Origin of the sequence: Pandoraea cepalis (genome assembly GCF_902459625.1) — a bacterium.
GTDB classification, from domain to species: domain Bacteria; phylum Pseudomonadota; class Gammaproteobacteria; order Burkholderiales; family Burkholderiaceae; genus Pandoraea; species Pandoraea cepalis.
Genome location: NZ_CABPRY010000009.1, coordinates 109,665 through 165,532 on the forward strand (window position 1 = coordinate 109,665; position 55,868 = coordinate 165,532).

Consider the following 55,868-nt stretch of genomic DNA (forward strand, 5'->3'; position numbering starts at 1 on the left):
GTCGTCGAGGAAGGCGACCAGATCGCCGCCTTCGTGGGCGACACGCTCTTCATGCCCGACTACGGCACGGCGCGTTGCGATTTTCCCGGCGGCAATGCGCGCACGTTGTTCCACTCCATCAACGAGGTCCTCAGCCTGCCTGCACATACGCGGCTCTACCTCTGCCACGACTATCAACCCAACGCCCGCAAGCTGGAATTCGTCACCACTGTCGCCGACGAACGCAAGCACAACGTTCATGTGCGTGACGGAATCAGCGAGGAAGAGTTCGTGGCCATGCGCACGACACGCGACGCGACGCTGGACATGCCGACGCTGCTGCTTCCGTCAGTCCAGGTCAACATGCGCGCGGGGCAGTTGCCGCCGGCGGAAGACAACGGCGTGCGCTACCTGAAGATTCCCCTTAACGCTGTTTGATCACGCGAGGCGCCATCATGAATATCAATGTGGGCGGTGTGGACCGTGGCCTGCGAATCGTCGCCGGCGCGGTGCTGATCTTGCTTGCGGCCACCGGAACCGTCGGGTGGTGGGGGTGGCTGGGGCTGATCGCTTTGATCACCGGACTGGTCCGGTTCTGTCCGCTTTACTCACTGTTCGGCATCAGCAGTTGCAAGACACGGGGTCTTTGACCCCATCGCTCGGTCGGCACCGGCGCGGCTTTGCCCCCCGAAATGCCAACGCCGAAGCGCCTATCGTCACCGAGGAGACACTCCATGAATATCAAGCAACTGACGGCGCAATTGTCCGTCTGCGCGCAGGTCTCGCCTGCCGACGTTCCGGACATTGCTGCCGCTGGCTTCAAGTCCATCATCTGCAACCGGCCGGACGGCGAAGCCGCCGACCAACCCAGCTTTCGCGAAGTGGAGCAGCAGGCTCAGGCGGCGGGGCTGGAAATCCGCTACCTGCCGGTGACACCCGGCAGGGTGTCCGACGAACAGGCCGCCCAGTTCGATCAACTGCTCGACGTGTTGCCCAAGCCGATCCTTGCGTATTGCCGCAGTGGCATGCGAAGCACGACGCTGTGGGGACTCTCGCGCGCCGATCGCCTGTCCACCGGCGAAATCCTCAAGCGCGCCGAAGCGTGCGGCTACGATCTGAGCGCGCTGGTGCGCCGGATCTCACAGACCGCTGCCACGCCGTTCGCTGTCGCCGATTCGACCCACCGGGTCGTCATCGTGGGCGGCGGTGCGGCCGGCATATCGGTGGCGTCGAGTCTGCTGGCCCGCCAGCCGGGACTCGACATCGCCATCATCGATCCCGCCGACGTGCATTACTACCAGCCTGGGTGGACTCTGGTGGGCCGCGGGGTATTCAAGCCCGCACAGACCGCCAGGGTCATGGGGTCGCTGATTCCGCGCGGCGTGCGCTGGATCAAGTCGGCTGTCGCAGGCTTCGAACCGGAGCGCAACGCGGTCTTGCTCGAAGGCTGCCGGGTCGTGAAGTACGAGCAGTTGATTGTGTGCCCGGGGTTGAAACTGAACTGGGAGGGTATCGAAGGGCTCACGGATACGCTGGGGCGCAACGGCGTGACGTCGAATTACCGTTACGATCTCGCGCCCTACACGTGGGAGTTGGTCGAGCGCTTCAAAGGCGGCAACGCGCTGTTCACCCAACCGCCGATGCCGATCAAATGCGCCGGCGCGCCTCAGAAAGCGATGTACCTCTCGTGCGACGCGTGGCGACGCGCCGGTGTGCTCGGCCAGTCTCACGTGAAGTTCTTCTCGGCCGGTAATGCGCTGTTCGGCGTGCCGGAATACGTGCCGGCCCTCATGGAGTATGTGAAGTCTTATGCGATCGATCTCAATTTCGGCCACAACCTGACGGCCGTCGACGGCGTACGCAAGGTTGCGACCTTCAGCGTGGCGTCCGCCCAGGGCGACGCCGGGAAAATCGAAGTTCCGTTCGACATGATCCACGTGGTGCCGCCACAAACGGCGCCCGACTTCGTCAGCCGCAGTCCGCTGGCCGATCCCGCCGGGTGGATCGATGTCGATCAGGGGACGCTGCAACACAAGCACTTCAGCAATATCTTCGGACTGGGAGACGCCAGTAATTCGCCCAACGCGAAAACGGCTGCGGCCGCGCGAAAACAGGCGCCGGTGGTGGCGCACAACGTGCTCTTCAATCTTGGCCTCAAACGCGGGCAGGCACGCTACGACGGTTACGGATCGTGCCCGCTGACGGTGGAGCGCGGCAAGATCGTGCTGGCCGAGTTCAACTACGGTGGAAAGCTCGCGCCCAGCTTTCCTTCCTGGCTGATCGACGGCACGCGCCCCTCGCGTCTGGCGTGGCTGCTCAAGGAGCGCATTCTGCCGCCGCTCTATTGGGAAGGCATGCTCAAAGGCCACGAGTGGATGGCACAGCCGGAAATGGTCGGCTGATGCGCGCGCGTTCCAAGATAACCCATCGAGATCCTTTGCCATGACTGTCAGTTTGTTGCTGGGCGCTATCGTCGGCTGCATCATGGGCCTGACCGGCGCCGGCGGCGGTATCCTCGCGATTCCGCTGCTGGTGTTCGGCCGGCATCTGAGCGTGCCGGAGGCCGGTCCGATCGGCCTGCTGGCCGTGGGCATCGCGTCTGCCATGGGCGCATGGATGGGCGTGCGCGCCGGTATCGTCCGTTATCGCGCGGCAATGCTCATCGCCACCATTGGCATTGTGCTCACGCCATTGGGTTCATGGTTGGCGCATCACATGAATACCCGCTATCTGACGCTATTGTTCGCGGCAATCATGATTTGGGTGGCACTCAAAGGGTTATGGGAAGCACGCCGCGGCAAGTCGCTGGCGCAGGTGCGGCCCGACTGCCCTTGCTTGCGCGGCGAAAGCGGCCGCTTCGTCTGGACGCCGCGCTGCGCCAGCCGGCTCGCGGTGATGGGCAGCGTGGCGGGGGTGCTCTCCGGTCTGCTCGGTGTGGGCGGCGGATTCGTCATGGTGCCGGCGTTACAACGCTTTACCGATCTGGCGATGCACTCGGTCATCGCGACCTCGCTGGCGGTGATCGCGATGATCTCGCTGGTGAGCGTCGGTACCAGCATCTATGGCGGCCATTTCGATCTGACGATCGGATTGCCGTTCTCGGCAGGTGCGGTGGCCGGCATGCTGGTCGGCGGCAGACTGCTGACTCGATGGCATCCCTCGCATCTCAAGCAGGCGTTTTCCGTGGTGTGCATGATCGTCTCGATCGGTCTGATCGCCAAGTCGATCTGAGCGTTGCCCTGACGTGTTCCGCGACGAACCGTCGGAGAACCGCCCTTGGAATCCGGAAAACAGTGGTGCGTTCTGCACGGGCGGCCTCAGCGCGACGCGGCGAAGCCGATACGTTGAACGTGGCGGTTGCCGGGAGCGTCGCGAGCCAGTCAACTGAACATCGCGCATCGGGTACCTCTGTATCGCCTCATTGCATTCAGGCCGCCGGCGCCGGCGCCTCACGCCGGTGCCAGTGCGGCGGCACGTCCAGCGGCTCCAGGGCGCTCGTCTCGTCCAGATGAAACACTGCATCGAACTGGTGGGCGAGTGATGTCCAGAAATAGTGACTTTCACGTTCGCTCTGAGGCAGGTAGATCACGCCGATCGCCCGTTCAAGCATGGATTCACGAAGCGGCTCCGCCGCAACCTCGTTGAGTGGCAGGAAAAACCGGTCTAGCCCGGTGCTGTGAAACAGGTATTCATAGCTGTCATGCAATGCCGGACGCACCCACTTGTGCTCGACGTCGCCGTCCCATTGAGACGCGGCGGATACGTGCCCTGTGAAGGTGCTGAAGCCGACCAGCAGCGCCTTTTCACCGACGGCTTCACGCACCAGTTGACCAAGATTCCACTCGCCATGCTGATGCGACTCGGTCGCGCGCGCGTCGCCTAGATGCGAATTGTGTGCCCAGACGACAACGCGCCCCTGTCCGCCACGTTGCAGGCGATAGTGGGCAAGGGCGGATAGCGTGCGGTGCATGTGCGCGTCACGCAGATTCCAGGTGTTCAGGCGCCGTCCGAACATTGACCGATAGTAGTGTTCGGCATCGACGACGACTTCGGCATTCTGTTGTGCAAAGAACTGTGCGTCGAGTGCCGCAAGGCCATCCCGCGAAAGATGGAGGCGCGCGTCGGCCCGCAGTTGCAGTAACTGGGCGACGACGCCTTCACGGGCATCCGGCCGGGCGCCGACCGCAGTGGCGTACCCATACGCCTGAGGCTCGCGCACGTGATCGAGCGCCGCGTACCGATCGCGCGCCATGGCAGCCTGCTCGGGATCGACCCGCTCAAGATAGCGGATCACCGCATCCGCCGACTGGTACATGCTGTACAGGTCGAGTCCATAAACGCCGACCCGTGCTTCGGGCGACAGCGAGGCGTTGTGCTCACGTAGCCACAGGATGAAGTCGCGCATCTCACGGTTGCGCCACATCCAGGTAGGGAAGCGCCTGAAATCCGCAAGTGCGGCCTCCGCATCGGCATCGCCTTCGCCCTCGCCTTGCACGAAGCAGTTCACGCGCCAGGTATCCGGCCAATCGCCTTCGATGGCGACAGCGTCGAATCCCCCCTCCACGATCAAGCGGCGGGTGATCTGTGCTCGCATCCGGTAGAAGTCTTGTGTGCCGTGCGTGGCTTCGCCAAGCAGCACGAATTCGCGATCGTGCGCCATCTCCAGTAACGCATCGTAATCGCCATCGTTGTCATTGAGCCGTTGCGCGATCTCGCGCACGGCGAGAAAGGGTGTTGTGGCGGGATGCATTATTGAACATCCTGATGTGAGCGGGCGAGGAGCGCGCGCACTTCGGCGTCGCTCGTCTGCCCAAAGTCCCGATAGAACCGGCCAACGCCACCAAACTCGCGCTCGCTGTGGGGGCAAACGAATTCATCGGCGAGACCATCCAGTCGTTGCGCTGTGCCCTCGGGGGCGACCGGCACGGCAACAACGATCCGCGCCGGTTTGCCAGTACGCAACGCCTCGATGGCGACGCGCATCGAGGCGCCGGTGGCGATGCCATCGTCGACAACGATGACGGTGCGCCCCTCTATTTTCAATGGCGGTCGATGCCCGCGGTATAACGCTTCCCGTCGTGCCAGTTCGCGGCGTTCATCGCTCAGTACGGCGACGATCTCCGGCTGGGTGATGCCGGCGCTCCGGATCGTTCGTTCGTCGAGGTAAAGTACTCCGCCGGACGCGATCGCGCCCATTGCCAACTCGGGATAGTGCGGCACGCCCAGCTTGCGCACGACCAGCACGTCGAGTTCGACCCCCAGCGCTTGCGCGACCTCATAGCCAACCGGCACGCCACCGCGCGGCAGTGCCAGTACGATCACATCGCGGCGTCCCGCATATGTGGCCAGTTGTCGTGCAAGCACGCTTCCGGCCTCGGCGCGATCGCTAAATCGCGGCTCGTTACCCACCCGGTACGAATTCATGAGATCACCGCTTCGGCTGTGGACCTTGCTCTGAGGGGAGAGTTCGCCACGTTGGCGCTCCCGTTAAGGTACGCGGTCTGGCATGAAGCGCGATGCGATGGCCGAGAGCGCGATTCCCCTTACGTGAATTGTGGGCGTCCGGTCGAGGCAATCGTTGAGGTTGATCAACAAAGTGGTGCAACGGGGCGCCCCGGTCGACGCTGACTGCAAACTGGGGCAATGTCGACCCCCGTCGACGATAGTGCGACACCGGGTCGCTAGCATGCCGGCCTGCAAGCCGCGACGCAGGCGGGGCATCGGGAATGGAAACTGCCCACCGCATCGGATGGGTCCTAACCTAAGCTATCTCACCAATCGGGGTTTCTGGCGCCGTTTTGCCGAGTGAAGAATGACGTAGGGGCTCATGACGCTATTCGCCGCGACCATCGCCTCCGCGAACCCATCAAAGTAAATCGCGTGCTCGGGGTCGCGCACGTGGGCCCGCTGCGCCCGTCAATCCGACCATGAAGCGATCCGCTTCGGGAGATCCGTAGATCGACGTCGTGTGCGCTCTAGGGACCGAGGTGAACTCCAGTGCAGGAACGACGCGGATGGTTTCGGCCAACGTCCCTGTTGTGTCCATGCCCGCACTCGACCTTCGACAGGGTTTTCGGGTAAACGCGTATGCAAGATCTTGCATCCCGGCCGTAAACAGCAAGTGCAAGGGTCAATGCCTTGATCGCGTCCCGAAATATCAGGCCGGTATGGACTGATCTGAAGGCCGAACCCCTGCATTCCGGTAAAACAAGCGCGCGACAGCACGTCGAAAGGCATCAGCCTGTGTCGTATGGCCTCCCTTGGCGGTACGTTTCATGGCGCTGCCGCGTCGCCACTCATGAAGGAAGAGAAGTGCAGCGATTTGTCTTCACGATCCGATTCAAGTTGATGCTTGCCTTCGGCGCCTGGGCAACCCTGATGTTGGTCGTTGGGCTGGTGGCGCTCACCTCGCTCTGGGGCCTCGACGCGAATGCGGCGTCGTCATACCGCCTGTCGCTGACCAGCCTGATCGCCGTGGCGTCGATGGGCGGTGCCGTCGCGATCTATTGCGGTGTGCATCTGAACCGTGTTGTGTGCGGCGGGTTGAACCGCATGGGCAAAAAATTCGAGGACATCGCGGTCTCCCTTGACCTGTCAACGCGCTCATCCAGCCCGCGCATGGACGAGTTCGGCCGCGCCGCCGTGGCGTTCGACAAGCTGATGCGTCGTGTCGAAGCGACCGTGTCCGCCGTGAATGTTTCGACTGAATCGGTCGCCACCGCGACGCGCGAAATCGCGGCCGGAAATCTCGACCTTTCCGCGCGCACGGAAGAACAGGCCGCGTCGTTGGAGCAGACCGCCGCCAGCATGACGCAACTGACCGAGACGGTGAAGCAGAACGCCGACAATGCACGCCAGGCGAACGTACTGGCTACGAACGCCACGGACATCGCCGGTACCGGTAGCAACGCGGTGCAAACCATGGTGGCCACCATCGAGCGAATCAATGGCAGCTCGAACAAGATTTCCGAAATCACGAGCGTGATCGAGGGAATTGCGTTCCAAACGAATATCCTCGCGCTGAATGCTGCCGTGGAAGCGGCGCGGGCTGGCGAGCAGGGACGTGGCTTCGCGGTGGTGGCCAGTGAGGTGCGCAGTCTGGCCCAGCGATCGGCGTCCGCGGCGAAGGAAATCAAGGACTTGATTTCCTCGTCGGTCGCCACGATTCAGGATGGCTCGCAACAGGCCGTCGAAGTCAGCGCCGCGATGGACGAGATCAAGAGCGCAATCAAGCGGGTGACGGAAATCGTCGGCGAAATCGCCGGGGCGTCGGACGAGCAAAGCCGTGGCATCGAACAGGTCAGCCAGGCCGTGACGCAGATGGACCAGGTGACACAGCAGAACGCCGCGCTGGTCGAGCAGGCGGCCGCGGCGACCCACTCGCTCGAAGACCAGGCGGCCAAGCTGAAAACCGCGGTCTCGTCATTCAAGATTACCGAGTCAGCGCACCTCGCGGTTGCCATCGCCGCATAGCCGCGAACGTCACCATTTCGCCGGTGCGGGCACCGCGCACGGCCCCTCAACGCCTACGCTGGTGAACTCCGCCGGGCCCACCACTTCCAGGTATTCCATATCCGGCGAATAGTCGAAAAGGAAGTGGCGGATGCCGGGGCGTTGATGCACGCAATCGCCCGCTTCCACGAGCGTTTCCTTGTCTTCATACATGAACTTGGCCCAACCTTTGAGCATGTAGACGATATGGAAATCGGCACCGTGGATATGCCACCCCGTACCCGCCTCGGGCGCCTGATTGGCGCGAACCAGATGCGCGATGACTTTGCCGCCGGTGGCGTCGGCAATGCCGAGGTCGCGATACATGAAGAAGTCGCGCAGACCGCCGCTCACAAATGCGGTGTCGCCCGGCTTGACGTGGGAAAACTGGCTTTCGTTGCTGTTCATGATGTCGATGACAAATCAATGAAAACTGCGGGTTAGGAATACGAAGTCGCCGTGCTTTGTACTCACGTCACAGCACGTGGGCCCGTCGCGCCTCTCGGTCTGCGAGGGCCCGTACCACCGGCCAAGCCTATTGCGCGGTCCAGCCACCATCCGCGGCCCATGTGGCGCCGCGCACCTCAGACGCCAGCGGCGAACAAAGCATCAAGGCAAGGTTGCCAAGCGCCTCGGGCGACACGAATTGGCCGGACGGCTGCTTTTCCCCCAGCAGGCGAGCGCGCGCGTCGTCGGGAGAAAGGCCGTCGCGCAGCGCCAGGTCGTCGATCTGTTTCTGCACCAGCGGCGTCAACACGAATCCCGGGCAAATGGCATTGCATGTCACGCCGGTCCTCGCGGTTTCCAGCGCCGTGACTTTCGTCAGCCCCACCAATCCGTGCTTTGCGGCCACATAGGCCGACTTGCCCGCGGAGCCAACAAGGCCGTGCACCGACGCAATATTGATGATGCGGCCCCAATCGCGCGCACGCATGCCAGGCAACGCGTGGCGGGTCGTGTGGAACGCCGAGCTCAGGTTGATGGCGATGATGTCGTTCCATTTGCCGAGGTCGAACGTCTCAATGGGCGCCACGTGCTGAATGCCGGCATTGTTGACGAGAATGTCCACGGTACCGAAGCGATCCTGCGCCGCAGCGAACATGGCTTCGATCGCTTCGGCGCTACGCATGTCGGCCGGATGGTGCATGACCTCGGCGCCCTCCGATGCGATCGTCGAGACCGCGGCATCCACATCGCCGAAGCCGTTGAGGATGAGGTTGGCGCCGGCGTGTGCCAGTACCCGTGCGATACCGAGGCCAATGCCGCTGGTCGAGCCAGTGACAAGCGCGGTTTTACCGGCCAGCGTCGTCATGGAATCCATCGTTCACACCAATCCAGTCGTGTAATAGAGCGCGATCACGAAGAACACGGCCATTGTCTTGATGCACGTCACCGCGAAGATGTCCCGATACGATTCGCGATGCGTCAGTCCGGTGACGGCGAGCAGGGTGATCACGGCGCCGTTGTGCGGCAGCGTGTCCATGCCGCCGCTGGCCATCGCCACCACGCGATGCAGCACTTCGAGCGGGATGTGCATCGTTTGCGCTGCCTTGATGAACGTGTCGGACATGGCCGCGAGCGCAATGCTCATGCCGCCGGAGGCCGAGCCCGTAATCCCCGCGAGCGTCGAGACGGATACCGCCGCATTCACTAGCGGGTTGGGAATTCCCTTGAGCGCATTGGCGACCACCAGGAAGCCGGGCAGTGCGGCAATAACGCCCCCGAATCCATACTCGGACGCCGTATTGAGCGTGGCGAGCAAGGCGCCGGAAACGGCGGCTTTGGTGCCGTTCGCGAAGCGGTGGCGAACCTTGCCGAAGGCCGTCAGCAGCACGAGCAGAATGCCGGTGAGCAGCGCGCCTTCGACAGCCCAGATCGCCACCACGCCTTTGATCGATATCGTCAGCGGGGCATGAATGCCGGGAAGGACGTCCGGGGTCACGGCAAAGCTATCGCCATACCAATGCGGAATCGCCTTCGTGAGCGCGTAATTGACCACACCCACCAGGACCAACGGCGTAATGGCCAGAATGGGATTGGGCAGGTTCTCCGTGTTCACGCGCTCGGGCTCGTTGTGCAGCGAATCGCCGTAGCCTTCGCCGTTGGCCGCGGCAACGCGGCGACGCCACTCGAGGTAGCTCAGGCCCACCACGATGATGAAGACCGCCCCGGCAACCCCCAGCACCGGCGCTGCCCAGGCCGTGGTCTTGAAGAACGTGGTCGGGATGATGTTCTGGATCTGCGGCGTGCCCGGCAGTGAATCCATCGTGAAGCTGAATGCCCCCAGCGCAATCGCACCGGGCATCAGGCGCTTGGGGATATTGCTCTGTCGGTAGAGTTCCGCGGCAAACGGATAGACGGCAAATACCACCACGAACAAGGAGACGCCGCCATAGGTGAGCAGCGCACACACCGCGACGATCACGGCGTTTGCCCGTGTGCGGCCAATGTACTTGATCGCAGCGGCAACAATGGACTCGGAGAAACCGGACAGTTCGATGACCTTGCCGAATACGGCCCCGAGCAGGAATACCGGCAGGTAGAGCTTGACGAAACCGACCAGCTTTTCCATGAAGATGCCGGAAAAGACGGGCGCAACGGCGTCGGGCTGGATCAGCAGCACAGCGCCCAGCGCCGCGATCGGCGCAAAAAGAATCACGCTATAGCCGCGATACGCAACAAACATCAGAAACGCCAATGCGGCGAGCACGATGAGAAACGACATTTTGTCTCCGGTATGTTTGCCTGCACGTGGTTGTGCAGGCTGAAGTTCTTACGACCGGCAGCCGCTTACGCAATAACCGTGCCCTCGTTGCTTAAGTCCTTGATCGGGAAGGACTTCGACAGTTCTTGCCCCGCAGTGACCAACGAAACGAACGGCGAGGTGCGGCAGGAGGAGGGCGGATTGTCTCGATTTGGAGACGGACGGCGAGCGTTGCTCGGGCTGCGATGGCCGAAATTTCCAAAAAATCAGTATCGGAAGGGCGTTTTCACTGATGGTGCTGGTGTCTCGGTTTGTGGAATAATCGTCTCGAAATATGGACAAATAGCGATTTCGAGATGACTGATGACAAAACGCCGGACACCGTCACGCTAGGCAAGGCGAGAGGCTTGCTTTCCGATTACGGATTCGTTCGCAAGCACGCCATGCAGTCGCTGTTCGAGACGCTGGACAATTCCAGCGAGGGCACCGTGGTCGTCGACAGCGATGCGCGGATTGTCTGGATCAATCGCAGTTACGCCGCTCGCTTCGGATTCACCAATCCCGATGAAGTAATCGGTCTGGATTGCGAAACCGTGATTCCCAATAGCTTGATGCGCGAAGTTGTGGCGACGGGCCGGCCAATCCTGCTCGATATTCTTGAGACCGGGCAGGAGCCGCTGGTGGTCACGCGGCTTCCGATTCGGGATTCGCGCGGTGGAACCATTGGCGCGGTGGGATTTGCGTTATTCGACGAACTGAAGGCGCTGACGCCGATGTTCAGCAAATACTCGCGACTGCAGTCGGAGCTCCTTGCGACGCGCCAGTCGTTGGCGCAGGCGCGGCGGGCGAAATACAGCTTTTCGAGTTTTGTCGGCACCAGTGCGGCAAGCCTGGAGACCAAGCGCCTCGGGCGTCGCGCCGCACAGCTCGATTCGCCGGTGTTGCTGCTCGGGGAAACCGGGACCGGCAAGGAGTTGCTGGCCCATGCGATTCATGGCGAATCCATGCGCGCAGACAAACCGCTGGTCACGGTCAATGTCGCCGCGATTCCCGATGCGCTGCTCGAAGTGGAGTTCTTCGGCGCCGCGGCCGGTGCCTATACCGGGGCGGACCGAAAAGGCCGAACGGGCAAGTTTGAACTGGCGCATGGCGGAACGCTCTTCCTTGACGAAATCGGCGACATGCCGTTATCGCTGCAAGGCAAACTATTGCGGGTCTTGCAGGAGCGGGAATTCGAGCCGATAGGGTCGAACCGTGTCGTCCAGACGGACGTGCGCATCATCGCCGCCACGTCGGCGGATTTGCCGAATCTGGTCGCGCAAGGGAAGTTCCGGGCCGATCTGTACTATCGCCTCAACGTGTTGATGATTCGGGTTCCGCCGCTGCGCGAGCGTGCGTCGGACATCGAGGCCATGTCCTATGCGATTCTGGATAAATTGAGTTCGCGCCGCGATGCGGGGCATCTGGAATTGAACGAAGACGCCATCGGGCGACTCAGGGCCTATCGCTGGCCGGGGAATGTGCGTGAATTGCACAACACGCTCGAGCGCGTGGCATTGCTCTCGGAGAGCGGTCGCATCGACGCGCGTTCATTGGCTCGCTTCATTGGCGACGGCGTCGGCGCGCAAAGCGATACCGATGGGGCGGCGGATGCGGAGACGGTCGGTCAGACGAGCGGCGACCTGGGCGCGGCGGAGGTGCCGCGATACGACGAGGCGATGAAAGCGTTCGAGCGTCAACTATTGATCGACGCGTTGCGTGCCGCAGGCGGGCGGGTCGCGGAGGCTGCCGCGCGATTGGGTATCGGGCGTGCCACATTGTATAAAAAGATGGCACTCCTTGAGATCGGCGCGTAGCCGCGCCAGCCGAACGACGATCGTTCGATGTCGGAACGTGTGAAAGCCCCGCCGGCATTGATGCCGGCGGGGCTGTTTCCAACGTATCGCAGGGGACGTTGCAATACGATCAGAAAATGACGGCCATGCCCAGCATGCCGACGAACTGGCCGGACGTGCTCGACCCAGTCAGGTTCTGCGAGTCGCCGACGGCCGGCGATGCGGCGATGATGTTCCCCGCCCCGTTCTTGCCCAGCGTCTGCCCGCTCGCGTGCTGATAGGCCTGAAGCGCATACAGCACCGTGCGCTTCGACAACCGGTAGTACTCGCGCAGCGAAAACTGATGATAACGCGCGCTGTCGGTCACGCCGTTCGCACTTGTCGCGGCGGTGTACGAATAGCCCGCGCCGACGTCGAAGGCCGGCGTGAGCTTGTACACGCCCAGTACGCCGACCGTATTGAAGATCGCCGAGTCGGTGAAGATCGAGCGGCTGCCCGGCAGATACGTCACGTGCGAGATATTCGCGCCGAGAACGAAGTTGCCGAACGAATAGTTGCCCGCCGCCGCCCACTGCTCCAACGCCCGCGCGCTGACATATCCCTGGTTCAACACGGACGTGCCGAACGACCCCGTCGACGCACTGTCGAACCCGGTCGTCGTGGCCGCATTGTTCAGGCGCAAATACCCCGCACCGACGGACACCGGTCCATTGTCGTAACGCAAGGCCGCGCTGAGCGTGCTGCCCTTGCCGGTGCTGCCCGCCTGGCCGCCGAACGCATACATCACGCTGGCTTGCAGGCCCGCATACGTCGGCGTCGTGTAGACAAGCGCGTTGTTGATGCGGATCGTCGTGTCGAGGCCGTCGATATCGCCCGGATGCGCGCCGGTGGCGCCCGTCAGCAGGTTGCTGCCCGTGAGCGGGCCGACGAACTGGTAGTACGGGGTGTATTGGCGACCGATCGTCGCCGTGCCGAACGTGTTGTCCTGCAGGCCGACGAATGCCTGACGATTGAACAACTGACCGGCGCTCGCGGCCGCGCCCGTGTTCAAATCGAAGCCGGCCTGAACGTCGAAGATGGCCGCGGTGCCGCCTCCCAGATCCTCGCGTCCGCGCAGGCCCCACTTCGACGCATAAAGATTGCCCTGCCGCAGATAGACGTTCGACGCGCCGTTCTGGTTGTTCACGTAGGTGATCGCGCTGTCGACCATCCCGTAAAGCGTGACGTTCGATTGCGCGGCGGCCGAGCCGGCAATCGTTATCCCGGCCGCAAGTGCGACCGCGCGCCTGCACTGACGTGCATTCCTCATGTGTGTCTCCTTCTTGGTGATTGACGTGGGTGGTGCTTGTTCTTCTGGAACCCAGTGATTGCGCGACGCCGCGCTCAGCTACGCACTGCCGACTGCGCGGCCAACCGCACGGACGCATTGGGTGCGCCGTAGCCGTCATAGCCGCCGCGCCGCTCGACCAGTTCGAAGAAGAAGCGGTGATCGACCTGCGCCGTATAGGCGTGCAGGAACTCGCCGCCGCTCGCGTCGCGGTCGTAGAGAATGTTGTGCTTGCGCAGGGTGTCGACGAACGCCTCGTTCAGTCCGAAGCGCGCGGCAATGTCGTTGTAATAGCTTTGCGGAATTCGCAGGATCGGCACGCCGTCGCCTTCCAGTCGACGAACCGCCATGGCGATGTCGTCGGTGCGGAACGCCACGTGATTCAGCCCGGAGCCCTTGTAGGCCGAAATCGTCTCCGAGTGGATCGTGCGAGGATCGACCGACGCGTTGAGCACGATGCGCACCGACCCGTCATGGCTGCGGATCGCCTGGCTCTGGATCTGCCCGTAAGGATCGTGCAACACGACGCTGTGCTCCGCCTGGAATCCGAACACCGACCGGAAGAACAGCGCCCAACGTTCGAGCGAACCCCCCGGCACCGACAGCGCAACGTGATCGACCGCCGTGATCGGCCCGGTCTGGGTCGGCCCGTCGATGTCCGTGAGGTGGAAGTCGGACTCGAACAGTGTCGGCGCATTGGGCAACTCGTCGACGAGATAGAACAGGCTCTGGTCCGGTGCGAGCACGGCGGGCACATTACGCTCGTTCGGCCCCACGCGTCCTTCGAAGCGCGCGTAGCCGACTTGCGTCGCACGCGTCACGGCGTCGTGCGCCGACGGCACGCGAAAGGCCGATGCGCACAGCGATACGCCGTGGTGCATGAAGAACGCGCTGGCGAACGAATCGGACTCGGCGTTGAGAATGATGGACGCGCGGCCGTGCTGAAACAGCGTGACATCCTTAGAACGATGGCGGCCCATGCGCAGGAAGCCGAGCTTTTCGAGCCACGTCGTGAGCGTGGCGCGCGCGTTCGCATCCACCGCAAATTCCAGGAACTGAAGGTCGATGGCCGCCGGGGCCGGGGGCAGGCTCGTCAGCGTGTCGAGTCCGCGCGTCGCCTTGTCGTCGACCAGCACATCGCGCACCTGGGATTCGAGATAGCGCAGCGAGCGAATGCCATCCTTGGCGGTCGACTCGGCCGGGGCGGCCCGGAAGCCGTCATTGAAAATCTCCAGCGACAGCGGACCCCGATAGCCTGCCGCCAACGCGGTGGCGACGAAGCGCGTCACATCGAGGTCGCCCTGACCGGGGAAGCACCGGTAATGGCGGCTCCATTCGAGCACGTCCATCTTGCGCAGCGGCGCGTCGGCGACCTGCAGGAAGGCCAGCTTCTCGCCGGGGATCGATGCCAGGTCGGCGAGGTCGTCGCCGATGGACAGCGTATGGAAGCTGTCCAGCCCGAGCCCGAGGTGCGGGCTGTTCACCGCCTTCACGTACTGCCAGGCGTGGCGATATGAGTTGACGTGGGCGCCCCAGGCGAGCGCCTCGTAGGCAATGACGACGCCAGCCTGACGGGCGAGTTCCGCGAGTGCGCCAAGCTGATCGATCGCCAGGCGATCGTCCCGAATCACGTTCGGCGACACATTGCTGCACACCAGCATCGTGTCGACTCCGAGCGCGTGCATCACGTCGAACTTGCGCCGCGCCCGCTCGAGGTTCTGATCCAACTGGGCCGGCGACACGCCTTCGAAATCGCGAAACGGCTGATACAGAAAAATCGCCAGCCCGAGATCGGTGGCCATCGAGCGCACCGTCCTGGGTGCGCCGTCGAAGTACAGCAGATCGTTCTCGAACAGTTCGAAGCCGTCGAAGCCGGCGGCGGCAATGGCCGTCAGCTTGCTCGGAAGCATGCCCGACAGCGATACGGTGGCAATGGATGTCTTCATGCGCGGTGCGATCCGGTCGCCCCATGGCGGGGCTGAAAGCTACGTGATTCGACGATCGATGACTGGTTATACGCACCAGTTAGATCAGACATAACTAAAAGTAATTCAAGTGCCATAACGGTTGTGGTGCAAATTATAGTAACTAACTAGATGGTTAAAATTATAGTTAACCCCAGATGACGCCCGACGTTTTTGTTCTCAGAATCGGTGGCCTGATGAGCGTGAATCGGTGCCGTGCCGCCGAGTGGCGACCCGCCCCGACCCTCCCCCTGAGTCCGGGAGGGTGTCGCGCCAGCAGGTAACGTGAAGAGGAGTGAAGGGATGTCGAATCGAACGAGGCCGTCGGTATGGGTGCTGAACGGGCCGAATCTGAACCTGCTGGGCACGCGCGAGCCGACCATCTACGGCTCGGAGACGCTTGCCGATATCGAGGAGAAATGCCGTCGCGTGGGCGACGCACTGGGCATGGACATTCGTTTCCATCAATCCAACGCCGAGCATCAGATCATCGACTGGATTCATCAGGCTCGTGTCGAAGCGCACGGCATTGTGATCAACCCCGCCGCCTACACGCATACGTCGGTCGCCATTGGCGATGCGTTGCGTGCGTCCGATCTGCCTGTCGTGGAGGTGCATCTCTCGAACGTGCACCAGCGCGAGGCGTTTCGCCATCATTCCTATGTGTCCGCCGTGGCGCGCTGCGTGATCTGCGGCGCGGGTTCCGACGGTTACGAGTATGGCCTGCGCTACCTGGCCAAGCTGCTGGGCGACGCGACGGAGTGAGCATGAAGAACGATCTGCGAGTCGAGCCGAAGTCGTGGCTCATCGGCCTCATCGGCGACGGCATCGGCGCCTCGATGTCCCCGGCCATGCATGAGGAGGAGGCGCGCCGCATGGGCGTGTCGTATGTCTATCGCCGTATCGATATGGCGGAACTCGGGCGCGGCGCCGCGGACCTGCCGGCCACGGTGAAGGCGCTGGAGGCGGCGGGCTACGACGGCTTCAACGTCACGTACCCGTACAAGCAGGCCATCATCGCGCAACTCGACGCGTTGTCAGAAGACGCGAAAGCGCTCGGTGCCGTGAACACCGTGGTGTTGCGCGGCGGGCGTCGGATCGGCCACAACACCGACTGGTCGGGCTTCTACCGTGCATTCCGCGAAGGCATGCCGGGCGACGTGGCGATGGCGCGCGTGGCGCTCGTCGGCGCCGGTGGCGCGGGCTGCGCCGTCGGTCATGCCGCCATGAAGCTTGGCACGCAGGAACTGCGCGTGTTCGACGTCGATGCGGCGAAGGCCGACCATCTTGCGCGGGATCTCGCGGCGCGCTTCCCGCAGGCACGCGTGCTGGCCGTCACCAGCATTGCGCAGGCGCTGGACGCGGCCGACGGCGTGATCCACGCGACCCCCACCGGCATGACCAAGCTACCGGGCATGCCGATTCCGGCGACGTTGCTGCGCGCCGCGATGTGGGTGGCCGACATTGTGTATTTCCCGCTGGAAACCGAACTGATCCGTACCGCCCGGTCGCTGGGCTGCCGCACGCTCAACGGCGGCGGCATGGCCGTCTTCCAGGCGGTGGATGCCTACGAGATCTTTACGCGGATGGCACCGGATCCCGATCGAATGCTCAATCACTTCCGAAGTCTGCTGTCGAGCTGATACCCTTTCCCAAGGAGGAGACATGTCTTACCCATCACAAAGCGCCGGATCTCAAGGCGTAGAAGCACGAGCGAAGGGCGGCCCGAACGTGGCGGCCGGTACGAAACGAACCAACGCGCGCTACAAGATTCTCGCGCTGCTGGCGATCGGCACCATGATCAATTACCTCGATCGCACGGTGCTGGGCGTTGCCGCACCGCAATTGACCAAGGAGCTGGGGCTGTCGGCCGCCGTCATGGGCATCGTGTTCTCGATGTTCTCGTGGAGTTATGTGCTCGCGCAGGTACCGGGCGGCATGTTCCTCGACCGCTTCGGCAGCAAGATTACGTATTACCTGGCGATGACGCTCTGGTCGATCTGCACGCTCGCGCATGGCCTCGTCACCGGGCTGTCGGGGCTGATCGCCTGCCGGCTTGGACTGGGGCTGGTCGAAGCGCCTTGCTTCCCGGTCAACAGCCGCGTTGTTGCCACATGGTTCCCGCAGACCGAGCGCGCGATGGCGACCGGCACCTATACCGTTGGCGAATACATCGGCCTGGCGTTCTTCTCGCCGGTGCTCTTCGCCATCACGGGCGCCTTCGGCTGGCGCGTGCTGTTCATCACGGTCGGCGTGGCGGGGGTGTTGTTCGGGCTGGTGTGGTGGCGCTTCTACCGTGAACCGCAGGATCACCCGGGGGCCAACGCCGCCGAGCTGGCCTACATTCGCGGCGATGAAGCGGGCACACCGGCGGTTGCCGTCGAGCGGCAGCCGTTCAGTTGGAAGACGGTCGGTCAGTTGATTCGTCGCCGCCAGTTGCTTGGCATCTGTATCGGCCAGTTCGCGGGCAACTCGACGCTCGTGTTCTTCCTCACCTGGTTCCCGACGTACCTGGCGACCGAGCGTCACATGGGCTGGCTCAAAATCGGCTTCTTCGCCATCCTGCCGTTCATCGCGGCATCGGTGGGTGTGATGTTCGGCGGCTCGCTGTCCGACTGGTTGCTGCGTCGCGGCCTCTCGGCCAACGTGGCCCGCAAGCTGCCGATCATCGCAGGGTTGCTGGGCGCATCGAGCATCGTGGCGGCGAACTATGTCGACAACAATGCCGTCGTCATCGCGATTCTGTCCGTAGCGTTCTTCGCGCAAGGCATGGCGGCGCTGGGCTGGACGCTGGTCTCGGACATCGCGCCGAAGCACCTTCTGGGCCTGACCGGCGGCATCTTCAACTTCGCGGCGAACCTCGCCGGTATCGTGACGCCGCTCGTGATCGGCTTCATCGTCGCCGCAACCGGATCGTTCGTCTGGGCACTCACGCTCATCGGCGCCATCGCGATCATCGGCGCGCTGTCCTACATCTTCGTGGTGGGGGATATCAAGCGGATCGATCTGGCAAGCTGATCGACGTGGCACGCCAATGAAACGCCCCGGCACGCCGTCAAGGCGTCCGGGGCGTTTCGCATGTCTTCGACCACGGATCGAATCGAGCGAGTGCGCAATTGGTGTCGTGCGATTCGCGCGATGGCGGGGCGATCAGCCGTACGAGCGCCATGCCACCGCTCAGGCGGCGACGTAACGCTGCACGACGTCGACGAGCGTGTCGCGATGCTGCGTGCGCAAGCGCGCGTGAGACGGGTCTCGCCCGAAGGCCGCCGCCCATGTGTAGCGGTTCGAAATGCGATGGAAGCAGAACGAGCTGATGATGAGGTGCAGGTCGACCGCGTCGATGCCCGCACGAAACTCGCCGGACGCGGTGCCGCGCGCGAGCAACGATTCCAGCGTGTTGATGATGGTGGCGTTGCGGTTCTTGAACGTCTTGAGTTGCTCGACGTACTTCGCCTGATGAATGTTCTCGATGGCCACGAGGCGCACAAAGTCGCGATGCTTGTCGTGGTAATCAAACGCGAACTCGACCAGTGTGCGCATGCCCTCGGCGGGATCCATGGCATCGACGTTCAGTGCCTGCTCGAGGACGCGGATGTCGCTGTACACCTTCTCGAGCACGGCTTCATACAGCTTCTCCTTGCTCTCGAAGTAGTAATAGATCATGCGCTTGGTCGTGTGCGTGCGCTCGGCGATCGCATCGACGCGCGCGCCCGACAGACCCATCGTGGAAAACTCGTGCGTCGCGATGTCCAGAATGTTCTGCTTGGTCTGTTCGGCGTCGTACTTGCGCCGGCCTTCGGCGGCGGGCGCCGCCGCGACAGACCCCTGGTTCTCAGATTTCACCGCGCGCTTCATAGCTATTGGCTGGCAACGAAAATGAGAATGTTAGCACGCAACAATTTCGGCCAACGCCCCGCGACGCCTGCGCGCTCGATACCCGCAAGCCGTTGAGCGCCCGGCGCGGCGGCGCTTCGATCTCGGCCGGCCGCGCCTGTTTGGCGCATGGCGCGCGCGTCAGCGCGCCATGCGCCACACCGCAAGTTCACTGCCGTGGCGCGGTGCGTTTCGCCCCGTTGTCACGTCGGCGGCGAACCGCGTAGTGGCTCAGAAGAAGCCAAGTGGATTGACGTCGTAGCTGACCAGCAGATTCTTCGTCTGTTGATAGTGATCGAGCATCATCTTGTGCGTCTCGCGGCCGATGCCGGACTTCTTGTACCCGCCGAACGCGGCGTGCGCCGGATAGAGGTGGTAGCAGTTGGTCCACACGCGTCCGGCCTGAATGCCGCGGCCCATGCGATACGCGCGATTGATGTCGCGTGTCCATACCCCGGCGCCCAAACCGAACTCGGTGTCGTTCGCAATCGCCAACGCTTCCGCTTCATCCCGGAACGTGGTCACCCCAACGACCGGGCCGAAGATCTCTTCCTGGAACACGCGCATGCGGTTATCGCCCTTGAGCAACGTCGGCTGAATGTAAAAGCCCGACGCCAGCGGACCGCCCAGCGACTCGATGCCCCCGCCCGTCAACACCTGTGCACCCTCCTTGCGGGCGAGATCGAGATACGTGAGGATCTTGTCGTACTGCTGCTGCGACGCCTGCGCGCCGACGGCCGTGTCGGTATCGAGCGGATCGCCGCGCTTGATGCGCGCCACCCGCGCCATCACCACTTCCATGAAGGGCTCGTAGATCGATTCCTGCACGAGTGCCCGCGACGGACACGTGCACACCTCGCCCTGATTCAGGAAGCCCAGCACGAGACCTTCGGCCGCCTTCTCGATGAACGCCGGCTCGCCGTGCATGATGTCGTCGAAGAAGATGTTCGGCGACTTGCCGCCCAGCTCGACGGTGCTCGGGATCAGGTTGGCCGCCGCCATCGACAGAATGTGGCCACCGACCGGCGTCGACCCGGTGAACGCGATTTTCGCGATGCGACGGCTCGTCGCCAGCGCTTCGCCGGCTTCCTTGCCGAAGCCTTGCACGACGTTGAGCACGCCGGGCGGCAGCAGATCGCCAACCAGCTCGGCGAACAGCGTGATCGAGAGCGGCGTCTGCTCGGCAGGCTTGAGCACCACGCAGTTTCCGGCCGCGAGCGCCGGCGCGAGCTTCCACGCGGCCATCAACAGTGGGAAATTCCAGGGGATGATCTGGCCGACGACACCCAACGGCTCATGAAAGTGATACGCGGCCGTGTGCTCGTCGATCTCGGCGGCGGTGCCCTCCTGCGCGCGAATGCAACCGGCGAAGTAGCGGAAGTGATCGATCGCCAGCGGCAGATCCGCCGCGAGCGTCTCGCGCACCGGCTTGCCGTTGTCCCACGTCTCCGCCACGGCGAACCGTTCGAGATGCGCTTCGAGCCGGTCGGCAATCTGCAACAGAATGCGCGAGCGCGCCTGCACCGACGTCTTTCCCCATTTGGGCGCCGCCGCGTGTGCCGCATCGAGCGCCAGCTCGATATCCGCCCCGTTGGAGCGTGGGAACTCTCCGATAACACCGCCGGTGACGGGCGATGTGTTGGTGAAGTAACGGCCTTCCACGGGCGGAACGAACTTGCCGCCGATGTAGTTCTCATAGCGCGTCTGCAAAGTCAGCAGGGCACCGGGGGTGCCGGGCGGGGCGTATCGCATGGTGTGTCTCCGGATAATTGTCGTGTCGGTGGCGCGGCGGCCACACAGGGCAATAAGCAAGTCGCGGGCCACCCGGGGCCGGTCGCCGATTCACGGGCCAGACGCCGGTTCGACAACGGGGGATGTGTGCCGAATCCGAGACAGGGTTGTCTCGTGCCATGACACGGTTGTCTCATCCTCATGACAGGCAATCGCCCAATGGCCATCGATTGACATACCGCATTGCAATCGCCTCCGGCATGGGACATGCTTCGGGAACGACTACGAGATCATCCGGCACGGGGGAGACGACCAATGCCAGCCAAGACAGAATCCGCGCACGCGCGTCGTGTGCTGGATGTCGTACAAGGTCACCTGTCGTCCGTCGCGACCGCGACGGACCCGAACATCGCGAGTTCATGGCGCCGATGTCTCGACACCTACGCGCTCGATCCGGGGGCGCGCATGACGCCGCGGGTGTTGGCGTCGTCGCAACTACGTGAGCGGCGCAGCGCGATGGAGCGGCTGTGCCATGTCTCCATGCCGGTGCTCGAGCGTTTACAGCGTCAGTTGATGAATCCGCGCCAGGCCGTGCTGCTCACGGCCCCTGACGGCGTGATCGTCGACTCCCGGCTGCACGACGACACGCGCGATGACTTCCATCGCGCAGGCCTGTGGCCGGGCGCCGACTGGAGCGAGTCGTGCGAAGGGACCAACGGCATCGGCACCTGCGTGGTCGAGCGTGCGCCCGTCATCATCTGTCAGCAAGATCACTTCCGCGCGCTGCACACGCCGCTCACCTGTACCGCAAGTCCTGTCTTCGCGCCGCAGGGGGACTTGCTTGCCGTGATCGATGTCTCGTCGACGAGCGCCGATGAGACCCGGCAAAGCCAGTTTCATACGCTGGCGCTCGTGAATCTGTCGGCCAAGGTCGTGGAGCGCGACTATTTTTTTCAGCACTATCGCGACGAGTGGCTGTTGCAGTTGCAGGAACCCGGTGACCATTTGGGTGACTTCGCGCAGGCGTTGCTTGCTTTCGACGACACCGGCCATATTCTCGCTGCCAATCAGAGCGCACTGAATCGCCTCGGCGCGACGCGCGACGCGCTGGTGGGCACGCGCGTGGATCGATGGTTCGCGCAGGCGCTCGACGCCATGCTCGCGCAAGCGCATCCGGCGCCGAGTGCATGCTGGCCGATTCGGACACACACGGGCGAGGCGCTCGTGGCGATGGTGCGTTCGCCATTGCGTGCGGCGCGCCGGGCAACGCGTGCGGTGAGCGTGCCGCATGAGGCGGCGGTCGAACCGTTTTCCGACCCGGTGCTGGCGCGTGAGTTTTCGCGCGCGTGCCGCGTTTTCGCGCATGACGTGCCGGTGCTGATTCGCGGTGAGACCGGCAGCGGCAAGGAAGTCTTCGCGCGCGCCGTGCATGCCGCAAGCGCGCGTGCCAGCGGGCCGTTCGTGGCGTTGAATTGCGCGGCGATTCCGGAGTCGCTGATCGAGAGCGAACTGTTCGGCTACGTGGGCGGCAGCTTCACCGGGGCGCGCAAGGAAGGGATGGCCGGAAAGCTATGGCAAGCCAACGGCGGCACGCTGTTTCTCGACGAAATCGGCGATATGCCGTTCGCCATGCAAACCCGTTTGCTGCGCGTGCTCGAAGACCGCAGGGTGTCGCCGCTCGGCGGTGGCGAACCGGTGCCGCTCGACATTCGCGTACTCAGTGCAACGCACCGAGATCTGTCCGAACGGATTGCCGAGCGGCAGTTCCGCGAAGATCTTTTCTATCGGTTGAGCGGCCTCGAGGTCCGCGTGCTGTCGCTGCGCGAGCGCGACGACAAAGTCGACGTGATGCACACGCTGCTGGCGCAGGCCTGCCCTCAAGGTCCCATCGGCCTGACGGACGCCGCACGGGATCGGCTGTGCGCGTATCCGTGGCCCGGCAATGTGCGTCAGATGCGCAGCGTGATTCGGACGCTGGTCGCGCTCAGCGAGCGTGGCGTCATCACGCTGGACGACCTGCCGGACGCATTGCGCGACGCACCGGGGCTTTCCCCGATCGACCCGCTGGCGGAGGCGCCCCTGGAAGCGGCGGAACGTCAGGCGTTGCGCACGACACTTGATGCCTGTCAGGGGCAGGTCAGTGCCGCGGCGCGCAAGCTCGGCGTGAGTCGAAATACGCTTTATCGAAAGTTGAAGCGATTCGGCCTGCTGCGCGGATAACACCGGTCGCGCAGCCGCCGAGCGGGGGCATTCACTTCATCGGGATCGGCGTTGCTCGATCCACGGGAACGGCGGTCACGCTGTTCTGCGGGGAGCCGTCGATGAGCTTGTCGGAGTAGGTGAGATAGACGAGTGTGTTGCGCGTCTTGTCGACCATGCGCACGATGCGCAGCTTCTTGAAGAGCGGAGACAGGCCTTCCGAAAAGACTTCTTCCTTCTTGGGCAGTGGCCCTTCGAACGACACCGACCCGACCGCACGACAGGCAATCGAGGCTTCCGCCTTGTCTTCCGCAAGCCCGACCAGTCCCTTCAGGCCACCGGTTTTTGCGCGCGACACGTAGCAGGTCACGCCGTGCACTTTCGGGTCGTCATAGGCATCGACGACAATCTTGTGGTCAGGTCCTACGAGCTTGAACGCGGTATCGACGTCGCCGATCTTCTCGGCATGCGCCCAACTCGTGGCGACCATCAGCGCCAGGGCGGCGGCTTTCTTCATGGGGATGTCTTCCGTCAGGAGTCTACGGCGGCTGCGTCCGCATCCGCCACGCGTCGCCCGAGGCGGGCGCCGTGCGGCCGATTCTACTCGCGTCGCGCGATCTTCAACATCCCGCCAGGACGCTCACCGCGCCAGGGGCGAGCAGTTGCCGGCCGCGATCAAATACGCTATAGTCACGCCTCTTCGCGCGGGGGTATAGCTCAGCTGGGAGAGCGCTTGCATGGCATGCAAGAGGTCAGCGGTTCGATCCCGCTTACCTCCACCAAACGAATGAAGGTTTACGTCCCCTTCGTCTAGAGGCCTAGGACATCACCCTTTCACGGTGAGTACAGGGGTTCGAATCCCCTAGGGGACGCCATCTTAGGGCCGCGGTGTGACATCGACACATCGAAGCCGGCCGGCGTCAGATTCGGCAAGTCGCATCATGAAGCCGGCTGTCTTTCACGACATCCGGCTTCTTGCGTTTACGGCCTGCCCGCGTCAGGCGGCGGGGGCCGGTGTCGGCGAGGCAGTGAGCGTTGCCGGTACAATGACGGCTTTGCGCACGGCATGTTGACGCGCGCGCCGTGCTGAATTCCTCATGAGCAAACCTGCCCTCACTCTCAAGTTCAAGTGCACGAAGTGCGCCAAGCCGGTCACGTTGTATCTGCAGAAGACGACCGCGTGTTCGCACATCACGCCGTATCAGGGCTGGTGCAAGTGCGGTCAGTTGATGCGTCATGCCACCGGCGACAAAAGCGCGGTGGCGTCGTTCGTCGACTCGATGGACCCGCTATGGTCGCATCACCATCACCATTGAGCGCTGCGCTCGCGCTCGTAAGCGCGGCGTGGACTTGCGTGCGCGCGCCGTTCGCCCGGGTATTCGCTGGGCGGGCCGCTGAGGTGGCCCGGTTCGGCCGAGTGCATCATCCATGACCGCCGTGCTCACGCCGTGGCGTCCCGCGCCGAAGGATCCGATGCGCTTCATCGCCGCCTATCCCGCGGGCGTGCTTGCGCAAGTGCGAGAACTGGTCGAGGCGGGCCAACTGGCCGCACATCTTGATCGGCGCTATCCCGAGCGCCACACCGTGCAGACGGACCGCGCGCTGTATGAGTTCACGGCGCAGATCAAGCAGGATTACCTGCGCAGCGCTCCACCCATCCACAAGGTGGCCTACGACGCCAAAATCGATGTCGTGCATCACGCGCTGGGCCTGCATACGGCGATCTCGCGGGTGCAGGGTGGCAAGCTCAAGGCCAAGAAGGAGATTCGGGTCGCCTCGTTGTTCCGCGAAGCTCCGCCCGAGTTTTTGCGCATGATCGTGGTACACGAACTCGCGCACCTCAAGGAAAGCGACCACAACAAGGCCTTCTACCGCTTGTGCGAGTTTATGGAGCCCCGGTACCGTCAACTCGAATTCGATACGCGGCTGTTCCTCGTTCGGCGCGAGATCGAGGCCGCCGCGCCCGCGGCCGATTGACCCCTGCGTGCGGGCCAAACGACAACGCCCGCCGGCATGACACCGGCGGGCGTTGTTTTTGGGGACCGCGTTTGCCGTGACGCGCGAGCGATCAGTACGGATACACCGTATCGTTCGCGACGGCAGCCCGCTGACCCTGCTGAACGCGCAGCGGCGGCGCTTGCGTCACGGTCGCGACGCGACCGTCGTCCAGGCGCACGGTGATGCGGTACAGCACGTTCGGCTGACCCATGTTGTTCTCGATGCGATTTCCCGCAATGGCGCCGATCAACGCACCGCCGATGGTGGTAGCCGTGCGCCCGCGCCCGCCGCCCATCGTGTTGCCGAGCAGGCCGCCCGCTGCGCCGCCGAGTACCGTGCCGAGAATGTTCGGGCTGTTATTGTCGCCGTTCACTTGCTCGATCGATTCGACACGGCCATACATTGCCCCCGGAATCTGCTGCTGTTGCGGCTGCTGATAGCCCTGTTGGTAGCCCGGTTGCTGCTGATAGCCCTGTTGATAACCCGGCTGTTGGTAGCCCCCCTGCTGGTATCCCTGTTGATAGCCGCCTTGTTGGTACCCGTACTGCTGTCCCGGGGCAACGCAACCGGCCAACATGAGGGCGGCCAGTGCCGCGCTGATTCCCGTAAGTGTTTTGATGTTCATTTTGGTTCGTCCTCGTGAGCGTGAGGTAAATGCGCCATCACCGACATCCGCGGTGACGCCGCGCACCTTGTGGTAAGTCTATTGCGACCACGACGCGGAATGTAGGGTTCCGCAGACCTTTGTGCTGTAAGAAAAGGTAAGCGATTGTAATGGCGTGGTGCCTGCCGCGACGCCGGTTCCAGGCGCATTGTCGCCGTTTCGGGGCGCCCATCGATTATCGTCTTGCCAGGCGAGGCATGAGGGCATGCTCTGTCAATGCTTCATGAAAAGTGAGGGCTTACTAACGATTTGCGATTTGAACGGTGTTTGAGGTCACCATCCATCGGAGAGCGGCCGCTCCTCGCCACCGAGGCGACGATGCCGTGGGCCTGCCCGTGAGTGGGCGGGCGCCGACATTTTGAGGCGCGACCCGAAAAAAGCGCCTCGAATGAGGCGCCATATCCCTGATTGCGCTGCCGTGATCGTCGGGTCAGCTCGGCCGCGACGGTGTGCGGCCCGCCAGCGCGGCGCCACCTCCCATGATGTAATTCTCCAACTGGTCGATGGTGAACTGCTGTTCCGTGATGATGGCCTTGACCAGGTCGCCGATGGAAAGCAGGCCGATCAGTTCGCCGTCTTTCATGACAGGCAGGTGACGAATGCGATGTTCCGTCATCAGCGACATGCATTCGTCGTTGGTCTGCTCGGGGCCGACGTAACGCACGGCTGAGGTCATCACGTCGCGCACCGGGGTATTGACCGAGGTGCGCCCCATGAGGGCGACTTTTCGCGCGTAATCGCGCTCGGTGAAGATGCCGATGATCGTGCGACCGTCTTCGCTGACCAGCACCGCCCCGATGCGTGCTTCGGCCATCAGGGTCAAGGCATCGAGTACCGAATCGGACGGGCGCACCTTGTACACCGTGTCGACCGATTTGGACTTCAGGATCTGAGCGACTGTTTTCATGGTCATCCTCCTGCGGGCTGCGGGTACTTACAGCATAGTTGAGGGCGGGCCGCGCGTCATGCTCGCGTTGTCCCCGAGTGAATCAGGGCGCGGCAGACCCGCGCGGGCGCCCCGCCCCGCCGCTTTTGTGCATTGCGCCACCCAGCGGTGGCCAGAGCCCTCCAGGTTGCTGCCCGAATGCCATTTTTTTCCCACGAGCAACGTAGAAAGGCGTATCCTAGCGGGATCGGCGAAAATTCGTCGATCATCGCCTGACGATCGCGAAAAGCTTTATCGGCGTCGCTGACAGCCATGTCTTGCGAGCCGGATCACTCGCTGTGCCGATGGCGCAGACCCCACGGTCTTCGCCCTCCCGACACACACTGCTCGTCATTGTGGCACTGCCGCAATGTGCCTTGCTCCTTCGAACCATCGCCGCGTTTCGGTGCACCGCCATGCTGTCATGGCCAGTCCACCGGGTAGGCTCCTTTTGGCGTTCGATGTGCACCCGGTCACCGCCAGGGTGCGGCGACGGTATTGGCGAACGAACCTTCAGTAACATCGGTGCTGCGCTCTCGCGAGCGGCACCCTCAAGAGGACACGATATTGGCCAAGGAAGAACTGATCGAATTCAGCGGACACGTTTCGGATGTATTGCCGGACAATCGCTTTCGCGTCACGCTCGAAAACGGCGTGGTAGTGATGGCATATGCGAGCGGCCGTATGCAGAAGAACCGCATCCGCATTCTCGCGGGTGACCGCGTGACGCTGGAAATGTCGCCCTATGACCTGAGCAAGGGCCGCATCAACTATCGTCACAAGAATTAAGTCAGCGAAAACGTCTGGCTTTTGCGCGTCGCAGGCATCGCCTTGACGCGCACGGAAGCGATGCGCGGCGACCCGAGGGTCGGTCGCTGCCCGTCACTTCGCATTTTCTGCCGAATTTCCCCTCGCGTTTCCCTCCGCATTCCCCCTCGGATTTCCCCTCCCGAGTCGATCCCCGGATAGTCCCCGTATTGCTCGCAGAACGTGCTGCCCGAGCGGCTGCCATTCGCGCCCGCCCGACGTCAGCGAGTCTCGACGGCGAGGCGTAGGCGAGGTCGGCGGGGCGCGGGTGTCGTGCCGTCAGAGTTGTTCGAAGCGATCGAACCGGCGACCCGTGTATTCCACTTCGCTTTCGAAAGCCGTCACGCGCGCGCCAGGTGGGCCGTGCCGCATCCATTCGAGCATTTTGTCGACTTGATCGGGCGTGCCTTGCACCAGCGCGAGAATGTCGCCCTCGGGCAGTGCCTGCACCCAACCGCGCACGCCAATCAGGTGCCCTTCGCGCACGGCCGCCTGCCGGTACCCCACGCCTTGAATCTTGCCGCGCAAACGCACGGCAACGGTTTCTAGCGTGGAACTGGGCGAGAGTGACTTCATGGCGGCGAGCAGCGGAAAAAGCGACGACAGGGATTCGAAAGACGAGCCTTCAGGGAAGCGGCGATTGTAGCGCCATCGTTTGACGCTTGCCCGCCCGGTTGTCCGTACGCGCGCCCTCGCGGCTCAGTCCTTGCCCGTGACCAGCCGCAGACGCGTGATCTCCGACGGGGCGCCGAAGCGCTTGGGCGGCCCCCAGTAGCCCGTGCCCCGACTGACATAGATGGCCAGCCGGCCGAGCCGGTGCAGGCCATGCACGTAAGGTTGTTGCAGCGGCACGAAGTACATCCACGGCCAGAACTGCCCGCCGTGCGTGTGTCCCGAGAGTTGCAGATCGAAGCCGGCTTCGCGCGCCGCCGGCGCGCTGCGTGGCTGATGCGCGAGCAACACACGCGGCACACCTTCGGGGGCTCCGGCCACGGCCGCGAGCGGGTTGCTCGACTTTTCCGGGTCGAAATGGTGCGCGGTGAAGTCGGTCACGCCAGCCACGGTAAGCGACGCGCCTTCGTGAGCGAGCACCACGTGCTCGTTTTCGAGCACCGTCAGGCCGATGCGCCGCAATTCTTCGACCCAGGCCGGCGCACCCGAGTAGTACTCGTGGTTGCCGGTACACACGTAGGTACCGTGGCGCGAGGTAAGCTGCGCGAGCGGTGCGATATGCTCGCGCAAGGCGGGCACCCCACCGTCGACCAGGTCGCCGGTAATGGCGATGAGGTCGGGCGAGAGGTCGTTGGCGGCCTCGACGATGGCCTCGATATAGCTGCGGCGAATCGTGGAACTCACGTGAATGTCGCTCAACTGCACGATCGTGAATCCGTGGAGTTCGGGCGGCAGGTTGGCGATGGGGACGTCCACGTCGACCACGCGCGCGAGGCGTCGTGCATTGTAGAAGCCCAGCAACGTGGCGATGGCGGTGAGCATCAGCACGATCACCGCCGAGCGGACGACGAGCTGCGCGTCGAGTGCCGAGATGAGCATCGCCACGCCGAGCACGACGTCGCGCAGCACTGTGAGCACGAACAGTGTCGAGAAGATGCCGATGGCCGTCATGCCGGTCCAGGTCAGCAGCGTCGCGAGCGGCTCCCGTTGGATCGCGCGGCTCATCAGGCCGAGCGGAATGAGCGCGACCGAGGCGGCAAGCCACAGTCCGCCCACCACCTTCCAGCCGACGGCGACCGGTAACGGCGTAAGCAAACGCCAGCCGATGTAGGCATGCAACAGCGCGATGAGCGCGAGCATCAACCAGCGCGGACGCGCGGGCAGGGTGCGCCGTGGCGATTTGCCGTGCGCGTGGGCGGCGTCTGGCGAGGGGCGGGATGCGGTTGAAGCGTGTGGGGAGGGTGACATGGCGTTGTCTGTTCGAAATTCGGGGGCGGACGAGCTCACTATCGGGGCGCGCGGCGCAATCGCAAGGGCGGCAGACGAATTACGCAGGCGGTGCGGGGTATTTCCGCGCGTTCATGACGAGCTTGTCCGCCACGGCGCGGTTCAGGTCGACACCAAGGACCGACGACAATCGCACGAGATACATGGCGATATCGGCCAGTTCCTGCTCGACGTGTCGGGCCTCGGTCGTCTGCATGACGGCCTGGGCTTCGGCGTCGGTTTGCCACTGGAAGATTTCGACCAGTTCCGCCACTTCAACGGACAACGCCATCGCGAGGTTTTTGGGCGTGTGGTACTGCTGCCAGTGTCGCGCATCCGCGAACGCCTGCAGGGCGGTTTCCAGTCCGGCCGTCTCGATGAGACGCGCAGGGGGGGCGTCGGCGTTGCCTTGTGCAGAAGCTTCGTTCAGAGCAGCGGTCATGGGGTGCGAAGTTCGGAGAAGGTCGGGAGGCGACCCCCTGTCAGCCGGCGGGCCGACGGCGGACTGGGTAAACGCGACAAAAAGCCGCGGGAACGGAGTATGGTAGCGCGTTGGCGCTGGATGCGCCGTGCACCCTCCTCGTTCCTGCCCCTGTCGCTCCCGAGCTCGCCGCCCTTGGACCGTTTCACGCCCGACCCCGCGCCATCCGACGCAAAGCCCGAGCCGGTCTCCTGCCGCGTCACGCTCGTGCCGTCGGGCTGGCACTTCGACGCCCCGGCCGACACGCCGATCCTGCTCGCGGCGCAATCCGCCGGCATCAAGCTGCCGAGCCTGTGCCGCAACGGTACCTGCCGCGCCTGTCTGTGCCGGGCCCAAACCGGCGGCGAGCCCGCCCCGGTGGCTTACCGCATCGCGTGGCCCGGGCTGTCGCGCGAGGAGAAAGCCGACGGATGGCTGCTGCCGTGCTGCGCCTATGCCCGCGCCGACCTCGTCATCGACGCGCCCGACGCCACGCTTTGTTAAACTTGGCGCTATCTGACGCTCGCCCCCGAGCCGACATAACCGATTCAGGATCAGGAAAGCCGAATGGCACAGTACGTATTCAGCATGAACCGCGTGGGCAAGATCGTGCCGCCCAAGCGTCACATTCTCAAGGACATCTCCCTGTCGTTCTTCCCAGGCGCCAAGATCGGCGTGCTGGGCCTGAACGGTTCGGGCAAATCGACCCTGCTCAGGATCATGGCCGGCGTCGACAAGGAGATCGAGGGCGAAGCGGTCCCGATGCCGAACCTGAACATCGGTTATCTGCCGCAGGAGCCGCAACTCGATCCGGAGCAGACCGTGCGTGAAGCCGTTGAAGGCGGCATGGGCGAAGTCTTCGAGGCCCGCACGAAGCTCGACGAGATCTACGCCGCCTACGCCGAACCGGACGCCGACTTCGACGCGCTCGCCGCCGAGCAGGCGAAGTACGAAGCGATTCTCGCCGCGAGCGACGGCAACAACATCGAACAAACGCTGGAAGTGGCCGCCGACGCGCTGCGTCTGCCGCCGTGGGACGCCACGATCGGCGTGCTCTCCGGCGGTGAGAAGCGCCGCGTGGCATTGGCACGTCTGCTGCTCTCGAAGCCCGACATGCTGCTGCTCGACGAACCGACCAACCACCTGGACGCCGAATCGGTCGATTGGCTCGAACAGTTCCTCACGCGCTTCCCGGGTACCGTGGTGGCCGTCACCCACGATCGCTACTTCCTCGACAATGCCGCCGAGTGGATTCTCGAACTCGACCGCGGGCAAGGCATTCCCTGGAAGGGCAACTACAGCTCCTGGCTCGACCAGAAGGAGCAGCGCCTGAAGCAGGAAGAGGCGACCGAGTCGGCGCGTCAGAAGGCGCTCCACAAGGAACTGGAGTGGGTGCGTCAGAACCCGAAGGGCCGTCAGGCGAAGTCGAAGGCGCGTCTCGCCCGGTTCGACGAACTGAATAGCCAGGAATACCAGAAGCGCAACGAAACCCAGGAAATCTTCATCCCGGTGGGTGAGCGTCTGGGCAACGAAGTCGTCGAGTTCAAGCACGTGTCGAAGGCGTTCGGCGACCGTCTGCTGATCGACGACCTGAGCTTTAACGTGCCGCCGGGCGCCATCGTCGGCATCATCGGCCCGAACGGCGCCGGTAAATCGACCTTCTTCAAGATGCTGACGGGCCGCGAGCAGCCGGACAGCGGAGAGATCAAGATCGGGCCGACGGTCAAGATGGCCTATGTCGACCAGAGCCGCGACGCGCTCGATGGCAGCAAGACCGTGTTCGAAGAGATCGCGGGCGGTGCCGACATGCTGACGGTGGGCAAGTATCAAACGCCGTCGCGTGCCTACATCGGGCGCTTCAACTTCAAGGGCTCTGACCAGCAGAAGCAGGTCGGATCGCTCTCGGGCGGCGAGCGCGGGCGCCTGCACATGGCCAAGACGCTGATTTCCGGCGGCAACGTGTTGCTGCTCGATGAACCGTCGAACGATCTGGACGTCGAAACCCTGCGCGCACTCGAGGACGCCCTGCTCGAGTTCGCCGGTTGCGTGATGGTCATCTCGCACGACCGCTGGTTCCTCGATCGTATCGCCACGCATATTCTGGCCTTCGAAGGCAACTCGCACGTCGAGTTCTTCCCGGGCAACTATCAGGAATACGAGGCGGACAAGAAGAAGCGCCTTGGCGAGGAGGGCGCAAAACCGACGCGAATCCGCTACAAGCCGATCGCGCGGTAAGGCACGAGAGGGCGCCGCAAGGCGCCTTTTCTGTTTGAACGACGGTTCGGCGAGCGCATGACAAGTGCGTGGCAGTCGGCCGGCTGTCATTACCCGTGTTCGACGTGCCATGCTGGCGCCCGGTGCGCCGCATGACCCGCCATTTTAACGAATCAGGAGTGTGCAAATGAGCCAGTCAGTGAATCAGTTGAATGGGAAAGTCGCCGTGGTGACCGGTGCCGCCAGCGGCATCGGCCGCGAAATTGCGCTCACGCTCGCGCGTGCCGGTGCGGCCGTGGCCATTGCCGATCTGAACCAGCAGGGCGCGGACGCCGTGGCGCAAGAAATCGAGGCCGCCGGTGGCCGCGCCATTGGCGTGGCGATGGACGTGACCAGCGAAGAGGCGGTGAACAGCGGCATCGACAAGGTGGCGGCGACCTTTGGGTCGGTCGATATCTTGATCTCGAACGCGGGCATCCAGATCGTCAATCCCATCGAGAACTACTCGTTCGCCGATTGGAAGAAGATGCAGGCGATTCACGTGGACGGTGCCTTCCTCACGACCAAGGCGGCGCTCAAGCATATGTACAAGGACGACCGCGGCGGCATCGTCATCTACATGGGCTCGGTGCATTCGCATGAGGCGTCGCCACTGAAGTCGGCGTACGTGGCGGCCAAGCATGCGCTGCTTGGACTCGCGCGCGTGCTCGCCAAGGAAGGCGCGAAGCACAACGTGCGCTCGCACGTCATCTGCCCTGGCTTCGTGCGCACGCCGCTCGTCGACAAGCAGATTCCGGAGCAGGCTAAGGAATTGGGGATTTCGGAAGACGAGGTCATCAAGAAGGTCATGCTCGGCGGTACGGTCGATGGCGTATTCACCACCGTCGACGACGTTGCGCAAACCGCGCTCTTCCTCGCCACATTCCCGACGGCCGCATTCACCGGCCAGTCGTTCGTGGTGAGCCACGGCTGGTTCATGCAGTAACGCGCCGACGGTGCGGGGGCGCCGGCCGCGTCATGCGCCGGCGCCGTCCCGTTCGGTCGCGCCTCGATTCAGCCTCAGATAGCTTCAGGAGAACGGTCATGACGGCCAACCCGCCGAAAGTCCCCAAACGTGCCATTGACCTCCCACCTTACGAGACGGTCGCGCTCGTCTTGCAAGGCGGTGGTGCGCTCGGGGCCTATCAGGCAGGCGTATACGCCGGTCTGTTCGAGGCCGGCATCGCGCCGAACTGGATTGCAGGTATTTCCATCGGGGCGCTCAATACCGCGATCATCGCGGGCAATCCCCCCGAGCGTCGTGTGGCACAGCTCGAAGCGTTCTGGCGCACGATCTGCGAGCCCGCTGTTTTCCCGCCGTTGCCGGCACCGCTGGAGGCGGCCATCCTCAATGGCCCCGAGATGGGACGCATCGCCTACAGCGCATGGCAGGCATGGCGCGCCGTCGCCGAAGGCCAGAAGGGCTTCTTCACGCCACGCTGGCCACAGCCGTTGCCCGCGGCGATGGGCGACCCGGCGCACGCAAGCTACTACGACACCACGGCGCTGCGCGGCACGCTGGAGCGTTTCGTCGACTTCGACCGAATCAATGCATGCGAGACGCGCGTGTCCGTGGGCGCCGTCAATGTGCAAACGGGCAATTTCGTCTACTTCGACAACACGCGTGAAAAGCTGCGCGCGGAGCATTTCATGGCATCGGGGGCCTTGCCGCCGGGGTTTCCCGCCGTGGAGATCGACGGACAGTATTTCTGGGACGGCGGCCTCGTGTCGAATACGCCGCTCTCGGAGGTGCTCGGCACGTCGCCGCGCCGCGACACGCTCGCGTTCCAGGTGGATCTGTGGAGTGCGCGCGGGCCACTGCCTGACAATCTGAACGATGTCGCGGGCCGCCAGAAGGACATCCAGTTTTCGAGCCGAACGCGCTTGGTGACCGACAATCTGCAGCGCGCCCAGCACTATCGTCGCGTGTTGCGCGAAGTGCTCGAGCGTGTGCCGGCCGACGTTCGCATGCGCGACCCGTGGTGTCACGCGGCGCAGGAGATCGCTTGCAGCAAGCGCTATAACGTCATCCAGCTCATCTATCGCAACAAGGAAAACGAGGGGCACTACAAGGACTATCAGTTCGGACTCGCGACCATGCTCGATCACTGGGCAAGCGGACTCGACGACGTGCGCCGCACGCTCACGCATGCCGACTGGCTGTCCATGCCCGACGACACCTCGGGCTTCGTCACGCACGACATCCATCGTCACGAAGTCGTCTGACCCGTCGTTATCGGGCTTCATCTCGTTCGAACTACCCCTGTGGCGTGCCCCCCGACACGCCACAGGGCCCCGCGACCGGCGCTTGCGAATCGCCGGCACTTCGTTGAACGGATCCGCTTACCTGCTCACACCACCGGCCGCGCCAGCGCCGTCGCCATCCGCTGCTTGAGCGGTTGCAGATCGAGCAGCATGGCCGTGCGCGCGGTGCCGTCTGCGGCGGGCAACTCGACGGCTTCGCGCATGTCGTTGCGCATTTCGTGCGTGGCGCGTCCGAGCAGCATGGCGGGCACCGGCAGCTTGTCCGCCTCGTCGAGCGTAACGATGTTCTCGATGGCGTCGACGAGCAGCCCGAGCTTGTCCTTTCCATGTTCGATGACGAGAATCTTGCGCGCCTGCGCATCGTCTTGCGGCGGCATGCCGTACAGCGTGCGCAGATCGACGATGGCCACCAGTTCACGTCGCAAATTGAGCATGCCGCGCACAAAGGGCGGTGCGCCCGGCGCGGGCATGATGTCCGCTGAGTCGTGAATGATCTCGCGCAACTGATCGAGACGCACGGCCAGCATGTGCTGCAGACGGAACGACACATACGCGTGGCGTGTGCCGCGTGACGACCTGACCCCGGTGCCGCGCCATGCCGAATCGCCTGGCGTCGCGCGCTGTGCGCTGTCCGTCTCCCGGTATAGCTCGCGATGGCCGCGTGTGAGCTCGAGCACCTGCGAATGCGTGAAGAGTTCGTCGGCGTTGAGCAGCACGATATCGTCGGCTTGCTCGCGCGCGATGCAGCCCGAGAAGAGCTGCGCGTGCGAGGCGCTGAAGGACGGCATGGCGAGCAACTCGTCGGCGAAGTACGTCACGATGCTGTCCACGGCGTCCACCAGCAGACCGAAATGCACGTCTTCCTGCTTGACGATCAGAATCCGTCGCGGGTCCGACGCCGTGCCCGCAATTTCGGGCTCGGGGCGGCAAGGGTGCAGGCCGAGGAAGTGAGCGAAGTCGATGACCGGCACGACGGTGCCGCGCAGATTGAGCATGCCGACGCAAAACACGCTGGCGAGCGCCGAATTTTGCAAGTCGGGAATCCGGATGATTTCGCGAATCGCACTCATCGGCAGCGCCAGGCGCGATTGCTCGACCGTGAACGACACGCATTGCAGGCGCTGACGCTGCTGGCGGCGCTGCGGCGCGCTCAGCGCCTGACGCGCGAGCAATTGCGGCATGTTCTCGATGCGCACGAGGGCACTCGGCGCGAGAATCTGCAGGATGCGGTCGCCGTCATCGAGCTTGATGGCCCCGCAGACGACCTGCGGCGCCGTGTGCGACGGGTCGTACTCGAACCCGGTGCGCTGCGATGCGCGCACACGCAGAATCTCGCTCGTGGCGTCGAACAGTAATCCCACCCGTACGCCCTCGACGTCGACAATTGCAATCTTCTCGCTCGCGGGTGCCGGCCTGTCCGGCGCGTCGGCGCCCATTGCCAGCAGCGGCTTGAGATCGACGATGGGAATGAGCGTGCCGCGCAGGTTGAACAGGCCAAGCAAAAAGGGTGGCGAGAGCGGCACGGGCGTGACGCGCGCCGGATAGTTCACCACCTCCTGCAATGCCGCGATGGGCAGCGCGAATTCCACGTCGCCCAGATGAAACGAGCCGAAGACTTCGACGTCGTCCGGCGTTGAAGCGCGCGGCAGCACCGTGGTGTCGGCGACGGCGTCGCGCTGCGGAAGCGGAAATTCGGGGGTCGGTGCATTCATGATGGTGGTCCCGGGCGTCAGAGGGCGGGCGAGGTCGGTGCCGCCGCCGCCCCATGGGTACCGATCGTGCGCACATGGAACGTGTGGTGCGCGCAGTGGATCGTCAGTTGCCGACCGATTTCGCCGCCGACCTCGACGTGCACGATCGGAATGCCGGTCTCGGCCATCAGGGCCTGTGCCATCGCGGCGTTCGCCACGCCGATCAGCCCGTGCCGGGCGGGAGGCTGGTGCGGCATCATGTTGCCGCCGCCCGCGATCACCGCCTCGATTTCGCTGCGGCGTGCGCGGTCCGCCCGCATCAGCGCGAGGAGCGACGGCACGGCTTGCGTGACGTACTTCGCCCCGATAGCGAAGGTGGGGTTCGGCGCTTCGGGCAACAGGCAGTGCGCGAGGCCGTAGAGTCCGCGCGCGCGCCACATCAGACCGATACCCACGCATGAGCCGAGGGTAGCGCGCAGCACGTCTTCGCCGCGCCCGATGCGCACCTCGCCCATCAACACCTGGATGTCATGCGACGGCCCCATTCGATGCCCCCTGGTTCCGGTAAATGAGCGGTTGCTCAAACTGGTAGCCGGTCGAGAGCCGCGTCAGCGACTCCGATTCTCCGACAATCAACACGCCATCGGGGGTCAGCGTGTGGCGAACGTTCTCGAGAACGCGTTCCTGATCGGCGGATTCGAAATAGATCAGTACATTGCGCAGCATGACGAGATCGAACGCGTCGCGACGTGGCATGCGCTGGTACAGGTTGTGCTCGGCGAACGTGATGTGCGCTCGAAGTTCGGGGGCGACGGTGAAGCCGCCGGCGCCCGGGCGGAAGTACTTTGCGAGCATGGCCGGACGCTGTTGCTTGAGACCGTCGATGCTGCGCCCGCTGAAGTTGCCGGCCATGGCCACCGCCAGCACCTGGCTCGAAATATCGGTGGCGTGAATCTGGTACTGAAAGCCGCTGTGCCGAGCGCGGAATTCCTCGCAGAGCATCGCGGCAGAGTAGGACTCCTCGCCGGAAGACGCTGCGGCCGACCACATCCGGAACATCCGGCCGGGATTCGCGGCATGCCAGCGCGGCAGGTAGTGTTGCGCGAAATAATCCCAGACGCGCGGCGTGCGAAAGAACGTGGTCTCGTTCGTCGTGACCAGATTCACGAAGTTGCGCACTTCGTCGGGCGTGTTCTCGAGCAGCGCCAGATAGTCGCGGTAGCTGCACAGCGAGAGCGTGCGCAGGCGCGGGCGAAGACGGCCCTGCAACATCGTCCACTTCTTCTCGTTCATCGAGATGCCGGTGTGCCGGTGGACAGCGCGCAGAAGCGCCTGCTGGGTACCGGGATCGGCGTCGGCTTCGATTTCCATATTGGCCCCTCGTGGCGGACGTGTGATCCGGCGCGGCACGAACGACCGCCACCGGGAGATCCCGGCGAACGGCCCGGGCCGATGCCCGTGGTGTTCGCCGGATGGGGCTTACACCTTGAATCGCGACACGGTCCGGTCGAGGTCTTGCGCACCGTGGTTGAGTCCGGTGGTCGCCTGCGCGATGGTCTCGCAGGCGCCGGCGGATTTCTCCGTCTCTTCCGCCACGTGCTGAATGGCAAGGCTCACTTCGCGAGCGGCAACGAGTTGCTCTTCCGCCGCGCAGGAGATTTCGGAGATCGCCTGCGTGGTACGCGATACGCCGCCGACGATCTTCTCGAACGCCTCACCGGCCTGTCGCGACACGTCGCTGCCTTGCGCCACCCGCTTGGTCGACTCGTTGATCAGCTTGGAGATTTCCTTGGTCGCCTGCGACGAGCGTTCGGCGAGCTTGCGAACTTCGTCGGCCACGACCGAGAAGCCGAGGCCGTGTTCGCCGGCGCGGGCCGCCTCGATGGCCGCATTGAACGCGAGCAGATTGGTTTGCCCGGCGATCTCGCCGATCACCTTCACGATCTCGCTGATGTCTTCCGACGACTTGTTGATCAGCTCCATGGCTTCGACCGAACGCGCGATCGCACGGGCGCCGGTTTCGGCTTCCTGTTGCGTTGCCTTGGCGAGCTGGTCGGCGCCCTTGGTGTTGTCCGCAATCGAGTTGATCGAGGCCGTCAGCTCCTCGATCGACGCGTTCATTTCCTCTACCGTCGCACCGAGCGCTTGTGCGCCGGTGGCGACGGTATTGGCGCGGTCGGCGATATCGCGCGAGGCGCCCGAGAACTCGCCCGCCGATTTGACCACCTTGCCGATCACCCCGCGCAAGTCGTCCATCATGTGGCGAATGCCGTCGGCCAACTGGTCGATGGGGTCCTCGCCCGCCACGGCGATCTCGCCCGTGAGGTCGCCCGCCGCCGCGCGATTGACCGTGTCGAGCAGCAGCGCCACCTTGCGCTGGTCGTCTTCGGCGCGGCGCTTCACGCTCGCTTCCAGTTCGACCTGCTGGGTGATATCGGTGGCGAACTTCACAACCTTGTAGGGGCGGCCGCTCGCGTCGAGGATCGGGTTGTATGTCGCCTGGATCCAGACTTCCCGCCCGCCGCGTCCGATGCGCTTGTAGCGGCCCGCGTCGAACTCGCCGCGATTGAGCTTCCCCCAGAAATCGCGATAGGTCGGCGACGCGGCGTAATCCGCCTCGCAGAACATGCGGTGGTGTTTGCCGCGAATCTCGTCGAGCGAGTAGCCGAGCGTGGTCAGAAAGTTGTCGTTGGCGGCGATGACCGTGCCGTCGAGGTCGAATTCGATGACGGCCTGGGCGAGGTCCATGGCGCGCACCTTACCTTCGAATTCGGCCTGGCGTGCGCGATCCGCCGTGATGTCCGTGGCGAACTTGATGACCTTGTACGCGGTGCCATGGGCGTCGAACACCGGGTTGTACGACGCGCGGATCCACACCTCGCGGCCGCCTTTGCCGATGCGCTTGTATTCGCCGGCGTCGAACTCGCCGCGGCCCAGCTTGGCCCAGAAGTCGCGGTATGCACCGGACGCCGCGTAGTCGGACTCGCAGAAGATGCGGTGATGCTGCCCCCGTATTTCGTCGAGTTGGTATCCGACGGTCTGCAGGAAATTCTCGTTGGCGTGCAGGATCTGACCCTGCAAATCGAACTCAATGACGGCCTGCACGCGATTGAGCGCCGCGCTGACGGCCTGTAGTTCCTGTTGTTCCATCTGTAATTCAGGTGTGGCGATTTCCATGACGTTCTCCCTTGATACGCTTGCCCCGGCGCGTGTCGTGCGGCCGCCACGAAAGGGATGCTGCGCTAACGCTGCGTTGGCGTGCAGTCCTCTATAGACGCGATTACGACAGGGAAGCCGGCAACTTGAGATCGGGCCAACCCGCACGTCGTTTGTTGCCGAGAACGGTGAATCCCGTTGAAAGCCGCGCCAAATAAGACGCTCACGATAAAGCAACCGTGTGAGAAGTCGACGCGCATATGTCGTCGATACATTTCAAACGCTCAAATGAAGTGGAATTCTCAGGAGGCTTGCACAGTGGGCGATGCAGGCGAGGCGCGCGATCCGGTGTTGGGCTTCCGGGGGCATGCGGGGCGGAGGATCGGGAAAAAGTCCTCCTCCCGCGTCTGAAACGGGAGGAGGGGTAGACGCAAAGTCGCTCTCTTCGGGGCATTTGAAAGGGCGACATTCAATCTTCATGCAAGCCTCGTGCCAGATGCGCCGGCACTGGAAACCCGCGTCGCTATTGAGGCGTTGGGTGTCGCAGTGGGGCGATGTTACGGTGTCCGGTCTGATCTGTTACGTAACAAAGTGCGACGCGTTCGCCGTTTTGGCAACCTTCGCTTACACGGCTTACAGACGTGTGATGGGATTCCTGCCGGCGCGGCGATATAAAGAAGGCGAGCAGAGTCACGTTCCCCCTTCCAGGAGTCAGATCATGAAGTTAGTCGTTGCTGCGCTACTCGCCGTCACGCTTGCCGGGTGCGTTGTCGTCCCGGCCCGACCGTATTACGGCGGGGGCTACGGACATCGGTGCTGTTATCGTTATTGATCGATGACGCGATTTACGAATGACAAAAAAGAAGCCCCGCCGGTTCGACCTTGCGGGGCTTTTTCTATGGCTGCGGCCATTGGTGAGGCGTTCAGCGTCGCTCGTGATCGCGCGGGGCAAGGAAGCTCGCGGGGCGGCGTGGGCGGCGCGACGATGCCGCGAAGTAGGAGGGGCGCCGCAAGTCCTGCGTGTCGTTCGGGGAGCGCCAGTAGGGCGTGCGCGGTGTGCCGAGCAGGTCACCCGGGCGATGGGGCGACAGCGGGGGCACCGACGCGGGCCAGACCATCTGACGCCACCGGGCACCGGCAGGCACAACGAGCACCAGCATGACGAAAACGAGTGTCACAACGGCATAGACGACAACAGGCGAGAGGTGGGCTTCCATCACAAACTCCGGTCGCAAAGATGTCACGCCACGGGAATGCGGTTCGGCAGGCAGCGCGTGGCGCTTTCACTATAGGCCATGGCGGCGCTCACCGGTCCTGAGCGTCGGTCTCCTTGCCCAGGCCGCTCCAGCTCGTGGCGACGGGGGGCGCGATCCCGAACAGATCGATCACGCGTGCAACCGTGTCGTCGACCATCGCGTCGAGCGATGCGGGGTGGTTGTAGAACGCGGGAAGGGGCGGGTAGACGATGCCGCCCATTTCCGTGACCGCCGTCATATTGCGCAGATGCGCGAGGTTGAAGGGCGTTTCGCGCACCATCAGCACGAGGCGGCGCCGCTCCTTGAGCGTGACGTCGGCGGCGCGTGCGATCAGGTTGTCCGACAGCCCGTGGGCAACGCTCGCGAGCGTTTTCATCGAGCAGGGGGCCACGACCATGCCCACTGTAGCGAACGAGCCGCTGGCGAGGTTGGCGCCGACTTCGCGCACGCTGTGGTACGCATCGGCCAATGCTTGCACGTCGGCGCGTTCCAGGCCAAGTTCGTGACGCAACGTCAGCCAGCCCGCACTCGACACCATCAGGTGGGTTTCGACGCCACCCATCGCGCGCAGGCGTTTGAGCAGGCGCACGCCATAGACGGCACCGGTCGCGCCGGTGATGGCAACGACCAGACGCGTGGGCTGCGAGGCTCCCGTCGACACCATCGTCAATCAGTGGGGTATTACGCCAGATCGGCGAGGACCTGCTTGAGTTCGCCGCTCTGGTACATCTCCATCATGATGTCCGAGCCGCCGACGAATTCGCCGTTGATGTAGAGCTGCGGGATAGTCGGCCAGTTGGCGAATTCCTTCACGCCTTGACGGATTTCCTCGTCTTGCAGCACGTCCACCGTGAACAGGTTGTCGACGCCGCACGCCTTCAGGATCTGAATGGCACGGCCCGAGAAGCCGCACATCGGGAATTGTGCGTTGCCCTTCATGAAGAGCACGACAGGATGTTCGGTGACGATTTGCTGGATACGTTGCTGGGTGGTCATGGTGGAAAGCCCGTGGAGATACCGGAAAGTCGGCGTATCCGGCATTTTAGCGGTTTTCCGCCGCGTCCGTCGGTGCGCGCTCAGACGCGGCGCCCCCCCGTGGTGCGCTCGATACCCGCGAGATCGCGTTCGGAGGTGACGTCGACCAAGCCTGCCGCTCGACAAAGCGCGCGTACGTCGGCGGCCTGATGGTAGCCGTGCTCGCAGAGCAGCCAGCTGTTCGGCAGCAGGCGCGACGGCGCACCGGCCACGATCGTGCGCAGGGCGGCGAGACCGTCCGCGTGGTCGGTCAGCGCATCGACCGGTTCGAAGCGCAGATCGCCTTGCGAGAGATGCGCGTCGTCCGACACGATGTATGGCGGATTCGAGACGATGATGTCGAATGGCGCGGCATTGCCCGGCAATGCGGCATACCAATCGCTGGCGAGGAAGGTGACGGAGGCGGTCAATCCAAGCTGCCGGGCGTTTTCGCGGGCGACGTCGAGCGCGTCGGCAGAGCGATCGAGCGCCGTGACGTGGGCGTCGGGGCGGCAATGCGCAATGGCCAGCGCAATCGCGCCGCTGCCGGTGCCCAGATCGAGCACGCGCGGCGCCGGCCGGCCTTTCAGACGCGCCAGTGCCAGTTCGACGAGCAGTTCGGTTTCGGGGCGGGGAATCAACACGGACGCGCTGACCGTCAGCGTCAAGCCGAAGAATTCGCGTGTGCCGGTCAGGTACGCGATGGGTTCGCCCGCCACGCGACGTGCATGCAGCGCACGGTAGACAGCGAGCGTTTCGGGCGCCAGCGGCTCGCGGTCGCGGGTGATCAGTTGCGTGCGGGACCAGCCCAGCACGTGCGAGAGCAGAATGCGCGACTCCATCGGCGGCAATCCCGGCTCGCGCAGCAGCGAGGCCACCGTGGCGACGTCGTGCCCGGCGTCGGGCGCACCCTGCGACATCAGGCGGCCTCGCCCAGCGACGCCAACTGCTCGGCCTGATGCTCGGTGACGAGCGCGTTGATCATGTCGTCGAGATCGCCGTCCATGATGTATTCGAGCTTGTAGAGCGTGAGATTGATGCGGTGATCCGTCATCCGCCCCTGCGGGAAGTTGTACGTGCGAATGCGTTCCGAGCGGTCGCCCGATCCGATCAGGCTCTTGCGCGTGGCGGCTTCCTTGGCTTGCTGGGCGCGCAGTTGCGCGTCCTTGATGCGCGCCGCGAGTACCTTGAGCGCCTTGTCCTTGTTGCGGTGCTGCGAGCGGTCGTCCTGGCATTCGACGACGATGCCCGTGGGCAAGTGCGTGATGCGCACCGCCGAGTCCGTCTTGTTGACGTGCTGGCCGCCGGCACCCGACGCGCGGAACGTGTCGATACGGATGTCGGCCGGGTTGATGTCGACGTCGGCGACGTCATCGGCTTCCGGCATCACGGCCACCGTGCAGGCGGACGTGTGAATGCGGCCCTGCGTTTCGGTCGCCGGTACCCGCTGCACGCGATGGCCGCCCGACTCGAACTTGAGGCGGGAGTAGGCGCCCTGGCCGATCAGCCGGACGATGACTTCCTTATAGCCGCCCAGATCGGATTCGCTGGCCGACATGATCTCGACCTGCCAGCGGTGGCGCTCCGCATAGCGCATGTACATGCGCAGCAGGTCGCCGGCGAACAGCGCCGATTCGTCGCCGCCCGTGCCCGCGCGGATTTCGAGGAAGATGTTGCGTTCGTCGTTGGGGTCGCGCGGCAGCAGCATGCGTTGCAGCGAGGCTTCCATGTCGTCCATGCGTGCCCGGGCGCTGGCGGCTTCGTCGTCCGCGAAATCGCGCATCTCGGGGTCCAGCGCCATCTCCTGGGCCGCCGCGACATCGCTCTGAGCCTGGCGGTAGTGACGATACTGCTCGACGACGGGCGCCAGCTCGGCATGTTCGCGCGTGAGCTTGCGGTAGTTGTCCAGATCGCGCGTGACGTCGCCCTGGCTCAATAGGCCATCAAGCTCGACCAGACGTTGCGTCAACTGGTCGAGCTTGGCTTGCATGCTCGCTTTCATCTATTTGTCGGCGGATCCCGAGGTGCGGAACAGTTCGGGAATGAGGTGAAGGATTTGCTCGCGCGAATCGCCGCGCGCCGTGTTCAGCGCGTGCGTCGGGCCGTGCAGGAATTTCTTGGTGAGGGACTGGGACAGGGCGTCGAGCACGGCGGCGGGATCGTCGCCGCGCGCGAGCATGCGCTGGGCACGCTCGAGTTCGGCGAGGCGCATGGCCTCGGCCGTGCCATGGATGTCACGGATGACCGGCACGACACTGCGGGCGTCGAGCCATTGCATGAAGTGCTGGACACGCGTTTCGATGATCGCCTCGGCCTGCGCGACCGCTGCCTGACGCAGCGCATTGCCTTCGCGCACGACCGCGCCGAGATCGTCGACGGTGTACAGGAAGATGTCGGTCAGACGACCGACTTCCGGCTCGATGTCGCGCGGCACCGCCAGATCGACCATGAACATCGGCTTGTGCTTGCGGGCCTTGATGGCGCGCTCGACAGCGCCCAGACCGATCAGCGGCAACGTGCTCGCCGTGCACGACACCACGATGTCGAATTCATGCAGGCGCTGCGGCAGCTCGGACAGGCGGATGGCCGTGCCGCCCAGCCGCTCGGCGAGCTTCTCGCCGCGCTCGGCGGTCCGGTTGGCGATGTACAGGGCTTTCGGGTTCTGCGCGGCGAAATGCGTGGCGCACAGGTCGATCATCTCGCCCGCGCCGATGAACAGCACCTTCTGCGTGCTGAGGCTTTCGAAAATGCGCTGGGCGAGTCGCACCGCGGCGGCCGCCATCGAGACCGAATGCGCGCCGATCTCGGTCTGGCCACGCACTTCCTTCGCCACCGCGAACGTGCGCTGGAAAAGCTGGTTGAGATAGGTGCCCAGTGCGCCCGCCTCGGCGGCGGTGCGCACGGCGTCCTTCAACTGGCCGAGGATCTGCGTCTCGCCCAGCACCATCGAGTCCAGCCCGCTCGCCACGCGAAACGCGTGGCGCACGGCGTCGGACTGGGGCAGGGCGTAAAGATGCGGCGCGAGATCGCTGGCCGGAATGTTGTGAAACTCGGACAGCCAGTGCACCGCGCGCTCGCGGGCCGCGGCGTCGTCGGTGACGCAGTAGATTTCCGTGCGGTTGCACGTCGACAGGATGGCGGCCTCGGGGGCGCTCGACCTGCCCGTCCACAGCCCCTTGAGCCCCGCCAGTGCCGGCTCGATCCGCTCGAACGGAAACGCCACCCGTTCGCGCAGCGAGACGGGCGCCGTGTGGTGGTTCAGGCCGAGAGCGAGCAGTTGCATGATATGGGGGATCTAATAACCGCTGATTATAGCGCGTCGACGTGATGCCCGTTTCGAGGGTGCCACGTGCCCCGCGCGCCGGGACAGCGATGCGTCATGATCGCGCAGCCGCCCGGTTTTGACAAATACGTGTCGCTTATACCCGGCATATCGTTGGTTTTCGGTCCCGTTGTCGGCCCCCCGGGAGGCCCATTGCCGGCGTGCCTTGACCCCGCTTGCGAGCGGCGGTGGCGGGCGGATGTCGCGACACGCTTGCCGAATCGTCCGATTTCGGGGCTATACTGCGTTCGGGTTCCCATCCTTGGAGAGACGTCATGGGCATCATCGGCACTATCGTTGTCGGTCTGGTCGTCGGTCTCATTGCACGCGCCCTGCATCCCGGAAGGGACAATCTGGGCATCATCATGACCATCATCCTTGGCATTGCCGGCGCGCTGCTCGCCAAATATGTCGGGCAATTCCTCCATCTCTACACCGAAGGCCAGTCGGCCGGGTGGATCGCGTCGATCGTCGGCGCCATCGTGCTGCTGGTGATCTACGGTGCCGTCAAGCGCAGTCGCGCTGCCTGACGCGGCGCCCCGGAGCCGCTCATGAACATTCTCGTGCTCTTGCTCGTGGGGCTGGTGGCCGGTTGGCTCGCCGGCCTCGTGGTGGGTGGCGGCTACGGCATTATTGGCGACATGGTCGTCGGCGTGATCGGCGCGTTCGTCGGCGGCTGGCTGCTGCGACATCTGGGCATCGCCGTCGGATACGGCACGCTCGGGCGCATCATCACGGCGACGATCGGCGCCATCGTGTTGCTCGCCCTGCTGCGTCTGGTGCGACGATAAGCCGCACTTGGCGGGTGTCGTACGCGTTTTCCCGCATTCAGCTATCCTTGACGCCATCGCCTGGCCCAAGTCGTCTTGACGACGCGTGCGGCATCGCCGCCACGTTCGATCCCGCCTTCCGCCGTCCGACGTGACCGCCGCACCCGACAGGGGCGGCGGCGGTACGCCTCGCAAGTCGCTTCGCCCGATTCCCCCACATTAAAAGAACACATGTCTGCGACACGCCCTTCCATGCGGCCATTCATCGTGGCATCCGTCATGGCGGCGACCTCCATGGTTGCCATCGAGGCCACGATCATTTCGACGGCCATGCCGCAAATCGTTGCCCAGCTTGGGGGGCTGTCCCTGTACAGCTGGGTTTTCTCCGCCTTTTTGCTGGCGCAGACGGCCATGACCGTGGTGTTCGGCAAACTGGCCGACCTCTACGGTCGCAAGCCGGTCATGCTCGTGGGTATCGCCGTGTTTCTGGTTGCCTCGCTTGGCGGCGGACTCGCGTGGTCGATGCCGGCGATGATCGTCTTCCGTCTGCTGCAGGGCGTGGGGGCGGCGTGCATCCAGCCGGTCAGCCTGACCATCATCGCCGACTACTACCCGACCAGCGAGCGCGGCAAGGTGCAGGGTTACCTGGCGAGCGTGTGGGCCATCTCGGCCGTGCTCGGTCCGATGCTCGGCGGCATCATCATTCGCGACTTGTCGTGGTCGTGGATCTTCTGGATCAACATCCCCATCGGCCTGTTGGCCGCGGCGGGCTTCGTCGCCTATCTGCACGAGGCCGCGCCGCGCCAGCGCCCGAGCATCGACGCGCTGGGCGCCGTGTTCTTCGCGATTGCCGTGGCGGCGCTGATGATCGCGCTGACCGACGCGAACGCCTTCTCCGACACGCACGTCTGGGCCGGCGTGCTGGTGTGCGTCGTCGCGTCGCTGCTGTTCGTTTGGCAGGAGCGGCGCGCCCCGGACCCGATGATCTCGTTCGCGCTTTGGCGGCGCCGGCCGATTGCGGCGGCGAATGCGGCGACGCTGCTCTCGGGCATGGTGCTCATGGGGCTGACGACCTTCCTGCCGATGTACGCGCAGGGGGTATTGCGTCAGACGCCGGTCGTGGCGGGCATGGCGCTCACGATGATCATGGTCGGCTGGCCGATCGGTTCGACGTTCGCCGCGAAAACCTTCACGCGCTACGGCCTGCGCCGCATTCTCGTGGGCGGCAGCCTGCTGATGCCGGTGGGCGGGATCGTCTTTGCGCTGCTCGGGCCGAACAGTTCGCCGTTGCTTGCCGGGTTCGGCTCGTTCCTGATGGGGTTTTCGATGGGCACGGGCAGCGTAAGCGCGCTCGTGCTGATTCAGGAGCTAGTCGATCCGTCGCAGCGCGGCAGCGCCACGGCGTCGAACATCTTCTCGCGGAATCTGGGCAGCACGCTCGGCGCGACGCTTTTCGGCGCCGTGCTCAACTTCGGATTGACGCAATCGAGCGGGCTGGCACCCGTCACCTCCGATCAGTTGCGGCACGTGCTGGAAGACCGGGGCGTGTCGACGCTGGCCGATCAGGCCATTCGCGCGGTGCTGCAACATTCGCTGCACCTCACGTTCCTGTCGATCCTGGCGATCTCGATCGGTGTCGTGGTGTTGCTGCTGTTGGTGCCGACCAACGCCGTCGACCGTTCGCGCGATACGGCGGGGGACAAGCCCGAGTTCGTGCCCGGCGGGCATTGATCGACGTGGCGGTGCCGCCTCAACGCGCGACAACACGCCGTGCACGCGAGGCAGACGACTGGCCGGCCCTGAGTCGTGCGCCGAACGGCTTGCGCGCCGTCGGCATTCGGGGGCTCGATGGGGGCAACGGCGCGCGTGACGGCAGTTGGCTCACCTTCGCGCTCGACGGGTAGCGGCGTCGCACCAGGTACAGCGGCCGTCCTTTCGCTTCGTAGTAAATCCGGCCAACGTACTCTCCGATCACCCCGATACCGACGAGCTGAATGCCGCCGAGGAACAGCGTGCCGACGAGCAGCGAGGCGTAGCCGGGCACGTCGATGCCATGAATGAGCGTGCGCAGCACGATAAAGCCGCCGTAACCGAGCGAGACGAGCGCGAGCGAGACGCCGAGATACGTCCAGCAGCGCAGCGGCACGGTGCTGAAGCTGGTAATGCCTTCAAGCGCGAAATTCCACAGGCGCCAGCCGGAGAACTTCGACTCGCCCGCGCGGCGCGGCTCGCGCACATACTCCACGATTTCCGTCTGAAATCCGACCCAGGCGAACAACCCCTTCATGAATCGGCGGCGCTCCGGCAACTGCTTGAGCGCGGACACGACGCGTCGATCGATCAGGCGGAAATCGCCAACGTTCTCGGGCAGCTTCACTTCCGAGAGGCGATTGTGAATGCGATAGTAAAGACCCGCCGCGACCCGTTTGGCGACGCGGTCGCTCGCGCGATTCGTGCGCTTGGCGAGCACGACTTCCGCGCCATTGCGCCAGCGCTCGATCATCACGGGGATGAGTGCCGGCGGATCCTGAAGGTCGGCATCGATGGGGATGACGGCATCGCCACGCGCTTCGTCGATGCCCGCGCTCAGCGCCGCTTCCTTGCCGAAGTTGCGGGTGAAGTCGATCACGCGGATGCGCGCGTCGGCGCGGCGAAGGGCGAGCAGGGTGCCAAGCGTGTCGTCGGTGCTGCCATCGTTCACGCAGACGATTTCGAAGCGCACGTCCGCGACGGCATCGAGCACCGGAGCCAGGGCGCGGTAGAACTTGTCGAGCACCGGGGCTTCGTTGTGACAGGGCACGACGAGCGACACAAGCGGCGTTCTCTGCGGGAAGGGCGACTGACGACTCTCGGTGGCGCGGGGCATGGCGGTTACCTCGTGGGCACGGGCGCGGTGGCCGACGCGCGGCGATCGGCGCAGGCAGGGTCGACGCAGTGCGGGGGCACAGCGACATGGGACACGGCGGGTACGTCGGACATTTCCGGCACGTGAGCGAGTCGGCGACGGCGGCGCCACAGCATGGCGAGCGTGGCGAGCGTGATGAGCGGCATGAACTGAAATCCAATTGGCAGCACGCCGATCAGACCGAACGCGGGGGTGAGCCACAGCACGACGAGCCATTCGCGCTCCCCGCGCAACCAGCCGCGCGCGATGCCGTCGCGCGCATACCAGGCGATGACGAGCGAGAGCATCGCGAGATCGTAGTCGTAGAGATAGGGGCTGACGAGCGTGGTGGCGCACACGAGCGTGGCGGCTCGCAGCGCGAAGGCCGCCGGACGCCGCCAGACGTCGATCATTGCCGCCACGGCGCCAAGCGCGACGCCAGCATGGACGATGGCGGCCAGCGTGACGGGTGCGCCCAGCATGCGTGCCATCACGAAAAACGTCGGCATGCGGGCAAGTTGCGCCTCGCCGTCGACGAGGCTTTGGCGTGCCAACGCCGTCGCGTGCAGGAACGTCGGATAGACGTCGAGACCGAAGACCGCGCCGGCGAGCAGCGTACTTCCGATGACCGTCACGACGCATGCGGTCAGCGCGCGCCACTCGCGGGCGCAGAGAAACGCGAGCGGAAAGAGCAGGGCGACGTGCGGTTTGACGAAGAGCAATCCGGCGAGCGCGCCCGCCCATGCGGGACGCTTGCGCAGCAAGAGCAGTGAGAAGCCTGCGAGGGCGGTGGTGTAAAGCGCGATCTGTCCTGCGGCGATCACGAGCAGCACGCCGGGAAAACTCACGGTGGGCAGGCGGGCGTCGCGCCACGGTGCCGTGCGTCGCAGGGCGGCGTAGTACAGGACGAAGCCGATGCAGGCATAAGCGCCGTACGCGTAAGCGAAGGGCAGCAGCGCGACCGGCGCGAGCAGGATCATCATCACGGGCGGGTAAAGCCAGGGCAGGATGCCGCCCAAATTTGCCGTCCACGGCTGGGCGGCCATCTGCGCATGCGTCATCAGATCGACGTTGTAGGCGTCGAGCGGATGCCCGTGGAGCACGAAGTAGGACGCTCCCCAGAATGGCAGGAAGTCGAGGCCGATGGGGCCGAGCTTCGGGGGCACGACGAAAAAATGCTGATAGGACCAGATGGCGAACACGGCGAGGGTGACGAGCAGGCCTGCCCCGCTATAGAGGCGGATGCGGGCGCGGTCGTCGGACCAATGCCGGCGCTCGATTGACACCACTTCATCGACGGCCGACGGCTTCGATGCCATGCATGAACCTCCCGGTGGGCGCATGAAAACGGTGATGCTCGACTACGGGGACGGCTTGGGTGGGCGTGCGGTGCGGCCGTCTGCGCCAAGCGGGCGATGCACAGGGTTTCGACTATCGATGCATTGCGCGCGACGGAAAACACGACGCCATATTAGACGAGACGGTCTCCGAACGGATCAAAATTCCGGCGTGCCGTGGCGACGGCGCTGCAGCACCTCGTCCGATTATCACCGGGGTCGACGTCGGGGCAACCGGTTCGCCAGGCGGCGTCCGGAGGGGGGCGGGAAGGTGGCGGGGTGATGCGAACGTTCGAGGCGAGTGCCTTCCGAAAATCGGCATTTTGTTGCGGGGGAAGTTGGTCGCGCAATCCGGGTCTCCACGCGGGTTCCGGCGCACGGCGCGCTTGGCTAGCGTCAGCTGGCCCGTCCGGTAAGGCAACGGCGTCGCCATACTTCGTATTTGCCAAAGTGCCCAGGCGTTGAGTTGGGACTATAAAAGGACTATATTCAGTCCTATTCGGGAAACGGAATCATGGAAATGCGCTACTCGACGCAGGTCAAGCCGATCAGCTATTTGAAAGCGAACGCTGCGGAGGTCTTGGCAACGCTGGCGGAACAACGCTCGCCGTTGGTCATTACGCAGAACGGCGAAGCCAAAGCTGTGCTGCAAGACGTGGCGTCGTATGAAGAGACACAAGAGACGCTGGCTTTGCTGAAATTGCTTGCACTCGGCCAACAGGATGTCGCTGCGGGAAAAGTCACGCCGGTTGCCGACGTGGTGGCTCGCCTTCGTAAGAAAAGAAAGTTTGGGGAGTGACGGGTATCGTGGTCAAGTACGAAGTGATGCTGACCGACGGTGCGCAGGGAGACCTTGAAGCGATTCACGACTACATTGCTGAGTACGACTGCCCGCAAAACGCCGATTATGTGCTGGACCAACTGATGGACGTGGTGTCGGGGCTGGAACGGTGGCCCGAGCGGGGAAGCTATCCCAAGGAACTCATCTCGCTTGGCATCAAGGAGTATCGGCAGGTGGCCTTTAAGCCGTATCGAGTCATTTATCGAATCCTCGGCAAGCAGGTCGTTATTTTTCTCATTGCCGACGGGCGACGCGATATGCAAACCGTGCTGGAAAATCGTTTGCTCGCTCGGTGAATCCTCCGCATTTCATCCCTCAGAAACAAAACACCCCGGCGCGATGGCCGGGGTGTTCATTGTCTTGCTAGTCGATCGCGTTACACGTTGAACAAGAAGTTCATGACATCGCCGTCGTGCACAACGTACTCCTTGCCTTCGGCGCGCATCTTGCCGGCTTCCTTCGCGCCTTGCTCGCCCTTGTACTGGATGAAATCGTCAAAGGCGATGGTTTGCGCGCGGATGAAGCCGCGTTCGAAGTCGGTGTGGATCACGCCGGCGGCCTGCGGCGCGGTGTCGCCCACATGGATCGTCCAGGCGCGCACTTCCTTCACGCCTGCGGTGAAGTATGTCTGCAGACCCAGCAGCTTGAAGCCCGCGCGGATCACGCGATCCAGGCCCGGCTCGTCCATGCCCATGTCGGCCAGGAATTCCGCCTTGTCGGCGTCGTCCATGTCGCCAATTTCCGCCTCGATGGCCGCACATACGGCCACCACCGGCGCATTCTCGCTCTCCGCGTACTTGCGCACCGCGTCCAGATGCGGATTGTTTTCGAAGCCGTCGTCTTTCACGTTGGCGACATACATCGTCGGCTTGGCCGTGATCAGGCAGAACGGCTTGATCAGCGCCAGCTCGTCGTCCGACAGCTTGATCGAGCGCACCGGACGCGCTTCATTGAGCACCGGCACCACCTTTTCCAGCACCGCCACGAGCTTGGCGGCTTCCTTGTCGTTGCCCGACTTGGCCGCCTTCGAGTAGCGTTGCAGCGCCTTTTCCGTCGTGGCCAGATCCGCCAGCGCCAGTTCCGTGTTGATGACCTCGATGTCCGAAATCGGATTCACCTTGCCGGCCACGTGGATGACGTTCTCGTCCTCAAAGCAGCGCACGACGTGCGTGATGGCGTCCGTCTCGCGGATGTTGGCCAGGAACTGGTTGCCCAACCCTTCACCCTTGGACGCGCCCGCCACCAGGCCGGCAATGTCGACGAACTCGACCGTCGCCGGCATGATCCGCTCGGGCTTGACGATCTCGGCCAGCTTGCCCAGACGCGGGTCGGGCACCTCCACCACGCCGACGTTCGGCTCGATGGTGCAGAACGGATAGTTCTCGGCAGCGATGCCCGCTTTGGTCAGCGCGTTGAAAAGAGTCGACTTGCCGACGTTGGGCAAGCCGACGATGCCGCATTTGAGGCTCATGCTAAATCCTGTCTAATCCGATAAGTGCGCCGACAAATGCCCCGGGGGTGCGCCGGGTGGCGCCGTGGAATGCGCCGGTGATTGCGTCGCGGAAAGTCCGCTATTGTACCCGTTCTGCCGCCAACGGCGCCCCGGGTGCCTAGGGAGACGAGGGGGCCGGCGTCGCGACGACCCCCGCCCGCGCCGTACTCAACTCAGCGACTTCGCCGAGAATGTATCGCACTTGCGCATGTCGCCGTACTGCAACCCTTGGCGCAGCCAATACACCCGTTGCGCGCTCGTCCCGTGCGTGAACGACTCCGGCACCACGCGGCCCTGCGCCTGCTGCTGCAGCCGGTCGTCGCCGATCGCCGACGCTGTCTTCAACCCCTGCTCGACGTCGCCCGGCTCCAGCAACTGCTGATTCGCCTTCTCGGCATTGTTCGCCCAGACGCCCGCGAAGCAGTCGGCCTGCAGCTCCAGGCGCACCGACAACGCATTGGCCTGCGCCTCGCTCATGCGGCGTCGCGCCTCGTCGAACTTCTCGGAAATGCCCAGCAGATTCTGGATGTGATGGCCCACTTCGTGCGCGATCACATACGCCTGCGCGAAATCGCCTCCCGCGCCGAAGCGCTGACGCAATTCGTCATAGAAGGCGAGATCGATGTAGACCTTGCGGTCGCCCGGGCAGTAAAACGGCCCCATCGCCGTTTGTCCGGTGCCGCATGCGGTGGGCGTTGCGCCGGAGAACAGCACCAGTTTCGGCGCCACGTACTGACGGTTCACCTGCTGCGGGAACACGGTTCCCCAGGTGCGCTCGATGTTGCCGAGTACCTTGCGGGTGAAGACGGTCTTCGGATCGTGGGCCGGCGCGGCATTCGGTGCGGACTGGGGCGGCGATTGGGTCTGCCCCTGCAGCATCTGCGAGCCCTGGATGATGACGCGCGGGTCGATGCCGAAGAAATACGAGGCGGCCAGCGCCACCACGATCGTGCCGATGCCGAGGGTGGTGCGTCCCCCGAAACCGCCGCCCCGTCGATCTTCGACGTTGTCGCTTTCGGATTCGTTGTCGAGGTGCATTGGAGGACTCCCTGTCTGATAATCGGTATGCGCGCAAGTATAGCGCCGGGCTGTGGCACGCGACGCTGTGCCACAGCCGCCCCCCGGGGGAGCGGGCGTCGCTTGCGCGGCAGGCGTGCGACAATACGCCATCTCGTTTTCTGAACCAGCCGGCTCGCGCGATTCAGGCGCTGGCGCTGCATTCGCCGCATGTCTCTAACGCAAACCTCCAGCCAAACGCACGATGTCGTCGTCGTCGGTGGCGGTCTGGTCGGCAAGGCCGCCGCCCTGCTGCTTTCGCAGGCGCGCCTGTCCGTCGCACTGCTCGCCCAGCCGGCCGTAGCCGCCCCCGGCCCGGGCGACCTGTGGGACGCCCGCATCTATTCGCTCTCGTCCAGCTCGCAAGCCCTCTTCGAGCGCATGCGCGTATGGCAGGCCGTCGATCCCGCGCGCATCAATCCTGTCTATGACATGGAAGTCTTTGGCGACGATCGCGGCAGCCTGCATTTCTCGGCGTACCAGGCCGCCGTGCCGCAACTCGCCTGGATCGCCGAATCGTCGAACCTCGAGCGCGCGCTCGACGCCGCCCTGCGCTTCTCCCCGCAAGTGCATTGGCTCGACGCCCGGGCCGACGCGCTCGAAGTCGATGCCGCCGCCGCCTCGGTGCGTCTGTCGGACGGCAAGACCCTGCGCGCGTCGCTCGTGGTGGGGGCCGACGGCGCCCACTCGTGGGTGCGCAGCACCGCCGGGCTGGACGGCTCGGTGCGTCCCTACGAACAACTCGGCGTGGTCTGCAATTTCCGCGCGGAGCGCGCGCACCGCGACACCGCATTTCAATGGTTCCACGACGGCGAGATCGTCGCGCTGCTGCCGCTGCCCGACCAGCACGTCTCGCTGGTCTGGTCCGCCGCGCATGATCATGCCCAGGCGTTGCTCGCGCTTGATCCCAAAGCGCTGGCCGAACGCGTCGGCACCTTCTCGAACGTTGAACTCGGCCACCTCACGCCGGTCTCATCGCGCGCCCAGGGTTTCCCGCTCGTGCTGGCGCAGGCCAAACGCCTGATCGCGCCGCGCGTGGCGCTGGTGGGCGACGCGGCGCACGTCGTGCATCCCCTCGCGGGCCAGGGCATGAACCTCGGTTTGCGCGACGTGGCGGCGCTCGGCGACGCGCTCGCCGCCCGCGAATCGTTCCGCGATTGCGGCGATGCGGCGGTATTGCGTCGCTACGAGCGCGCCCGCAAGGAAGACATCGGCAGCATGGCGCTCACCACGGACGGCCTGCACAAGCTGTTCGCCACGCACAGCCCACTGGTCAGGTTTGTGCGCAACGCGGGGCTCGACTGCGTGAACGTGCTGCCTTTCGTCAAGAAATTCCTGATCGGCCGCGCGCTGGGCTGACCCCTCGGGGCGCCTATGCCGGGCCATGCCACCCAATTCCGGTCGATACCGGGCGTGTCCGGACGCGCCTCTCGCTCGACACACTTCTGGAGATACTCGATGTTGAAACGTTATCGCCCTGCGGCGCTCGCAGCGCTTGGTCTGGCGACAATTTGCGCCGCGACTGTCACGACGTTCGCCGTCGCGCAGAACAAGTCCGACGCGGCCCTCGACCGTGTGAAGGCCGCCGTGCAAAAGACGCTCGGCGCCGAGGCCCCCGTCAAGTCGGTGGCACGTACGCCCATCCCCGGCCTTTTTGAGGTGGCCGTTGGCAGCGACATTCTCTATGCCGACGAGAAGGCGAAATACGTGATTGTCGGCGGTAACCTCGTCGATACGAAAACGCGTCAGAACCTGACGGAAGCGCGTCAGTCGGAACTGAACAAGATCGACTTCGCCAAGCTGCCGCTCGATCGCGCCATCAAGTACGTGAAGGGTAACGGCAGCCGCAAGGTCGCCGTGTTCTCCGATCCGAACTGCCCGTACTGCAAGCGCTTCGAGGAAACGCTCAAGACGTCGAAGCTCGACAACATCACCGTCTACACCTTCCTGTACCCGGTGCTCGGCCCCGATTCGGACGCCAAGTCGAAGGCGATCTGGTGCGCCCCCAATCCGCTCACCGCGTGGCATGACTGGATGCTCGACAAGAAGGCGCCGCCGGCCCCTTCGGCCAAGTGCGACGACACCGCGGTGGTGCAGAACGTAGCGCTGGGGCATCAGTTCAACGTGACCGGAACGCCGACGATCATACTGTCCGACGGCCGCCGTCTGCCGGGCGCCGTGCCTGCAGAAGCCCTGGAAAAGGCGCTCGCCACGGTCAAGTAACCGTCCATTCGCTTGTCTGGCCAACGCCCGACCGTTCCGACAACAAGAAGCCGCCACCTCATGAAAGCCACGTCTGCCCAGCCTGCCATCCGGTATGCGATTGTTCCGAAGTCGCCTGCCGCGCATCTGTTCGAAGTGACCGTCACGGTCTCGAATCCCGCCCCCGAAGGGCAGCGTTTCTCGCTGCCCGCGTGGATTCCGGGCAGCTATATGGTGCGCGAGTTTGCCCGCAACATCGTGACGATCGGGGCGACGTGCCGCGGCCGCAAGGTGGCGCTCGACAAGCTCGACAAGCACACGTGGCAGGCGACGCCGTGCAAGGGCACGCTGATCGTGACCTACGAGGTGTACGCGTGGGATCTGTCGGTACGCGCCGCGCATCTCGACGACACGCACGGCTTCTTCAACGG

At 64.2% G+C, this 55,868-nt stretch carries 54 protein-coding genes and 2 tRNA genes (2 of these 56 cut by a window edge); 27 read left to right on the forward strand and 29 right to left on the reverse strand.

Annotated elements, in window-relative coordinates:
- The 4 genes from PCE31107_RS17860 to PCE31107_RS17875 form a co-directional block, all read left to right on the forward strand.
- Positions 1–417, forward strand: partial view of an MBL fold metallo-hydrolase gene (locus PCE31107_RS17860; protein ID WP_130027370.1) — the 3' end only. The gene continues 459 nt to the left of window position 1, outside the view; the window shows 417 of its 876 coding nt (coding positions 460–876); its start codon lies beyond the left edge, outside the window; the stop codon is at positions 415–417.
- 17 nt (positions 418–434) lie between these two features.
- Positions 435–629, forward strand: a complete 195-nt coding sequence (locus PCE31107_RS17865) for a YgaP family membrane protein (RefSeq protein WP_130027368.1) — start codon at positions 435–437, stop codon at positions 627–629.
- Positions 630–713: 84 nt separating this feature from the next.
- The gene (locus PCE31107_RS17870) at positions 714–2,381 is read left to right on the forward strand and encodes a bifunctional protein tyrosine phosphatase family protein/NAD(P)/FAD-dependent oxidoreductase (protein ID WP_150610078.1); all 1,668 of its coding nucleotides are present in this window, start codon (positions 714–716) and stop codon (positions 2,379–2,381) included.
- Between the two features lie 40 nt (positions 2,382–2,421).
- On the forward strand, positions 2,422–3,210 hold the full coding sequence (locus PCE31107_RS17875; protein WP_130027364.1) for a sulfite exporter TauE/SafE family protein: 789 nt from the start codon (positions 2,422–2,424) through the stop codon (positions 3,208–3,210).
- A 196-nt stretch (positions 3,211–3,406) separates the two neighbouring features.
- Here the strand turns inward: PCE31107_RS17875 and PCE31107_RS17880 are convergent, their stop codons facing one another.
- Positions 3,407–4,729 carry an erythromycin esterase family protein gene (locus PCE31107_RS17880; protein WP_150610080.1) on the reverse strand — a complete coding sequence of 441 codons (1,323 nt, stop codon included), beginning with the start codon at positions 4,727–4,729 and terminating at the stop codon, positions 3,407–3,409.
- Positions 4,729–5,403, reverse strand: coding sequence for a phosphoribosyltransferase (locus PCE31107_RS17885; RefSeq protein WP_150610081.1), 675 nt, complete (start codon positions 5,401–5,403; stop codon positions 4,729–4,731). Before PCE31107_RS17885 ends, PCE31107_RS17880 begins: the two co-directional genes overlap by 1 nt.
- Before the next feature lie 888 nt (positions 5,404–6,291).
- Between PCE31107_RS17885 and PCE31107_RS17890 the strand changes: the two genes are divergently transcribed.
- A complete protein-coding gene (locus PCE31107_RS17890; RefSeq protein ID WP_130027359.1) occupies positions 6,292–7,452 on the forward strand; it encodes a methyl-accepting chemotaxis protein in 1,161 nt (386 codons plus the stop codon).
- 9 nt (positions 7,453–7,461) lie between these two features.
- On the opposite strand, the gene PCE31107_RS17895 is transcribed toward PCE31107_RS17890, so the two are convergent.
- From PCE31107_RS17895 to PCE31107_RS17905, 3 genes are all read right to left on the reverse strand, one after another.
- Complete coding sequence (locus PCE31107_RS17895) at positions 7,462–7,878, reverse strand: cupin domain-containing protein (protein WP_240756088.1); 417 nt, start codon at positions 7,876–7,878, stop codon at positions 7,462–7,464.
- A gap of 127 nt (positions 7,879–8,005) precedes the next feature.
- Positions 8,006–8,782, reverse strand: a complete 777-nt coding sequence (locus PCE31107_RS17900) for a 3-hydroxybutyrate dehydrogenase (protein ID WP_150610125.1) — start codon at positions 8,780–8,782, stop codon at positions 8,006–8,008.
- 12 nt (positions 8,783–8,794) lie between these two features.
- A complete protein-coding gene (locus tag PCE31107_RS17905) occupies positions 8,795–10,195 on the reverse strand; it encodes a GntP family permease (RefSeq protein WP_130027353.1) in 1,401 nt (466 codons plus the stop codon).
- A 335-nt stretch (positions 10,196–10,530) separates the two neighbouring features.
- Between PCE31107_RS17905 and PCE31107_RS17910 the strand changes: the two genes are divergently transcribed.
- Positions 10,531–12,030, forward strand: a complete 1,500-nt coding sequence (locus PCE31107_RS17910; RefSeq protein WP_130027351.1) for a sigma-54 interaction domain-containing protein — start codon at positions 10,531–10,533, stop codon at positions 12,028–12,030.
- Between the two features lie 109 nt (positions 12,031–12,139).
- Here the strand turns inward: PCE31107_RS17910 and PCE31107_RS17915 are convergent, their stop codons facing one another.
- Both PCE31107_RS17915 and PCE31107_RS17920 read right to left on the reverse strand, forming a co-directional pair.
- On the reverse strand, positions 12,140–13,318 hold the full coding sequence (locus tag PCE31107_RS17915; RefSeq protein WP_150610082.1) for a porin: 1,179 nt from the start codon (positions 13,316–13,318) through the stop codon (positions 12,140–12,142).
- 74 nt (positions 13,319–13,392) lie between these two features.
- Positions 13,393–15,282 (reverse strand): bifunctional sugar phosphate isomerase/epimerase/4-hydroxyphenylpyruvate dioxygenase family protein, encoded by a 1,890-nt coding sequence (locus tag PCE31107_RS17920; protein ID WP_130027348.1) that lies wholly within the window; start codon positions 15,280–15,282, stop codon positions 13,393–13,395.
- A 321-nt stretch (positions 15,283–15,603) separates the two neighbouring features.
- On the opposite strand from PCE31107_RS17920, the gene aroQ reads away from it, so the two are divergent.
- From aroQ to PCE31107_RS17935, 3 genes are read left to right on the forward strand one after another with little or no spacing between them, the layout of a single operon-like run.
- Positions 15,604–16,065 (forward strand): type II 3-dehydroquinate dehydratase, encoded by a 462-nt coding sequence (aroQ, locus tag PCE31107_RS17925; protein WP_130027346.1) that lies wholly within the window; start codon positions 15,604–15,606, stop codon positions 16,063–16,065.
- Positions 16,066–16,067: 2 nt separating this feature from the next.
- Positions 16,068–16,943, forward strand: coding sequence for a shikimate dehydrogenase (locus PCE31107_RS17930; RefSeq protein ID WP_150610084.1), 876 nt, complete (start codon positions 16,068–16,070; stop codon positions 16,941–16,943).
- A gap of 22 nt (positions 16,944–16,965) precedes the next feature.
- Positions 16,966–18,318, forward strand: coding sequence for an MFS transporter (locus PCE31107_RS17935; RefSeq protein ID WP_425494734.1), 1,353 nt, complete (start codon positions 16,966–16,968; stop codon positions 18,316–18,318).
- A gap of 159 nt (positions 18,319–18,477) precedes the next feature.
- Here the strand turns inward: PCE31107_RS17935 and PCE31107_RS17940 are convergent, their stop codons facing one another.
- Both PCE31107_RS17940 and exaC read right to left on the reverse strand, forming a co-directional pair.
- Positions 18,478–19,158, reverse strand: coding sequence for a TetR/AcrR family transcriptional regulator (locus PCE31107_RS17940; RefSeq protein WP_130027342.1), 681 nt, complete (start codon positions 19,156–19,158; stop codon positions 18,478–18,480).
- A 249-nt stretch (positions 19,159–19,407) separates the two neighbouring features.
- Complete coding sequence (gene exaC / locus PCE31107_RS17945) at positions 19,408–20,928, reverse strand: acetaldehyde dehydrogenase ExaC (protein ID WP_150552238.1); 1,521 nt, start codon at positions 20,926–20,928, stop codon at positions 19,408–19,410.
- A 294-nt stretch (positions 20,929–21,222) separates the two neighbouring features.
- On the opposite strand from exaC, the gene PCE31107_RS17950 reads away from it, so the two are divergent.
- The gene (locus PCE31107_RS17950) at positions 21,223–23,127 is read left to right on the forward strand and encodes a sigma-54-dependent Fis family transcriptional regulator (protein WP_150610085.1); all 1,905 of its coding nucleotides are present in this window, start codon (positions 21,223–21,225) and stop codon (positions 23,125–23,127) included.
- Between the two features lie 31 nt (positions 23,128–23,158).
- On the opposite strand, the gene PCE31107_RS17955 is transcribed toward PCE31107_RS17950, so the two are convergent.
- Positions 23,159–23,623, reverse strand: a complete 465-nt coding sequence (locus tag PCE31107_RS17955; RefSeq protein WP_130027336.1) for a CreA family protein — start codon at positions 23,621–23,623, stop codon at positions 23,159–23,161.
- A 189-nt stretch (positions 23,624–23,812) separates the two neighbouring features.
- Between PCE31107_RS17955 and PCE31107_RS17960 the strand changes: the two genes are divergently transcribed.
- The 4 genes from PCE31107_RS17960 (at position 23,813) to PCE31107_RS17975 (ending at position 25,083) form a co-directional block, all read left to right on the forward strand.
- Positions 23,813–23,888: transfer RNA gene (locus PCE31107_RS17960), tRNA-Ala, on the forward strand.
- 17 nt (positions 23,889–23,905) lie between these two features.
- Positions 23,906–23,981: transfer RNA gene (locus tag PCE31107_RS17965), tRNA-Glu, on the forward strand.
- Positions 23,982–24,203: 222 nt separating this feature from the next.
- Positions 24,204–24,422, forward strand: coding sequence for a hypothetical protein (locus tag PCE31107_RS17970; RefSeq protein WP_130027334.1), 219 nt, complete (start codon positions 24,204–24,206; stop codon positions 24,420–24,422).
- Positions 24,423–24,579: 157 nt separating this feature from the next.
- Positions 24,580–25,083: a M48 metallopeptidase family protein gene (locus PCE31107_RS17975; RefSeq protein WP_130027999.1), complete on the forward strand. Its 504-nt coding sequence runs from the start codon at positions 24,580–24,582 to the stop codon at positions 25,081–25,083.
- Between the two features lie 91 nt (positions 25,084–25,174).
- On the opposite strand, the gene PCE31107_RS17980 is transcribed toward PCE31107_RS17975, so the two are convergent.
- Together PCE31107_RS17980 and PCE31107_RS17985 are read right to left on the reverse strand one after the other, a co-directional pair.
- A complete protein-coding gene (locus PCE31107_RS17980) occupies positions 25,175–25,729 on the reverse strand; it encodes an outer membrane lipoprotein (RefSeq protein ID WP_130027332.1) in 555 nt (184 codons plus the stop codon).
- A 469-nt stretch (positions 25,730–26,198) separates the two neighbouring features.
- A complete protein-coding gene (locus PCE31107_RS17985; protein ID WP_130027330.1) occupies positions 26,199–26,675 on the reverse strand; it encodes a CBS domain-containing protein in 477 nt (158 codons plus the stop codon).
- A 585-nt stretch (positions 26,676–27,260) separates the two neighbouring features.
- Here PCE31107_RS17985 and infA point away from each other — a divergent pair.
- Complete coding sequence (gene infA, locus PCE31107_RS17990; RefSeq protein WP_017234638.1) at positions 27,261–27,482, forward strand: translation initiation factor IF-1; 222 nt, start codon at positions 27,261–27,263, stop codon at positions 27,480–27,482.
- 297 nt (positions 27,483–27,779) lie between these two features.
- Here the strand turns inward: infA and PCE31107_RS17995 are convergent, their stop codons facing one another.
- The 3 genes from PCE31107_RS17995 to PCE31107_RS18005 all read right to left on the reverse strand — a co-directional run bounded on the left by PCE31107_RS17995 (position 27,780) and on the right by PCE31107_RS18005 (position 29,880).
- Entirely contained in the window at positions 27,780–28,076 is a 297-nt protein-coding gene (locus tag PCE31107_RS17995) for an acylphosphatase (protein WP_026132080.1), read from the reverse strand.
- A 123-nt stretch (positions 28,077–28,199) separates the two neighbouring features.
- A complete protein-coding gene (locus tag PCE31107_RS18000) occupies positions 28,200–29,312 on the reverse strand; it encodes a metallophosphoesterase (RefSeq protein ID WP_150610128.1) in 1,113 nt (370 codons plus the stop codon).
- A 187-nt stretch (positions 29,313–29,499) separates the two neighbouring features.
- Positions 29,500–29,880 (reverse strand): nucleotide pyrophosphohydrolase, encoded by a 381-nt coding sequence (locus PCE31107_RS18005; RefSeq protein WP_150610087.1) that lies wholly within the window; start codon positions 29,878–29,880, stop codon positions 29,500–29,502.
- A 174-nt stretch (positions 29,881–30,054) separates the two neighbouring features.
- Between PCE31107_RS18005 and PCE31107_RS18010 the strand changes: the two genes are divergently transcribed.
- From PCE31107_RS18010 to PCE31107_RS18025, 4 genes are all read left to right on the forward strand, one after another.
- Positions 30,055–30,402, forward strand: coding sequence for a 2Fe-2S iron-sulfur cluster-binding protein (locus PCE31107_RS18010; protein ID WP_425494735.1), 348 nt, complete (start codon positions 30,055–30,057; stop codon positions 30,400–30,402).
- A gap of 63 nt (positions 30,403–30,465) precedes the next feature.
- Positions 30,466–32,133: an energy-dependent translational throttle protein EttA gene (gene ettA / locus PCE31107_RS18015; RefSeq protein WP_150610089.1), complete on the forward strand. Its 1,668-nt coding sequence runs from the start codon at positions 30,466–30,468 to the stop codon at positions 32,131–32,133.
- A gap of 166 nt (positions 32,134–32,299) precedes the next feature.
- Positions 32,300–33,097 (forward strand): 3-hydroxybutyrate dehydrogenase, encoded by a 798-nt coding sequence (locus PCE31107_RS18020; protein WP_130027320.1) that lies wholly within the window; start codon positions 32,300–32,302, stop codon positions 33,095–33,097.
- 98 nt (positions 33,098–33,195) lie between these two features.
- Positions 33,196–34,377, forward strand: coding sequence for a DUF3734 domain-containing protein (locus tag PCE31107_RS18025; RefSeq protein WP_425494736.1), 1,182 nt, complete (start codon positions 33,196–33,198; stop codon positions 34,375–34,377).
- A gap of 125 nt (positions 34,378–34,502) precedes the next feature.
- Here PCE31107_RS18025 and PCE31107_RS18030 read toward each other — a convergent pair whose 3' ends face one another.
- From PCE31107_RS18030 to hemA, 10 genes are all read right to left on the reverse strand, one after another.
- Entirely contained in the window at positions 34,503–36,128 is a 1,626-nt protein-coding gene (locus PCE31107_RS18030; protein WP_150610091.1) for a chemotaxis protein CheW, read from the reverse strand.
- Positions 36,129–36,145: 17 nt separating this feature from the next.
- Positions 36,146–36,652, reverse strand: a complete 507-nt coding sequence (locus PCE31107_RS18035) for a chemotaxis protein CheD (RefSeq protein WP_130027997.1) — start codon at positions 36,650–36,652, stop codon at positions 36,146–36,148.
- Positions 36,636–37,478, reverse strand: coding sequence for a CheR family methyltransferase (locus tag PCE31107_RS18040; protein ID WP_017234648.1), 843 nt, complete (start codon positions 37,476–37,478; stop codon positions 36,636–36,638). Before PCE31107_RS18040 ends, PCE31107_RS18035 begins: the two co-directional genes overlap by 17 nt.
- A 108-nt stretch (positions 37,479–37,586) precedes the next feature.
- Complete coding sequence (locus tag PCE31107_RS18045; RefSeq protein ID WP_150610092.1) at positions 37,587–39,284, reverse strand: methyl-accepting chemotaxis protein; 1,698 nt, start codon at positions 39,282–39,284, stop codon at positions 37,587–37,589.
- A gap of 902 nt (positions 39,285–40,186) precedes the next feature.
- Positions 40,187–40,480, reverse strand: coding sequence for a hypothetical protein (locus PCE31107_RS18050; protein ID WP_150610094.1), 294 nt, complete (start codon positions 40,478–40,480; stop codon positions 40,187–40,189).
- 88 nt (positions 40,481–40,568) lie between these two features.
- A complete protein-coding gene (locus PCE31107_RS18055; protein ID WP_165385379.1) occupies positions 40,569–41,183 on the reverse strand; it encodes a UbiX family flavin prenyltransferase in 615 nt (204 codons plus the stop codon).
- A 17-nt stretch (positions 41,184–41,200) separates the two neighbouring features.
- Positions 41,201–41,515: a Grx4 family monothiol glutaredoxin gene (grxD, locus tag PCE31107_RS18060; RefSeq protein ID WP_130027315.1), complete on the reverse strand. Its 315-nt coding sequence runs from the start codon at positions 41,513–41,515 to the stop codon at positions 41,201–41,203.
- Positions 41,516–41,595: 80 nt separating this feature from the next.
- Positions 41,596–42,453, reverse strand: coding sequence for a peptide chain release factor N(5)-glutamine methyltransferase (gene prmC / locus PCE31107_RS18065; RefSeq protein ID WP_150610095.1), 858 nt, complete (start codon positions 42,451–42,453; stop codon positions 41,596–41,598).
- On the reverse strand, positions 42,453–43,535 hold the full coding sequence (prfA, locus tag PCE31107_RS18070) for a peptide chain release factor 1 (RefSeq protein WP_130027312.1): 1,083 nt from the start codon (positions 43,533–43,535) through the stop codon (positions 42,453–42,455). The genes prmC and prfA overlap by 1 nt, the downstream gene beginning before the upstream one ends.
- Positions 43,536–44,816 carry a glutamyl-tRNA reductase gene (gene hemA, locus PCE31107_RS18075; protein ID WP_130027310.1) on the reverse strand — a complete coding sequence of 427 codons (1,281 nt, stop codon included), beginning with the start codon at positions 44,814–44,816 and terminating at the stop codon, positions 43,536–43,538.
- A gap of 314 nt (positions 44,817–45,130) precedes the next feature.
- On the opposite strand from hemA, the gene PCE31107_RS18080 reads away from it, so the two are divergent.
- From PCE31107_RS18080 to PCE31107_RS18090, 3 genes are all read left to right on the forward strand, one after another.
- The gene (locus PCE31107_RS18080) at positions 45,131–45,385 is read left to right on the forward strand and encodes a GlsB/YeaQ/YmgE family stress response membrane protein (RefSeq protein WP_150610096.1); all 255 of its coding nucleotides are present in this window, start codon (positions 45,131–45,133) and stop codon (positions 45,383–45,385) included.
- Between the two features lie 21 nt (positions 45,386–45,406).
- Positions 45,407–45,646: a GlsB/YeaQ/YmgE family stress response membrane protein gene (locus PCE31107_RS18085; RefSeq protein WP_017234657.1), complete on the forward strand. Its 240-nt coding sequence runs from the start codon at positions 45,407–45,409 to the stop codon at positions 45,644–45,646.
- A 210-nt stretch (positions 45,647–45,856) separates the two neighbouring features.
- The gene (locus PCE31107_RS18090) at positions 45,857–47,356 is read left to right on the forward strand and encodes an MDR family MFS transporter (protein WP_130027306.1); all 1,500 of its coding nucleotides are present in this window, start codon (positions 45,857–45,859) and stop codon (positions 47,354–47,356) included.
- Positions 47,357–47,375: 19 nt separating this feature from the next.
- On the opposite strand, the gene PCE31107_RS18095 is transcribed toward PCE31107_RS18090, so the two are convergent.
- Positions 47,376–48,491 (reverse strand): glycosyltransferase family 2 protein, encoded by a 1,116-nt coding sequence (locus PCE31107_RS18095; protein ID WP_150610097.1) that lies wholly within the window; start codon positions 48,489–48,491, stop codon positions 47,376–47,378.
- Between the two features lie 5 nt (positions 48,492–48,496).
- Positions 48,497–49,828, reverse strand: coding sequence for a glycosyltransferase family 87 protein (locus PCE31107_RS18100; RefSeq protein WP_150610099.1), 1,332 nt, complete (start codon positions 49,826–49,828; stop codon positions 48,497–48,499).
- A gap of 538 nt (positions 49,829–50,366) precedes the next feature.
- Here PCE31107_RS18100 and PCE31107_RS18105 point away from each other — a divergent pair.
- Together PCE31107_RS18105 and PCE31107_RS18110 are read left to right on the forward strand one after the other, a co-directional pair.
- Entirely contained in the window at positions 50,367–50,645 is a 279-nt protein-coding gene (locus PCE31107_RS18105) for a type II toxin-antitoxin system Phd/YefM family antitoxin (protein WP_130027994.1), read from the forward strand.
- A 26-nt stretch (positions 50,646–50,671) separates the two neighbouring features.
- A complete protein-coding gene (locus PCE31107_RS18110) occupies positions 50,672–50,983 on the forward strand; it encodes a type II toxin-antitoxin system RelE/ParE family toxin (RefSeq protein WP_130027993.1) in 312 nt (103 codons plus the stop codon).
- An 80-nt stretch (positions 50,984–51,063) separates the two neighbouring features.
- On the opposite strand, the gene ychF is transcribed toward PCE31107_RS18110, so the two are convergent.
- Positions 51,064–52,158 carry a redox-regulated ATPase YchF gene (gene ychF / locus PCE31107_RS18115; RefSeq protein ID WP_130027245.1) on the reverse strand — a complete coding sequence of 365 codons (1,095 nt, stop codon included), beginning with the start codon at positions 52,156–52,158 and terminating at the stop codon, positions 51,064–51,066.
- A 189-nt stretch (positions 52,159–52,347) separates the two neighbouring features.
- The gene (ypfJ, locus tag PCE31107_RS18120) at positions 52,348–53,217 is read right to left on the reverse strand and encodes a KPN_02809 family neutral zinc metallopeptidase (protein WP_150610100.1); all 870 of its coding nucleotides are present in this window, start codon (positions 53,215–53,217) and stop codon (positions 52,348–52,350) included.
- A gap of 189 nt (positions 53,218–53,406) precedes the next feature.
- Between ypfJ and PCE31107_RS18125 the strand changes: the two genes are divergently transcribed.
- The 3 genes from PCE31107_RS18125 to PCE31107_RS18135 form a co-directional block, all read left to right on the forward strand.
- Positions 53,407–54,594: a UbiH/UbiF family hydroxylase gene (locus tag PCE31107_RS18125; RefSeq protein ID WP_150610101.1), complete on the forward strand. Its 1,188-nt coding sequence runs from the start codon at positions 53,407–53,409 to the stop codon at positions 54,592–54,594.
- Positions 54,595–54,693: 99 nt separating this feature from the next.
- Entirely contained in the window at positions 54,694–55,458 is a 765-nt protein-coding gene (locus PCE31107_RS18130; protein ID WP_150610102.1) for a DsbC family protein, read from the forward strand.
- Between the two features lie 60 nt (positions 55,459–55,518).
- Positions 55,519–55,868, forward strand: the 5' end (the start) of a protein-coding gene (locus PCE31107_RS18135) for a M61 family metallopeptidase (protein ID WP_150610104.1). Its footprint extends 1,465 nt past the window's final position; 350 of the gene's 1,815 nt are visible here — the first part of the coding sequence; the start codon lies at positions 55,519–55,521; the stop codon falls past the right edge of the window.

Bases quoted from the DNA above. Each gene is read 5' to 3' on its own strand.
- PCE31107_RS17895 (WP_240756088.1), bottom strand. From the start codon at position 7,878: ATGAACAGCAACGAAAGCCAGTTTTCCCACGTCAAGCCGGGCGACACC.
- prfA (WP_130027312.1), bottom strand. From the start codon at position 43,535: ATGAAAGCGAGCATGCAAGCCAAGCTCGACCAGTTGACGCAACGTCTG.
- PCE31107_RS18125 (WP_150610101.1), top strand. From the start codon at position 53,407: ATGTCTCTAACGCAAACCTCCAGCCAAACGCACGATGTCGTCGTCGTC.
- PCE31107_RS17970 (WP_130027334.1), top strand. From the start codon at position 24,204: ATGAGCAAACCTGCCCTCACTCTCAAGTTCAAGTGCACGAAGTGCGCC.
- PCE31107_RS17915 (WP_150610082.1), bottom strand. From the start codon at position 13,318: ATGAGGAATGCACGTCAGTGCAGGCGCGCGGTCGCACTTGCGGCCGGG.
- PCE31107_RS18105 (WP_130027994.1), top strand. From the start codon at position 50,367: ATGCGCTACTCGACGCAGGTCAAGCCGATCAGCTATTTGAAAGCGAAC.
- aroQ (WP_130027346.1), top strand. From the start codon at position 15,604: ATGTCGAATCGAACGAGGCCGTCGGTATGGGTGCTGAACGGGCCGAAT.
- PCE31107_RS17885 (WP_150610081.1), bottom strand. From the start codon at position 5,403: ATGAATTCGTACCGGGTGGGTAACGAGCCGCGATTTAGCGATCGCGCC.
- PCE31107_RS17975 (WP_130027999.1), top strand. From the start codon at position 24,580: ATGCGCTTCATCGCCGCCTATCCCGCGGGCGTGCTTGCGCAAGTGCGA.
- grxD (WP_130027315.1), bottom strand. From the start codon at position 41,515: ATGACCACCCAGCAACGTATCCAGCAAATCGTCACCGAACATCCTGTC.
- exaC (WP_150552238.1), bottom strand. From the start codon at position 20,928: ATGCGATACGCCCCGCCCGGCACCCCCGGTGCCCTGCTGACTTTGCAG.
- PCE31107_RS17865 (WP_130027368.1), top strand. From the start codon at position 435: ATGAATATCAATGTGGGCGGTGTGGACCGTGGCCTGCGAATCGTCGCC.
- PCE31107_RS17875 (WP_130027364.1), top strand. From the start codon at position 2,422: ATGACTGTCAGTTTGTTGCTGGGCGCTATCGTCGGCTGCATCATGGGC.
- PCE31107_RS18100 (WP_150610099.1), bottom strand. From the start codon at position 49,828: ATGGCATCGAAGCCGTCGGCCGTCGATGAAGTGGTGTCAATCGAGCGC.
- PCE31107_RS18110 (WP_130027993.1), top strand. From the start codon at position 50,672: ATGCTGACCGACGGTGCGCAGGGAGACCTTGAAGCGATTCACGACTAC.
- PCE31107_RS18025 (WP_425494736.1), top strand. From the start codon at position 33,196: ATGACGGCCAACCCGCCGAAAGTCCCCAAACGTGCCATTGACCTCCCA.
- PCE31107_RS17920 (WP_130027348.1), bottom strand. From the start codon at position 15,282: ATGAAGACATCCATTGCCACCGTATCGCTGTCGGGCATGCTTCCGAGC.
- PCE31107_RS17870 (WP_150610078.1), top strand. From the start codon at position 714: ATGAATATCAAGCAACTGACGGCGCAATTGTCCGTCTGCGCGCAGGTC.
- PCE31107_RS18130 (WP_150610102.1), top strand. From the start codon at position 54,694: ATGTTGAAACGTTATCGCCCTGCGGCGCTCGCAGCGCTTGGTCTGGCG.
- PCE31107_RS17950 (WP_150610085.1), top strand. From the start codon at position 21,223: ATGCCAGCCAAGACAGAATCCGCGCACGCGCGTCGTGTGCTGGATGTC.
- PCE31107_RS18050 (WP_150610094.1), bottom strand. From the start codon at position 40,480: ATGGAAGCCCACCTCTCGCCTGTTGTCGTCTATGCCGTTGTGACACTC.
- PCE31107_RS18085 (WP_017234657.1), top strand. From the start codon at position 45,407: ATGAACATTCTCGTGCTCTTGCTCGTGGGGCTGGTGGCCGGTTGGCTC.
- PCE31107_RS17995 (WP_026132080.1), bottom strand. From the start codon at position 28,076: ATGAAGTCACTCTCGCCCAGTTCCACGCTAGAAACCGTTGCCGTGCGT.
- hemA (WP_130027310.1), bottom strand. From the start codon at position 44,816: ATGCAACTGCTCGCTCTCGGCCTGAACCACCACACGGCGCCCGTCTCG.
- PCE31107_RS17905 (WP_130027353.1), bottom strand. From the start codon at position 10,195: ATGTCGTTTCTCATCGTGCTCGCCGCATTGGCGTTTCTGATGTTTGTT.
- PCE31107_RS18095 (WP_150610097.1), bottom strand. From the start codon at position 48,491: ATGCCCCGCGCCACCGAGAGTCGTCAGTCGCCCTTCCCGCAGAGAACG.
- PCE31107_RS17935 (WP_425494734.1), top strand. From the start codon at position 16,966: ATGTCTTACCCATCACAAAGCGCCGGATCTCAAGGCGTAGAAGCACGA.
- PCE31107_RS17985 (WP_130027330.1), bottom strand. From the start codon at position 26,675: ATGAAAACAGTCGCTCAGATCCTGAAGTCCAAATCGGTCGACACGGTG.
- PCE31107_RS17910 (WP_130027351.1), top strand. From the start codon at position 10,531: ATGACTGATGACAAAACGCCGGACACCGTCACGCTAGGCAAGGCGAGA.
- PCE31107_RS17955 (WP_130027336.1), bottom strand. From the start codon at position 23,623: ATGAAGAAAGCCGCCGCCCTGGCGCTGATGGTCGCCACGAGTTGGGCG.
- PCE31107_RS18000 (WP_150610128.1), bottom strand. From the start codon at position 29,312: ATGCTCGCGCTCATCGCGCTGTTGCATGCCTACATCGGCTGGCGTTTG.
- PCE31107_RS18040 (WP_017234648.1), bottom strand. From the start codon at position 37,478: ATGGAAATCGAAGCCGACGCCGATCCCGGTACCCAGCAGGCGCTTCTG.
- prmC (WP_150610095.1), bottom strand. From the start codon at position 42,453: ATGTCGCAGGGTGCGCCCGACGCCGGGCACGACGTCGCCACGGTGGCC.
- PCE31107_RS18005 (WP_150610087.1), bottom strand. From the start codon at position 29,880: ATGACCGCTGCTCTGAACGAAGCTTCTGCACAAGGCAACGCCGACGCC.
- PCE31107_RS17940 (WP_130027342.1), bottom strand. From the start codon at position 19,158: ATGAAGCGCGCGGTGAAATCTGAGAACCAGGGGTCTGTCGCGGCGGCG.
- PCE31107_RS18035 (WP_130027997.1), bottom strand. From the start codon at position 36,652: ATGGGGCCGTCGCATGACATCCAGGTGTTGATGGGCGAGGTGCGCATC.
- PCE31107_RS17900 (WP_150610125.1), bottom strand. From the start codon at position 8,782: ATGACGACGCTGGCCGGTAAAACCGCGCTTGTCACTGGCTCGACCAGC.
- ychF (WP_130027245.1), bottom strand. From the start codon at position 52,158: ATGAGCCTCAAATGCGGCATCGTCGGCTTGCCCAACGTCGGCAAGTCG.
- PCE31107_RS17880 (WP_150610080.1), bottom strand. From the start codon at position 4,729: ATGCATCCCGCCACAACACCCTTTCTCGCCGTGCGCGAGATCGCGCAA.
- PCE31107_RS18030 (WP_150610091.1), bottom strand. From the start codon at position 36,128: ATGAATGCACCGACCCCCGAATTTCCGCTTCCGCAGCGCGACGCCGTC.
- PCE31107_RS17930 (WP_150610084.1), top strand. From the start codon at position 16,068: ATGAAGAACGATCTGCGAGTCGAGCCGAAGTCGTGGCTCATCGGCCTC.
- PCE31107_RS18080 (WP_150610096.1), top strand. From the start codon at position 45,131: ATGGGCATCATCGGCACTATCGTTGTCGGTCTGGTCGTCGGTCTCATT.
- PCE31107_RS18045 (WP_150610092.1), bottom strand. From the start codon at position 39,284: ATGGAAATCGCCACACCTGAATTACAGATGGAACAACAGGAACTACAG.
- PCE31107_RS18055 (WP_165385379.1), bottom strand. From the start codon at position 41,183: ATGGTGTCGACGGGAGCCTCGCAGCCCACGCGTCTGGTCGTTGCCATC.
- PCE31107_RS18020 (WP_130027320.1), top strand. From the start codon at position 32,300: ATGAGCCAGTCAGTGAATCAGTTGAATGGGAAAGTCGCCGTGGTGACC.
- PCE31107_RS18090 (WP_130027306.1), top strand. From the start codon at position 45,857: ATGTCTGCGACACGCCCTTCCATGCGGCCATTCATCGTGGCATCCGTC.
- ypfJ (WP_150610100.1), bottom strand. From the start codon at position 53,217: ATGCACCTCGACAACGAATCCGAAAGCGACAACGTCGAAGATCGACGG.
- PCE31107_RS17980 (WP_130027332.1), bottom strand. From the start codon at position 25,729: ATGAACATCAAAACACTTACGGGAATCAGCGCGGCACTGGCCGCCCTC.
- ettA (WP_150610089.1), top strand. From the start codon at position 30,466: ATGGCACAGTACGTATTCAGCATGAACCGCGTGGGCAAGATCGTGCCG.